Genomic DNA, 57,671 nt, shown 5'->3' with positions numbered 1-57,671 from the left:
CCGGTGTAGCCGTGGTCCGCCTCGCAGTTGGGGTCGCCGCAGGCGGCCGGCTCCAGGTCGATGCGGGAGACGGCGCCCCAGCCGATGGTGAGGACGACCTCACGGGGCAGGGTGCCCGGCTTGTACGACTCCGGGTTGGCGACCACGCGGCTGACCACGATCGACGAGATCCGGCTCATCTTCACGGACTCCGTCGACGTCGTGGCGTACGGCGTCGGGGAGGTGCTGTCGGCGGCCTGTTCGTCGGTGTGGCTGACGATGAAGCGGTGGTCCGTGAGGACGAGCACCGTCACATGCCGCCGTACCTCGTTCTGGTCGAACGTCGTCTCCTGGTGGACCAGGTACGACCGGATGGGCTCGCCGCCCACGGCGGCCTCCACCGCCTCGGCCACGAGGGCCGGGTAGTAGCCGCTGCGCTCGATCGCCGCCCGCAGCCCCTGGGTCGTCGTACTGGTCTTGGCCATGACGCCCATCCTACGGGGGACCACTGACTGCGAGGCACCGCTCGCCCCCGGTCAGTACGCGGGGAGGGTCCGCGGGCCGAGGTCGTCGCGGGCGGGCGGTGGCGCGAGGCGGACGGAAGCGCCCAGGACGCTCAGGCCGTGCGAGGCGACGACGACCGGCTCCAGGGTGACCGCGACGACTTCGGGATGGTCGTCGACCAGCCGGGACACCCGCAGCAGCAGCTCCTCCAGGGCGCGGGTGTCGGCCGGTGCGGAGCCGCGCCAGCCGAACAGCAGGGGTGCGGTGCGGATCGAGCGCACCAGCGAGGTCGCCTCCTTGTCGGTCACCGGGATCAGCCGATGGGCCGTGTCCCCGAGCAGCTGCGAGGCGGCCCCGGCGAGTCCGAAGGAGAGCACGGCTCCGGCCGCGGGGTCGATGACGGCCCGTACGACGACGTCCACGCCGCGCGGCGCCATCCGCTGCACGACGGGGCGCAGCTCCTCCGGTACTCCGAACAGCTCGGTCAACTCGGTGTACGACCTGAGCAGTTGGTCCTCGTCCGCGAGGTCGAGGCGTACGCCGCCCAGGTCGGCGCGGTGCCGCAGGTGCGGAGCGGTGGCCTTGAGGGCGACGGGGTAGCCGAGGGCGCGGGCGGCCTCGGCGGCGGCGCCGGGGGTGGGGGCGGGCAGGGCGCGGTGGACCTGGATGCCGTAGTCGCCGAGCAGGTCGCAGGTCTCGTCCGCGCCGAGCGTGAGTCCCTGCCCGCGCGCGAGGAGCCCGTCGATCAGCGTGGCGGCGCCCTTCTGGTCGATGTCCTCGTACTCGGGCACCTTGCCGGGGTCGGCGGCGTCGCGCCGCCACTGCGCGTAGGTGACGGCCTGCCCGAGGGCGCGGACGGCGCGCTCGGCGGCGGGGTAGGCGGGGATGAGGTGCTCGCCTTCGGGAGCCTCGGCGGTGGGGAGTCGATCTTCCGTGGATGCCGGGCGAGGGGCGATGTGCGGAGGGTGGTCCGCCTCGGCCTGCGGTGCCGTGCTCGCCGCCGCCGACAGGGCCTCCGCCAGGCCTCCCAGCTCCACGTGCACCACCAGGACCGGCTTGGCCGGGGCGGCGGCCACCGCGGAGCGCAGCGCGTCGGCGAGGGCAGCGTCCGCGACCGAGCCCTCCCCCACCGCCGGTATGGCGGTGACGACCACCGCGTCGCACCGGTCGTCGGCCAGTGCCCGCGACAGGGCCGCGTGGAAGTCCGCGGCGGAGGCGGCCGTGGTCAGGTCCTGCGGGGGGTGCGGCCGCAGCCCCTCGGCGAGGCACGCGTCGTAGGTGAGCAGGCCGAGCGACTCGGAGTTGCCGAGGATCGCCACCCGGGGCCCGGCCGGCAGCGGCTGGCGGGCGAGCAGCAGCCCGGCGTCCACCAGCTCGGTGATCGTGTCGACCCGGATGACGCCGGCCTGCCGCAGCAGCGCGGAGACCGTCGCGTGCGGCAGCCGGGTCGCCCGTACGGCGTGCCCCTGGGGCGCGGCCGCGTGCCGGGCGCCCTGGACGACGACCAGTGGCTTCGCCGCGGCCGTGCGGCGGGCGAGACGGGTGAACTTGCGCGGGTTGCCGATGGACTCCAGGTACATGAGGACGACGTCGGTGTCGGGGTCCTCGTACCAGTACTGGAGGACGTCGTTGCCGGAGACGTCGGCCCGGTTGCCGGAGGAGACGAACGTGGAGACGCCGGTCACGCCCGTGACGCCGCCGCCGCGCCGGTGCAGCCGGGACAGCAGGGCGATGCCGATGGCGCCGGACTGGGCGAACAGGCCGATCCGGCCCGGGCGCGGTGTCTCGGGCGCGAGGGAGGCGTTGAGCCGTATCCGCGGGGAGGTGTTGATGATGCCGAAGGCGTTCGGGCCGATGATCCGCATGCCGTACGTGCGCGCCTGCCGCACGAGCGCGCGCTGGCGTTCGCGCCCCTCGGTGCCGCTCTCGGCGTACCCGGCGGAGACCACGACCAGCCCCTGCACGCCGTGTTCGCCGCACTCGGTGACGACCTCGGGCACGTGTTCGGCCGGCACGGCGACGACCGCGAGGTCGACCGGGCCGTCGATGTCCCGCACCGAGCGGTGGGCGGGGACCCCGTCGAGCTCCTTCTGTCCCTCGGGGAGTGCCCTGTTCACGGCGTAGAGACGGCCGGTGTACCCGGCGTCGCGGATGTTGCCGAGGACGCTGCGGCCGACGCCGCCCTGGGTGCGCCCGGCGCCGATGACGGCGACCGAGCCGGGCGCGAGCAGCCGCTGCACGGACCGGGCCTCGGCGCGGTGCTCGCGCGCGTACTGGACGGCGAGGGAGCGGTCGGTGGGTTCGAGGTCGAACTCCAGACGGACGACGCCGTCCTCGAAGCTGCGCTTCTGGGTGTACCCGGCGTCCGTGAACACCTTGATCATCTTGTTGTTGGCGGGCAGCACCTCGGCGGCGAAGCGGCGGATGCCGCGCTCGCGGGCGACGGCGGCGATGTGTTCGAGGAGGGCGGAGGCGACGCCACGACCCTGGTGGGCGTCCTGCACCAGGAAGGCGACCTCGGCCTCGTCGGCGGGTGCGGACGCGGGCGTTCCGTCCGCGCCGATCCGGTCGTAGCGTACGGTGGCGATGAACTCGCCGCCGACTGTGGCCGCGAGTCCCACCCGGTCCACAAAGTCGTGGTGCGTGAAGCGGTGGACGTCCTTGGCGGACAGGCGAGGGTACGGCGCGAAGAAGCGGTAGTACTTCGACTCGTCGGAGACCTGCTCATAGAAGCTGACCAGGCGCTCGGCGTCATCAACGGTGATGGGCCGGATGCGCGCGGTGCCACCGTCGCGCAGCACCACGTCGGCTTCCCAGTGGGCGGGATACTCGTGCCGGTCCGGCGAGGTCTGCATGGGCCCCAGAGTACGTCTGGCGTCTGACAACGGCGCGAGGCAGTCTGTGGAGGGCGTCAGTCGGGTCGAGGCCGCGATCCGACGGCACCCGGGGCGGTGCATCAGGACCGCTCCGGCAGCTTCACGTATGGGAAACTGGTCTAGACAACCCTGAAAACCGAAGGGCAGCAACACATGGCTGAGCGCCGCGTCAACGTCGGCTGGGCCGAGGGCCTCCACGCCCGCCCCGCCTCCATCTTCGTCCGAGCCGCCACGGCCGCAGGCGTCCCGGTGACGATCGCCAAGGCAGACGGCAACCCCGTCAACGCGGCCTCCATGCTGGCCGTCCTCGGCCTCGGTGCCCAGGGCGGCGAGGAGATCGTCCTCGCCTCCGACGCCGAGGGTGCGGACGCCGCCCTGGACCGGCTGGCGAAGCTGGTCTCCGAGGGTCTCGAGGAACTGCCCGAGACCGTCTGAGCGTTCTTCCGCGCCTGATCCGGTACACCTGGTCAGGCACACCCTGAAGGGCTCGTCCGAATTCATCGGACGAGCCCTTCGCCATTTCCGGTCGCGGGTCGTGAATTTCCCGTTCCCGGGCAGCAGAAATAATCCCCCGCGAATTACTTCCTCTTTGTATACGGCTCTTGTGTTAATGCCGCAGGCTCGCCGTGTTTACGGGATGTTGCGAGTTCCTCACACGCTCGGCCCGCTCCCCGGCGGAGCCGAAACGCAGCCGGTGCGCGGCCGTCGCGCGCTCGGTGTGCAGCGCCGTGACCGCCCGCGCGCGCTCACTGTCCCCGCGCGCCACCGCGTCCACGATCGCGCCGTGCTCGGTCCAGGCCTCCACGGGCCCGGCCGGCGCCTCGACGGTGTACATCCAGGCGATCTTGTGGCGGAGCTGGGTGAGCATCGAGGTCAGTGCGGGGCTGCCGGAGGCCTGTGCGAGCGTCTCGTGGAACCAGCCGCCCAGGGAGCGCAGGTCGTCGCTGTTGCCCCGGCGGGCGCGCTCCTGGCCGAGCCTGACCAGGCCGCGCAGGACCTTCAGATGGGCCTCGGTACGGCGCTGGGCCGCGCGGGCCGCGCCCAGCGGCTCCAGCAGCAGCCGCATCTCCAGCAGATCGGCGGCCTCCTGCTCGGTGGGTTCGGCGACGCACGCGCCCGCGTGCCGCCGGGTCACCACGAAACCCTCGGCCTCCAGGGTGCGCAGGGCCTCCCGGACGGGGACGCGCGAGACGCCGTAGCGGCGGGCGAGGAGTTCCTCGGTCAGCCGGCCGCCGCGTTCGTAGACACCCGCGACGATGTCGTCCCGGATGGCCGTGCACACCGAGTGCGCCGGAATGCGCATGACCGACCTCCGTTTAATCCCCGTGAAACGTCGACGAGTGACACGTGTTCCGTGACTCTATTGCAATGAGCCGGAATTTCCGACGGCGGACCGGAATCCAGGGATATTTTTTGGACAGCCGGGCGTCACAAACGCCGAAAGCCCCGGCTCGGGGAGCCGGGGCCTCGGGGAAGCGGAGTGGTGCGCCGTCAGACGCTCACGCCGTGCGAGCGGAGGTAGGCGACGGGGTCGATGTCGGAGCCGTACTCGGGGCTCGTCCGGGCCTCGAAGTGCAGGTGCGGGCCGGTGACGTTGCCGGTCGCGCCGGACAGGCCGATCTGCTGGCCGGGGGTGACCTTCTGGCCCACCGAGACGCCGATGGACGACAGGTGGCCGTACTGGGTGTACGTGCCGTCGTTCATCTTGATCACGATCTGGTTGCCGTAGGAGCCGCCCCAGCCGGCCTCGACAACCTCGCCCATGCCGACCGCGTGGACGGAGGTGCCGCTGGCGGCGTGGAAGTCGACACCGGTGTGGCTGCCGGAGGACCACAGGCCGCTGCTGGCCTGGTAGCCGGTGGAGACGTACGAGCCGGAGATCGGGGGCACGAAGGTGTTGAGGCGCTTGCGCTCGGCCTCGCGGGCGGCGCGCTCCTTGGCCTCGCGGGCCTTCTCGGCCGCCTCCTTGGCCTCCTTGGCCGCCTCGGCGGCTCGCTCGCGGGCGGCCTCCTCGGCCTTCTTCTTGGCGGCGGCCTCCTCGGCGGCCTGCTTCTGGGCGGCGGCCTGGGCGTCGATCTGCTGGGCCACGGTGTCGCCCATGGTGACGACGGGGGTGAGGCCGGTCTGCTCGACGGAGGGCTCGGCGGCGAAGGCCGGGGCGGCCACGGTGCCGATGACACCGGTGGTGGCGAGGGCCGCGACGCCCGCCGCGCGGGCCGTGCCGCGCTGCATGCGGCTGGGACGACGATGCTTCCCGGTGGCGCGGGTGAACGCCATGGAGTGCCTGGTCCTTTCCTTCCTTCTCGCCTACCGGGTTAGCTGACGGGTTCGGAGCAGGAAGGTCTCCTACGGACCCCCTCGCGGCTCGCGCGGGCGTCCGATTCACCCCAGGGACTGCGGTGGGTCCCCGGCTCCCCTGGCTCGCGCCGTACGGGGACTCGGCGATGACTGTCCGGTGCCGCGGGTGCGGCGCACTGCCTGACGAACAGCCCGGACGAACCTAAGCGGGTCCACTTTCAATTCCCAAACGGATCCGGGTTTTTGTAGCGCATCCCACAGGGCAGACACGCAACCTCCGCACTAATTCGGGCATAAAGGAGCCCTGGTGCCTTAGAAGACAACCAGGGCCCCTACGCGCGCGTGCCCCTACTCGGCGGCGACGACCGCGACTTCGCCGATGCCCAGGGCCTCGACCGGGCCCTTGATCTGCGCCGCGTCACCGACGAGCACCGTCACCAGACGGTCCACCGGGAAGGCGCTGACGGCCGCCGCGGTGGCCTCCACGGTGCCGGTCTCGGCGAGCTGCCGGTACAGCGTGGCCTGGAAGTCGTCGGGCAGGTGCTGCTCGACCTGGTCGGCCAGCGTGCTCGCGACGGCCGCCGCCATCTCATACTTCAGCGGCGCCACGCCGACCAGGTTCTGCACGGCGACGTCCCGCTCGGCGTCGGTCAGCCCCTGGGCGGCGAGCGTGCGCAGCACCGTCCAGAGGTCCTGGAGGGCGGGGCCGGTGTTGGGCGTGTCCACCGAGCCGCTGATGGCGAGCATCGCGGCACCGGTCCCGTCCGGGGCGGACCGGAGGACCTGGCCGAAGGCCCGCACCCCGTAGGTGTAGCCCTTCTCCTCGCGCAGCACGCGGTCCAGGCGGGAGGTGAGGGTGCCGCCGAGGCAGTACGTGCCGAGCACCTGCGCGGGCCACACGCGGTCGTGCCGGTCCGGGCCGATCCGGCCGATCAGCAGCTGCGTCTGGACGGCGCCGGGACGGTCCACGATGACGACCCGGCCCGTGTCGTCGGCGGTCACCGGCGGCACCGGGCGCGGCTCGGCCGCGGTGCCGGTCCAGGCGCCCAGTGTGTCGCCGAGCAGGGCGTCGAGGTCGATGCCGGTGAGGTCGCCGACGACCACGGCGGTGGCCGTGGCGGGCCTGACGTGCCTCTCGTAGAAGGCGCGTACGGCCGCGGAGTCGATCGCGGCGACCGTCTCCTCGGTGCCCTGGCGGGGCCGGGACATGCGCGAGTCCGCGGGGAACAGCTCCTTGGAGAGCTCCTTGGCGGCACGGCGGGCGGGGTTGGCCAGCTCGTGCGGGATCTCGTCGAGGCGGTTGCGGACCAGCCGCTCGACCTCGCTGTCCGCGAACGCGGGGGCCCTCAGGGCGTCGGCGATCAGGCCGAGCCCCTTGGCGAGCCGGGAGGCCGGAACCTCCAGGCTGAGCCGCACGCCGGGGTGGTCGGCGTGCGCGTCGAGGGTGGCGCCGGCGCGCTCCAGCTCGGCGGCGAAGTCCTCGGCGGAGTGCTTGTCGGTGCCCTCGGAGAAGGCCCGGGCCATGATCGTGGCCACGCCGTCGAGGCCGGCCGGCTCGGCGTCCAGGGGGGCGTCCAGCAGCACCTCCACGGCGACGACCTGCTGGCCGGGGCGGTGGCAGCGCAGGACCGTCAGGCCGTTGCCGAGCGTGCCGCGCTCGGGGGCCGGGAAGGCCCACGGCTTGGCCTCGCCGGCCTGCGGCTGGGGGTGGAAGTCCATCGTGGCGAGCTCGGTCACTTGGCCGCCTCCTCGTTCTCGTTCAGGGCCGCGGCTGCGGTGTCCTCGGTGGTGTCGGCGTCCTCGGCGGTCTCCGCGTCGCCGGTCTCGTCGGCGACGGGCTCGTAGACGAGCACCGCGCGGTTGTCGGGCCGCAGACGGGCCTTGGCGACCTCCTGGACCTCCTCGGCCGTCACCTCCAGTACGCGCTGTACGGCGGTCAGGGCGAGCTGCGGGTCGCCGAACAGCACGGCGTACCGGCACAGTTCGTCGGCGCGGCCGGCGACCGTGCCGAGCCGGTCCAGCCACTCGCGCTCCAGCTGGGCCTGGGCGCGCTCCATCTCCTCGGCCGTGGGGCCCTCCTCGGCGAACCGGGCGAGCTCCTCGTCGATGGCGGACTCGATGACCGGGACCTCCACGTCACCGGACGTCTTCACGTCCAGCCACCCCAGGGAGGGCGCCCCGGCGAGCCGCAGCAGGCCGAAGCCGGCCGCCACGGCCGTACGGTCCCGCCGCACGAGACGGTTGTACAGGCGGGAGGACTCGCCGCCGCCGAGGACGGTGAGGGCCAGGTCGGCCGCGTCGCACGCGCGCGTGCCGTCGTGCGGCAGCCGGTAGGCGGCCATCAGGGCGCGCGCCGGGACCTCCTCCTCGACGACCTCGCGCAGCTGCTCGCCGATGACCTCCGGCAGCGTGCCGTCCCTGGGGGCGGGCTTGCCGTCGTGCCCGGGGATGGAGCCGAAGTACTTCTCGATCCAGGCCAGGGTCTGCTCCGGGTCGATGTCACCGACGACGGAGAGCACGGCGTTGTTCGGCGCGTAGTAGGTGCGGAAGAACGCGCGCGCGTCCTCCAGGGTGGCCGCGTCCAGGTCGGCCATCGAGCCGATCGGGGTGTGGTGGTAGGGGTGGCCCTCCGGGTAGGCGAGGGCGGTCAGCTTCTCGAAGGCGGTGCCGTAGGGAACGTTGTCGTAGCGCTGCCGGCGCTCGTTCTTGACGACGTCGCGCTGGTTCTCCATCGACTCGTCGTCGAGCGCCGCCAGCAGGGAGCCCATGCGGTCGGCCTCCAGCCAGAGGGCGAGCTCCAGCTGGTGGGCGGGCATGGTCTCGAAGTAGTTGGTGCGCTCGAAGCTGGTGGTGCCGTTCAGCGAGCCGCCGGCGCCCTGGACGAGCTCGAAGTGGCCGTTGCCCTTGACCTGGGCGGAACCCTGGAACATCAAGTGCTCGAAAAGGTGAGCCAGGCCGGTACGCCCCTTGACTTCGTGGCGCGAGCCGACGTCGTACCAGAGGCACACCGCCGCGACCGGGGTCAGGTGGTCCTCGGAGAGCACCACGCGCAGGCCGTTGGCCAGGCGGTGCTCGGTCGCTGTCAGGCCCCCGGAGCCTGCCTGGGCTGTGGCCGTGTGACCCATGGGCATGTACGTCCCTTCGATCGCGGCGCGGTCGATCAAACCGCGGTTTTCCTGGCGAGTCCTGCCACTGTATGCAAGCGTGCGGGGCCCTGGTGAAGTTCCCGGGGGGCGTACGCGCAGAGCGAGAGGGGGAAGCGTCCGGGGGCCGTGTGCGGTGGTGACGGCGGGCCCGGCCCGGGGCCGGCGGAAGACCGGCGGGAAACCTCGGACCGGCCGGTGCGCGGCAGTCCTCCGGCAGCGTCCGGTTCCCCCGCCCGGACCCGGCGAGCGGCGCCCTCGGCCCGCCTGCGAACCTCCGCCGGGCGGCCCGTAGACCGGGCCCTGGTCCCGGTTGTCAGTGCGGCGGTCCACAATGGTCGGCGTCAGATCTCGTTCACGCTTCAGCAAGGAGCCGGCAGCGATGGCCCGCCGCAGCACGAAGACCCCGCCGCCCGACGACTCGTACGAGGAGAGAATCCTCGACATCGACGTCGTCGACGAGATGCAGGGCTCCTTCCTCGAGTACGCGTACTCGGTCATCTACTCCCGCGCCCTGCCCGACGCGCGCGACGGCCTCAAGCCGGTGCACCGCCGCATCGTCTACCAGATGAACGAGATGGGCCTGCGCCCCGAGCGCGGGTACGTCAAGTGCGCCCGTGTCGTCGGCGAGGTGATGGGCAAGCTGCACCCGCACGGCGACGCGTCGATCTACGACGCCCTCGTGCGCATGGCCCAGCCCTTCTCGATGCGTGTCCCCCTGGTCGACGGCCACGGCAACTTCGGCTCGCTGGGCAACGACGACCCGCCGGCCGCCATGCGGTACACCGAGTGCCGGATGGCCGAGGCGACGAGCCTGATGACGGAGTCCATCGAAGAGGACACCGTCGACTTCAACCCGAACTACGACGGCCAGGAGCGGGAACCGGTGGCGTTGCCCGCCGCATTCCCGAACCTCCTGGTCAACGGGGCCTCGGGCATCGCGGTCGGTATGGCCACGAACATGCCGCCGCACAACCTGCGCGAGGTGATCGCCGCCGCCCGCCACCTGATCAGGTACCCGAACGCCGATCTCGACGCCCTGATGAAGCACGTCCCGGGCCCCGACCTGCCCACCGGCGGCCGCATCGTCGGCCTGTCCGGCATCCGGGACGCGTACGAGACGGGCCGCGGCTCGTTCAAGATGCGCGCCACGGTGGCTGTGGAGCCCGTGACGGCCCGCCGCAAGGGCCTCGTGGTCACCGAGCTGCCCTTCACGGTCGGCCCGGAGAAGGTGATCGCCAAGATCAAGGACCTGGTGGGCTCGAAGAAGCTCCAGGGCATCGCCGACGTCAAGGACCTCACCGACCGCGAGCACGGTCTGCGCCTGGTCATCGAGATCAAGAACGGCTTCGTGCCGGAGGCGGTCCTGGAGCAGCTGTACAAGCTGACGCCGATGGAGGAGTCCTTCGGCATCAACAACGTCGCCCTGGTCGACGGCCAGCCGCTCACGCTGGGGCTGAAGGAGCTGCTGGAGGTCTATCTCGACCACCGGTTCACCGTCGTGCGGCGGCGTTCGGAGTTCCGCCGCGGCAAGAAGCGCGACCGGCTGCACCTGGTCGAGGGTCTGCTGACGGCCCTGCTGGACATCGACGAGGTCATCCGTGTCATCCGCTCCAGCGAGAACTCCGCCCAGGCGAAGCAGCGCCTGATGGAGCAGTTCTCGCTGAGCGAGGTGCAGACGCAGTACATCCTCGACACGCCGCTGCGCCGTCTGACCAAGTACGACCGCATCGAGCTGGAGGCGGAGAAGGACCGGCTCAACGCGGAGATCGAGGAACTGACCCGGATCCTCGACTCGGACACGGAGCTGCGCAAGCTGGTCTCCACCGAACTGGCCACGGTCGCCAAGAAGTTCGGCACCGACCGGCGGACGGTCCTGCTGGAGTCCGGTGGTGCCACGGTCGCCACGGTGCCGCTCCAGGTGGCCGACGACCCGTGCCGGGTGCTGCTGTCCTCGACGGGTCTGCTGGCCCGTACGGCGAACGGGGAGCCGTTCCCGGAGGACGCCGGCGCCAAGCGCGTGAAGCACGACGTGATCGTCTCGGCGGTGCCCGCCACCGCCCGCGGCGAGGTGGGGGCGGTCACCTCGGCGGGCCGGCTGCTGCGGCTGAACGTGATCGACCTGCCCCAGCTGCCGGAGTCGATGGCGACACCGAACCTCGCGGGAGGCGCCCCGCTGGCGGAGTTCGTCTCCCTGGAGGACGACGAGACGGTGGTCTGCCTGACGACGCTCGACGAGTCGTCGCCGGGCCTGGCGCTCGGCACGGCACAGGGCGTGGTCAAGCGCGTGGTGCCGGACTATCCGTCCCACAAGGAGGAGCTGGAGGTGATCACCCTCAAGGAGGGTGACCGGATCGTCGGCGCGGTCGAGCTGCGCACCGGCGAGGAGGACCTGGTCTTCATCACCGACGACGCCCAGTTGCTGCGCTTCCAGGCGTCCCAGGTCCGCCCGCAGGGCCGCCCGGCCGGCGGCGTGGCCGGCATCAAGCTCTCCGAGGGCGCGAAGGTCATCTCCTTCACGGCGGTGGACCCGGCCGTGGACGCCGTGGTCTTCACCGTCGCCGGCTCGCGGGGCACGCTGGACGACTCCGTGCAGACGACGGCCAAGCTGACCCCGTTCGACCAGTACCCGCGCAAGGGACGCGCCACCGGCGGCGTCCGCTGCCAGCGGTTCCTGAAGGGCGAGGACTGCCTGTCCCTGGGCTGGGCGGGCCCGGCCCCGGCGCTCGCGGCGCAGAAGAACGGCACCCCGGCCGATCTCCCGGAGATGGACCCGCGGCGTGACGGCTCGGGTGTGTCCCTGGCGAAGACGGTGGCGGTGGTGGCGGGGCCGGCCTAAGGCCCTCTGGCGGAGGGCTCAGGCAGGCCCTGCCTCTGCCGGGTCCTCCTCCGGGTTCTGTACGTACCTCAGGACGCCCCACATGCCGCGCTCGTCGGCGTGGGGGGCGTCGCTCCTGCACGCTGCGAGTTCCTTGTCGAGGGCGGGGGCGTCGATGCCGGAGCCGATGAGCACCAGCTGGGTGAGGCGTTCGCCGCCGGCCGGCCAGGGCTCCGGGTAGAAGCGCAGGAACCGTCCGACGGCATGGACGGCGTACCGGTTGTGGACGTCGTACGGCCCGAAGTCGACATAGCCCTTGATCCGGTACAGCCCCTCGGGCCGGCTGTCGAGGAACTCCATGAGCCGGCGCGGGTCGAGGGGCTCCCGCGAGACGAACGACAGGCTGTCGTAGGCGCTGTGCAGGTGCTCGGCGTGGTCGTCGGCGCCGTGCTCGTGCAGGTCGTCGAAGGACAGCTGCCCGATGCGTTCCTCGCTCGGCCGGCAGTCGAAGAGGAACTCGGGGTCGATCCGGCCGTAGGAGGCCGGGACGACGGCGGCGCGGTCGACGAGGGAGCGGACCAGTCCGAGGACGCGTTCGCCGTCCGCCGCCCGGTCGAGCTTGTTGACCACGACGAGATCGGCCAGCGCGAGATGCCGGTCGATCTCGGGATGCCTGGAGCGGGTGTCGTCGAACTCGGCGGCGTCGACGACCTCGACGAGCCCGCCGTACACGATCCCCGGGTGCTCGCTGGCGAGCACCATCCGCACGAGTTCCTGCGGCTCGGCCAGCCCGCTCGCCTCGATGACGATGACGTCGATGCCGAGGGAGGGTTCCGCGAGCCGTTCCAGGTACTGGTCCAGCTCGCTCGCGTCGACGGCACAGCACAGACAGCCGTTGCCGAGCGAGACCGTCGAGTCGCCGAGCGCTCCCGCCACGGCCATCGCGTCGATCTCGATGGCCCCGAAGTCGTTGACGATGGCGCCGATACGGCTGCCGCCGCTGCGATGGAGGAGGTGGTTGAGCAGAGTGGTCTTCCCCGAGCCGAGGAATCCGGCCAGGACGACGACCGGGATCTGCTGCGGTTCCGGGCTCGGCAGGCTCACCGTGCGACCTCTCTCACGCCGACGCGTGCACCGGCTCGCGTTCCCGGCGCACGTACGAGGATGGGATGCCGCCCCAGGATACGAGCCGTGGGAATCGCGGCGAAGTGAACGATTGTCAGCAGCGCTCGCGGGGCGGACGTTGGGCATGGCGCCGGTTTGTGCGACCCTCGCTTCCCTCCGTGCGCCTCCTCTCCGCCTCCCCGCCGATCAGAGCCGCTCGGCACTCTGGGAGACGGCAAGCGCCGCTCACCGCTCGCCGGTCCCCTCCAGTCGACCTGCATCCCGACGACCGGCGGACGTCCGCCTGAATCGAGGGTTGACATGGGCACACGGAATTTGAGCTTTCGGGGGCTGGGTGCCATGGCCTCGGCGGAGATCGGCCGGATGCGGGGCGCCGTGGTCGCCTTGGCCGCTCAGAGCCGCACCCGCTCCCAAGAGCAGTGCCTGCACGGGGAGTTGGCGAGCATGGCGATGGACGATCCGGAGCCGGCCGAGGTGCTGGACGCGTACGACGGGACCGTCTCACCCAGGAAGCAGCGCCAGTTCCTCTTCGCCCACGCCCTCTACACCAACGCTGTGCGCTATTACCGCATGGGCAACATGAGCCGGGAGGAGTTCTACGGCTTCGCCCGGGCCATGCACGCTTCTCCAGAGTCCCTTGTTCCACCGCTACTGGGAGGCTTCTCGTGGCGCGAAGGAGGGCCTTTCGCCAGACAGCCACGAGGGGCGGCTCTTCCGTATCTTCGAGCAGGCCATCCGCGAAGCTCAGGCGCGCGGGACACGCAATCCACCGTGACTTGCGGCAGGCACTCAGACGCCCCCACTCACTTGCGGGGCCGGTCCCACGTAGCGCGCCACCGGCCTGATGATCTTCGTGTCCTCCGCCTGTTCCAGGATGTTGGCGCTCCAGCCCACCACGCGCGCTGCCGCGAACGTCGGTGTGAACATCTCGCGGGGCAGGCCGCAGAGTTCCATGACCACGCCCGCGTAGTACTCGACGTTGGCGTGGAGTTCGCGGCCGGGCTTCAGCTCCGTCAGGATCGCCTCGACGTGCCGTTCGACCTCCACGGCGAAGTCCACCCGCGGACCGCCGAACCCCTGGGCGACCTCGCGCAGCATGCGTGACCTGGGGTCCTCCGTGCGGTAGATCGCGTGCCCGAAGCCCATGATGCGCTCACCGGCGAGCACCCGCTGCCGTACCCAGGAGTCGATACGGTCCGGCGTGCCGATCGCGTCCAGGGTGTCCAGCGCGCGACTGGGCGCACCGCCGTGCAACGGCCCCGACAGCGCCGCCACCGCACCGGCGAGACACGCCGCCACGTCCGCACCCGTCGACGCGATGACCCGAGCCGTGAAGGTTGATGCATTGAATCCGTGATCAATGGTTGAGATCAGGTATTGCTCGATCGCCCGTGCGTGCTGCTCGGTCGGCACCGAACCGGTCAACATGTACAGGTAGTTGGCCGCGTACGACAGGTCCTCGCGCGGCTCCACCGGATCGAGCCCCTTCCCCAGCCGGTGCAGCGCGGTGAGCAGCGTGGGTACGGCCGCGGTCGCCTCGATGGTGTCCTGCCGGCGCCGGTCGGCATCGATGTCGTACACGGGCCGGAAGCCCTTGGCCGCGCCCAGCAGAGACAGCGCCGTGCGCATCCCGGCGAGCGGGCCGGAGCGCCCTCCGGCCGCCGCGATGGCCGGCAGGGCCGCGCGGACCTCGTCGGGCAGCCGCCGCAGTGCCGCGGTCCGCGCCGCGAAGGCCGCGCTCTGGCCGGCGTCCGGCAGGTCACCGTGGACGAGCAGATGCCAGACGTCCTCGAAGGAGCGGGTCCGCGCGAGGTCGACGGCGGAGTACTGCCGGTAGTGGTAGAAGCCCTCGACGCCACGGACGTCACCGATCCGGGTGTCGGTGACGACGACACCGGCGAGTCCCCGCGGTGCGTCGATGAGAGCGGTTGCGGACCTGTTGACGGACATGTCTTCCTCCCTGGACTTGATTCGACTGTCCATGATTGACTCAAGTTGTGTCAATATTGATTGAATCAATACATCAGTCAATGGGCCGCTAGACGGATACGGTGACCTCCATGCGCGATCAAGAACCCGCCCCCCTCGACGCGGAACGGCGGCTGAGCACCAAGGAGGCCGCCGAGCTGCTCGGCGTGAAGCCGGAGACCGTGTACGCCTACGTGAGCCGCGGTCAGCTCAGCAGCCGGCGGGTGACCGGCGGCCGGGGCAGCACCTTCGACGCCAGGGAGGTCGAGGCGCTCGCCCGGCGCAACCGGCGGGAGAGCGCGGGGGGTTCCCCCTCAGGCGGCGAGTTGTCCGTACGGACCCGCATCACGCTCATCGAGAGCGACCGCTACTACTACCGCGGGGTCGACGCGGTCGACCTGGCCACGCGGCACACCTACGAGGAGGTCGCCGAGTGGCTGTGGACCGGCCGGATGCGGCCGGGCAGCACGTTCACCGCGCCGGCCGCCTCGGTCGCCGTCGCCCGCCGCGCCGTCGACGCGCTGCCCGGACACACCGCGCCCACCGACCTGCTGCGCGTCGCGACGATCGCCGCCGCGACCGCCGACCCGCTGCGCTTCGACCTGTCCGAGGACGCCGTGCTCGGCACCGCGCGCACACTGATTCCCACGCTGGTCTCCGCCCTGCCTCCGGCGTGGCACGACCGCCGTGACGAGGGCCCCCTGGCCCACCGCCTGTGGACGCGGCTGTCGGCGCACAAGGACCCCGACGAGGCGTCCCTGCGCGCCCTGGACACCGCGCTCGCCCTCCTCGTCGACCACGACCTGGCCGCCTCGACTCTCGCGGTGCGCGTCGCCGCGTCGGCCCGTGCCCACGCCTACGCGGCGGTCTCGGCCGGGCTCGGCGTGATCGAGGGCCCGCTGCACGGCGCGGCCAGCGGTCTCGCGCACCGGCTGCTCCAGGACGTGCTCGACCAGGGCGACGCGGCGCCGGTGATCGCGGACGAACTGCGCGCCGGCCGCCGTATCCCGGGACTCGGCCACCGGCTCTACCCGGGCGAGGACCCACGCGCGCGTGCCCTGTTCGCCCTCCTGGAGCAGATCCCGCGCGCGGAACCCTCCCTCCTCGCGGCCCGCGACATCGTCGAGACCACCGCCCGCCACGCCCCGCTGCACGCCAACGTCGACCTCGCGCTCGCCGTGCTCACCACGTCCTGCGGCATGCCCCCGACCGCGGGCGAGACGATCTTCGCGGTGGCCCGTACGGCGGGCTGGATCGCCCACGCCCTGGAGGAGTACGGCGAGCGCCCGCTGCGCATGCGCCCGAGCGGTCTCTACGTGGGTCCGAAGCCGCCGCAGCCACTGCCGGAGTAGCAAGGGCGGGGCCGAAATGAACCGCGGCCCAACTCAGGTTAGGCTCACCTCTGTGCGTACGTGTTCAAGCGTCTCCCGGAACTCCGACGAGCCCGTTCCGGGAACCGCGGCCACCGCGAGGACCTGGCTGTTGCTGGAACAGCCCGGCCCATGGGGTGCCAAGGCGCTCACTTCGAGCCACCTGGACCCCGCGCTGGGCCGCGCCCTGGAGGCGGCCGCGAAGGACACGGGCGTACGGATCGTGCTCATCCGCCGCCCCGGACGCCACGCGGACCGCCGGATGCCCGCCACCCGCCGGGTGTACGCGGCCCACACCGTTCCGGGAAACGTGTGGCTGCACGGCGCCACGACCTCGGATCCCGGGCAGCTCCTCGATCTCGACTTCGCCGCACTCGGCCGGGGCGACCACGGCACCTTCGACGCGGTGCTCGGCGGACGGCCCCACGACGGTGACCCGCTCGCCCTCGTCTGCACCAACGGCAAGCGCGACCGCTGCTGCGCCCTCCTCGGCCGCCCTCTCGCGGCCGAACTCGCCGCGTCCGGGGTCGAGGGCGTCTGGGAGGTCACCCATCTGGGTGGTCACCGCTTCTCCCCGACGGCGCTCGTGCTGCCGTACGGATACGCGTACGGCCGGGCCGAGGCCCACACCCTCAAGGAGGTCCTGCACGGCGCACGGGAGGGGCGGATCGTCGTCGAGGGGTGCCGGGGCAGCTCGGCCTGGGAACGGCCCGGCCAGGCGGCCGAGCTCGCCGTGCGCACCAGGACGGGCGAATACGCCGCGGAGGCGCTGAGCGTCGTACGGACGGCCGGCTCGGCCCCGCGCTGGGAGGTGACCGTCGCCCACGCCGACGGGCGCCGCTGGCGGGTCGAGGTGGCCCAGGGCACGGCCCTGCCGCCCCGGCCGGAGAGCTGCGGAGCGGCGGTCCTCGGTTCGCCCGCGCGGATGGACGTGGTGGCGGTGCGCGAGGTGAGGATGACGACGGCACTCGCGAGCTGACCAGTCCGCCGGCTGCGGTCCCGACCGTCTCCTCAAGCATTGATCAAGAGATCCACGCCACACCCGTTACGGCAGGTAGCCGGCCCCACGTACCTTCTTGGGTATGAGCTCCACTCCCCCCGCACGCCGCCTGCGCCTCGGTCTGCCGCGGCGGGTGTTCTCGCAGGTACTGCTGATGCAGGTGGCGATCGCCGCGGGAGTCGCGGTCCTCGCGACCGGGCTGTTCCTCGCGCCCCTGAGCAACCAGCTGGACGACCAGGCGATGCGCCGCGCGCTCGCCATCGCGCAGACCACCGCGCAGCAGCCGGGCCTCGCGAGGGAAGTGAGGGACACACCTCCCTCGCCCAACGGGCCGGTGCAGCAGGAGGCGGAGCGGATCCGGAAGGCCACCAAGGCCGAGTACATCGTGGTGATGGACTGGCGGGGCGTGCGCTGGTCGCACACCGACCCGAAGCAGATCGGCGGCATCGTCTCGACCGACCCTGGCCAGGCCCTGGCCGGCAAGGAGGTCATGGAGATCGACAGCGGCACCCTCGGCCGCTCCGCCCGCGGCAAGGTGCCGCTGCGCGACAGCGACGGCACGATCGTCGGCGCCGTCTCGGTCGGCATCGCCTACGACAGTGTCCGGGCCCGGCTGATCCACGCGATCCCGGGACTGCTCGCGTACGCCGGAGGTGCCCTGGCCGTCGGCGCGCTGGCCGCGTGGCTCATCTCGCGGCGGGTCCACCGGCAGACCAGGGACCTGGCCTTCTCGGACATCGCGGCACTGCTGTCGGAGCGGGAGGCGATGCTGCACGGCATCCGGGAGGGCGTCGTCGCCCTGGACCGCACCGGTCGCATCCGCCTCGTCAACGACGAGGCGCAGCGCCTGCTGGGCATCGGGGACGGGGTGGTGGGCCGCTCCCCCGACGAGGCGCTCGGCGTCGGCCGTACGGCCGATGTGCTGGCCGGGCGGGTGACCGGCACCGATCTGCTCACCGTGCGGGGCCAGCGGGTGCTGGTCGCCAACCGTATGCCCACCGATGACGGCGGCGCCGTGGCCACCCTGCGCGACCGCACCGAGCTGGAGCAGCTGGGCCGCGAGCTGGACTCCACCCGCGGCCTGATCGACGCCCTGCGCGCCCAGGACCACGAGCACGCCAACCGTATGCACACGCTCCTGGGGCTGCTCGAACTGGAGATGTACGACGACGCCGTGGAGTTCGTCGGCGAAGTGGTCGGTGACCACCGGGCCACCGCGGAACAGGTCACCGAACGCATCGCGGACCCGTTGCTCGCCGCCCTGCTGGTCGGCAAGGCGACCGTCGCGGCCGAGCGGGGCGTCGCGCTGTGGGTGTCGGACCGGACCAGGCTGCCCGACCGGCTGATCGATCCCCAGGGGCTCGTCACCGTCGTCGGCAACCTGGTGGACAACGCCCTCGACGCCGTCGCGGGCAAGCCGCACGCGCGCGTGGAGGTCGAACTGCGCGCCGAGGGCCGTACGGTGATCCTCCGGGTGCGCGACACGGGCCCGGGAATCCCGCCGGAGCACCAGGAGTTGATCTTCACCGAGGGGTGGTCCACGAAGAAGCCGCCCGCGCACCGCGAGCGGGGCATCGGGCTCTCCCTGGTGCGCAGGCTCGCCGAGCGGCAGGGGGGCAGCGCGACTGTCGGCGAGGCTCACGGCGGGGGTGCGGAGTTCACCGTCGTCCTGCCGGAGGCGCTGACCGCGCCGGGTCCGGAACCGGCCCTGACCGTGCCGTCAGCTCCGCAGACCGCCAAGGAGGAGTCGTGATGATCGAGGTCCTGGTCGTGGACGACGACACAAGGGTCGCGCGGGTCAACGCCGCCTACGTCGAGAAGGTGCCGGGCTTCCATGTCGCGGGCGAGGCCCACAGCGCCGCGGAAGCGCTGAGCCGGCTGGAGACGCTGCCCCGGCTCGACCTGGTGCTCATGGACCACTATCTGCCGGACGAGACGGGGCTCGCGGTCGTCCAGGAGATGCGCCGTCGCGGCCACCAGACCGACGTGATCATGGTGACGGCGGCCCGGGACGTGTCCACCGTGTCGGCGGCGATGCGGCACGGCGCGTTGCAGTACCTGGTCAAGCCGTTCGCCTTCGCCGGTCTGCGCGCCAAGCTGGAGGCGTACGCGGAGTTGCGCCGCACCCTCGACGGCGGCGGGGAGGCGGAACAGGCCGAGGTGGACCGCATCTTCGGGGCGCTGTCGGCCCCCTCCGAGCCGGATCTGCCCAAGGGGCACTCCCCCACCACCGCGGAGCTGGTCCGTCAGGCTCTGATGAACGCCGACGGGCCCCTGTCCGCCCAGGAGATCGCCGAACGGACCGGGGTGAGCCGCCAGACCGCCCAGCGCTATCTGAAGCTCCTTGAGCGCACGGGACGGGCCAGGCTGACCCTGAAATACGGCGACGCGGGCCGCCCGGAACACCGTTACGTGTGGGCGACCCGCGCCTAGGCAGTCAGTCCGGGGCCGTTTCGGCTGTCAGCCCGTGGCCTTCTTCGCGAACTCTGTCGTGTAGGTCTGACTCAGGTCGATCTTGGCGTTCTTGATGTTGGGGTTGAACGCCTTGAGCACCTTCTCGACCGTCTCGGGACCGTCCACGGGCATCACGCCGTCCTTCGTGAACATCGGCAACGTGCTCTTGATCGCCTGTGCGTAGAGGGCCTTGTCGCCCTGCGAGTAGTCGGCCGGCATCTTGTCAGCGATCTGGGACGCGCTGTGGGTGGACATCCACGTGAGAGTCTTGACGAATGCGTTGACCAGCTTCTGGACGGTGGCCTTGTGGCTGTTCACCCAGTCCGTCTGCATGTACAGACTTGACGACGGATAGGGACCGCCGAGCGCCTCCTGGGACCCCTGCGGCGTCCGCATGTCGAGAAGAATCCTGCCCGCCTTCTTGTCCAGGACCTGCGCCACCGTCGGATCGGTCGTCATACCGCCGTCGATCGAACCCTTCTGGAGCGCCGAGATGAACGTCGGGCCGGCACCGACGGCGACAGGCGTGAAATCGCTGACGCTCACGCCGTTCTTGACGGCGAGGTACTTGGTGAGGAAGTCGGTCGAGGAACCGAGACCGGTGATGCCGAGCTTCTTGCCCTTGAAGTCCTTGGGCGAGGTGATGTCGCCCGCCGCCTTGGCGGAGACGATCTCGACCTCGCCCGGGGCGCGCGAGAACTGCACGACCGACTCGACCTGCTTGCCCTTGGTCTGGAGGTCGAGGGTGTGGTCGTAGAAGCCGACGGCCCCCTGAACCTGGCCGGAGACCAGCGCCGTCTCGGCCTGGACGCCGGCGGGCTCGCTCAGCAACTGCACGTCGAGTCCCTCCGCGTCGAAGTAGCCGAGCCGCTGGGTGAGCATGGCGGGAAGGTAGATGACCTTGTCCAGGCCACCCACCATGATCTTGACGTGCTCGCCCTTGCCGCCGCCTCCGCTGCCGGAGCCGGTCGACGCCGTACTGGCGGCGTCGTTGGCACAGGCGGTGAGCGAGGACAGGGCGAGCAGGCCGGCGGCGGCCAGGGCGGCGTATCGGGCGTTGGTGCGCATGGCGGTTCACGTCCTTGTGAAGGGAGGAAAGGGAGGCGTCCGGAGTCGGTGTCAGTGCTCGGAATCCGCGGGCTTCCAGCGGAAGATGCGGCGCTCGGCGAAAGTGAGCAGCCCTTCGGCGAGGAGCGCGACGACGGCGAGGATGACCATCGCCGCGTACACCCCGGCCGCGTTGAAGGTGCCCTGGGACTGCGCGACGAGCAGGCCGATGCCCTTGGTGGCACCGATGTACTCGCCGACGATGGCGCCGATGAGGGCGAAGCCGAAGCTGACGTGGAGGCTGGTGAAGATCCAGGACGTGGCGGACGGGATGACCACCTGAAAGGTCACCCGGCGGTCGCTCGCGCCCAGGATCCGGGCGTTGGAGACGAGGTTCCGGTCCACCTCGCGGGCGCCCTGGAAGGCGTTGAAGAACACCGGGAAGAAGACCAGGACGACGGCCGAGGCGACCTTGGAGGCCGGACCGAGCCCGAACCAGATCACGAAGATCGGCGCGAGCACGATCCTGGGAATCGAGTTGAGCACCTTGATGTAGGGACCAAGAACATCGGCGAGCAATGCGATCCGCCCCAGCGCGATGCCGAGCACGACCCCCGTGACCACACCGAGGACCCAGCCGAGCAGTGCCTCGTAGAGCGTGTACCAGATCTGCTCGCCCAGGGAGCCGAGCGCGGTTCCGTGCATGACCCAGGTGGAGATCTGGTCCCAGATCTGCGAGGGCATGGAGAAGTTGAACGGGTCGATGACCTTGGCTCGGGACAGCGCCTCCCACAGTCCGAGGACCCCTACCAGCAGCAGCGCCCGGACGAGGTTGATCAGGACCTTCCGCCTGCGTGCGGCCCGGGCCCGCGAATGGGCACGGTCCGGTGCCTTGGCCGTTTCCACGACCGGTGTGCTGAGGAGCTCAGGCGACATGGGCGGCACCCCTCTCGCGGGTGATGCGCACCTCTTCGCCGAGGGACTCCCAGATCTCGCGGTAGATCTCTACGAACCGCGGCTCCAGGCGCACCGCCTCGACCTTGCGGGGACGTGGCAGGTCGATGGTGAAGACCTGCTTGACCGTCGCGGGCCCGGCGGTCATCACGACGACCTTGTCGGCCAGCGCGATGGACTCCTCCAGGTCGTGTGTGACGAAGACGACCGAGGCGCGTGTGCCTTCCCACAGTTCGAGCAGCTCGTCCGACATCAGCGCCCGGGTCTGCACGTCGAGTGCCGAGAACGGCTCGTCCATGAGCAGGATCTCGGGGTCGTTGACGAAGGTCGCGGCGAGCGCGACGCGTTTGCGCTGGCCGCCGGAGAGCTGGTGCGGGTAGCGGTCCTCGAAGGCCTCCAGGCCGACCCGGGCCAGCCAGTCGCGCGCCTTCCGCTTCGCCTCCGCCTTGGGCACGCCACGGAAGCGCGGTCCCGCCATCACATTGGACAGCACCGTACGCCAGGGGAAGGTGGCGTCCTGCTGGAAAACGAAGCCGACCTTGTCGCCGACGCCGCGCACCGGCTCCCCGGCGACCGTCACCTCGCCCTCGGTGGGCTCCTCCAGGCCGCTGACCAGGGTCAACGTGGTCGACTTGCCGCAGCCTGTGGGCCCGACGACCGCGACGAACTCCCCACGGCCGACCGTGAGATCCAGGTCCCGGACGGCCGTGTGCAGGCCTCCCGACGGGGTCCTGAACGTCTTGCTCGCGCCCCGCAGCTCAATGGCGGGGCTGGTGTCTGCGCTCATGGCCGGGGACGGTAGGTCCGGCCCGGCAGGCGGCATCAGTCTTGTGAGCGCATACCGTTCTTTTGCTCGCAAGAGCCTGTTGTGCTCGTTTTGCGCGGGATACAAAAACGTAGCCGAAACAAGGGCTTGACGCCCGCATGGCCTTGAGGGAAAGAGGCCCGATGATTGACGTCCTGGTCGTGGACGACGACTTCCGTGTCGCCGAGATCAACGCGAGGTACGTGGGAAGGGTTCCCGGCTTCCGGGTGGCGGCTCGCGCGCACAGCGCTGCCCAGGCTCTGGCGGCGGTGCAGCGCGGAGGGATCGATCTTGTTCTGCTGGACCATTACCTCCCCGACGGGACGGGCCTCGAACTCGTCCACCGCATGCGGGAACAGGGGCACGGCGCCGATGTCATCATGATCACTGCGGACGGCGACGTGGCGACGATCCAGGCCGCCATGCGCCTGGGCGCCCTGCACTACCTGGTCAAACCGTTCACTTTCGCAGCGCTGCACACCCGCCTGGAGTCCTACGCCGCCCTGTGTCGCACCGTCGAGCGGGTCGGCGGCGGCCGCGGCATCGCCGTCCAGGAACAGGTCGACCGGATCTTCAGCGCCCTGCGCACCACCCCGGCCCTCGCGTCGCCGGGGCTGCCTAGCGGCCACTCGGAGCCGACGACGGAACTGATCTGCCGCGTCCTGCACCACGCCGACCACCCGCTCTCCGCCCACGAGGTCGCCGCCGAGACCGGCCTGAGCCGCTCCACCGCCCAGCGCTACCTGCGCCGCCTGGAGCAGTCCGGCCGCCTGCGACTCTCCCTCAAGTACGGCGATACGGGCCGACCCGAACACCGCTACGCATGGGTGGCGCCGTAGCCCTGCGGCCGTGCAGGACCGTCCCTACGCGGCTCCCGCCCCGGTCAGCGACCGCACCTCGGTCTCCGCGTGCTTGGCCTCGTCCGGCACCTCCGCCGCGGTGACCGTGCCCAGCCAGCCCGCGAAGAAGCCCAGCGGGATCGAGACCAGTCCGGGATTCTGCAACGGGAAGTACTGGAGATCGGCGTTCGGGAACAGCGAGTCGGGACTTCCGGAGACCACCGGGGACAGCACGACAAGCACCATCGCCGGGATCAGACCGCCATAGACGGCCCAGACGGCACCGCGTGTGGTGAAGCCGCGCCAGAACAGGGAGTAGAGCAGCACGGGAAGGTTCGCCGACGCCGCGACAGCGAAGGCGAGGCCCACCAGGAACGCGACATTGAGATCCCGCGCCAGCAGACCGAGGGCGATCGCCACCACGCCGACACCGACGGCCGCGACCCGGGCCACGGCCACCTCGCTGCGGGGCTTGCCTCCCCTGCGCCGCAGGGACGCGTACAGGTCGTGGGCGACGGACGCCGAGGACGCGAGCGTGATCCCGGCGACCACGGCCAGGATCGTGGCGAAGGCGACCGCGGCGACCACCGCGAAGAGAACCGTTCCACCCGTGGATCCGGCACCACCACCCAGGTCGAGCGCCAGCAGCGGAACGGCCGTGTTCCCGGATGCGTTCGACCCACGCACCGCGTCCGGCCCCACGATGGCGGCCGCGCCGAACCCGAGCACAATCGTCATCAGGTAGAAACCGCCGATGAGCCCGACGGCCCAGACGACCGAGCGGCGTGCGGCGCGCGCGGTGGGCACGGTGTAGAACCGGGACAGTATGTGCGGCAGCCCGGCCGTACCCAGCACCAGGGCCAGCCCCAGACTGATGAAGTCGAAACGGGAGGTCCAGTCCCCGCCGTATTTCAGCCCGGGCGCCAGAAACGCCTTGCCGTGACCGCTGCGCTCGGCCGCCGTGAGAAGCAGCTGGTCCAGGTCGCCGTGGAAGCGCATCAGGACGAGTACCGTCAGCGCGATCGTGCCGCCGAGCAGCAGGACTGCCTTGACGATCTGGATCCACGTCGTCGCCCGCATCCCTCCCAACGACACATAGATGACCATGAGCGCGCCGACGCCGATGACGGTCCAGGCCCGCGCCGCCCCGCTCGTGCCCCCGAGCAGCAGCGCCACCAGGCTGCCCGCGCCGACCATCTGCGCCACCAGATACAGAACGGACACGGTGACTGAGGAGGTTCCCGCCGCGATCCGTACCGGCCGCTCCCTCATCCGCGCCGCCACGACGTCGGCGAGCGTGAACCGGCCGCAGTTGCGGACCAGTTCGGCTACTAGGAACAGCACCACCAGCCAGGCCACGAGGAAGCCGACGACATAGAGCAACCCGTCGTAGCCGAACAGCGCGATGAGCCCGGTGACCCCGAGGAAAGAGGCGGCCGACATGTAGTCACCCGCGATGGCAAAACCATTCTCCATGGGTGAAAAAAGCCGCCCACCCGCGTAGAACTCCTCCGCCGAACCGCGCCGGTTACGGCTCACCCATGTCGTGATCGCCAGCGTGACCGCGACGAACCCGCTGAACAGGAGCAGCGCCAGCGTCTGGTGTTCATCCGTCATGAGGCCCCGCCGTTCACGCCGCGCGTCAGCTCCTGGGTGTCCCAGCGCAGGTCGAGCGCCGCCCGGTCCCTGCGCAGCCGCGCGTGCCGCGAGTAGCCCCAGGTGAACAGGAACGTGGTCAGGAACTGCCCGAGCCCCGCCAGCAGCGCCACGTTCACCGCTCCTACGACGGGCCGGGCCATCAGCTCCGGTGCGGTCGTGGCAGCCACGACGTAGCCCACGTACCAGGCGAAGAACGCCACGAAGGCCGGCACCACGAACCTCCGGTACTGCCGCCGAACTTGCTGGAAGGCCGCGCTGCGCTGCACCTCCAGATACACATCGGCCGCCGCGACCCCGGTCTCGTCCTCACCGCGTGCCGACGGAACGACGGCCGGAGCCGGCACCCCGGCACCGTCCGACTCGCCCCACCCGGAGGCGAGGGCGTCGTACCACGGATCGTCGTACCTCGGGTCTCCGGCCTCCTCGGCCGGGCCGGGGCCGACATCGTCGAGTCGCTCGACCGGACTTTCCTGACCAGCCCCGTCTCTACGGGGACGGCCCTTGCTTGGCTGCATGCCCAAGGATGGACAGAACGGGAAGATCCCCGACTCTTCTTCCCCTCGCTCTTCACCCCATCAGGTGACTCAACCCGCCGGTGGCCGCACGAGCCCCTTTCCGTAGGCATAACGCACCGCCTGCGCACGGTCCTTGAGCCCTGTCTTGGCGAACAGGTTGTTGATGTGGGTCTTCACGGTCGCGGTGGAGACATGCAGCCTACGGCCGATCTCCTGGTTGTTGAACCCTTCGGCGATGAGCAGCAGCACTTCCGTCTCCCGCACGGTGAGCCCGTCCGGCGCCTCGGGCGGCGTGGCCGGTCTCGTCTCGGTCTCCGTCAGACGCTCCAGCAGCCGCCTCTGAATGCCGGGAGAGAGCCCCGCGTCCCCCGACAGCACGCTGTGCACGGCCCGCACGATCTCCTCACCGCCGGCGTCCTTCGTGAGGTAGCCGCGCGCTCCCGCAGCCAGCGCCGGGAAGAGCGACTCGTCGTCGGCGTACGTCGTGAGTACCACGACCTGCGTTCCTGGGTGCTCCGCGCGAATCCTGCGGGTCGCCTCCACTCCGTCGCAGCGAGGCATCCGCAGGTCCATCAGCACCACGTCCGGGGCGACTTCGGCGACGAGCCGCACCGCCTCCTCCCCGTCCCCCGCAGCTCCGACGACCTCGATCCCGGGCAGCAGACCGAGCAACATCACGATGCCCTCCCGCACCACGGTCTGGTCGTCCGCGACCACCACCCGAGCGGTCTTCCGCTCGGCCTCCTCCGTCATACCGGCACCTTCAACGTCACCACGAACCCCTCCTCACCCGGCCCGGCCTCGAGCGAACCGCCCAGCAGCTCTGCTCGCTCCCGCATGCCCAGCAGACCGTACCCGGCTCCCGTACCGGTCAGCTCGCCCGGCGAGCCGCCCCAGTCCCGCACATCCAGGGTCACTTCACGCGGTTTGTAGGCGAGCCGGAGGCGCACCTTGGCGCCCGGGGCGTGTTTGCGGGCATTCGTCAGAGCCTCCTGAGCCGCTCTGCGCACAGCCTGCGAGGCTTCGACCGGCAGCGCCCTGCGTTCACCCGTGATGGTGATCTCGGCGCCGTCGGTGGTTCCCACCAATTGGTTCAGGAACTCCTCCAGCGGGGTCAGCTCCCCGCGCAGGGCGGAGAGCGCCTGCCGTGTCTCGGCGAGCCCGCCACGCGCCATCTCCCTTGCCGCCACCACTCGTTCGAGAACCCGCTCCCGCTCCCCTCCGCGCTCGATCAGCAGCCGTGCCGCCTCCAGGTGTACGAGCTGGGCAGACAGACTGTGCGCCAGCACGTCGTGGATCTCCCGCGCTATGCGGGCCCGCTCCGCGAGCGCCGCCGTCTCCGCTTCGGCCGCACGGGCGGCCCGCTCCTGCGCGAGCAGCCGCTGGGCGCTGCCGCGGGCCTCGGCGTCCAGGCGCAGCGTGTATCCGGCCAGCGCGAGGCCGACGCCGGTGACCACGGACGTCAGCGGGTCGTCGTTGTTGACGACCCCGAATGAACCGAGCGCCACGCCCGCTGTGCTGAGGGCGACTGCGGGTGGGAGCCGCTCCAACGCCGAGACGGCGCATCCACACCACATGACCAGGGCCGCGGCTTTGAAGCCCGACGTCTGGGCCGCGACGGCGACGCCCTGAAGCAGGGCGAGCGACGCCAGCGACGGCCACAGCCGGTGCTGGAGCGTGGTCCGGAAGAACACCCAGGCGAGCAGTGCCGCCAGAAGCACCCCGCCGGCTCCGGCCACCGCCTTCCAGCCACGCGCCTCGCTCTCGGCGAAGGCCCCCCACATCAGCACGCCGAGGACCAGAGCCCGCACGGTCCAGGCCAGCAGGCACCGGGAGCGTGAGAGTCCCTCGCGGCTGAGCGCCTCGCGGGAAGGCCAGCGTGTCCAGGCGTTCTCCTTCACACACGCTCCTTCCCCGCAGGCGCCATCGTGCTGTCACCGTACGCCCGGCCCGAGCTCAGGGCGGGGTGCAGCAACCGGCCGCGCCAGGCCAGGATTCCGGCCCGGACGAGCAGGGTGCCGGCGAGCCCCAGCAGGAGGGCGGAGCTGTCCTGCTGAACGCCCACCGCGGCGCCGAGCGCGATGAGCCCGGCGCGCAGCCCGATTCCGACGACCCAGACGGTGACGCTCGCCGTGCTGCTCTTGCTCCACACGGTGCCGTCCGGCTCCGCCCATATGCGGGTGGTCCAGGCCCAGCCCGCCCCGGTGGCCAGGCCGACGAGCAGTTCGGCGCCGAGCAGCAGTGCCGAGGCCGTCTGGTGACGGTCGTCGAGTATGCCGGGCTCACGCAGCGCGACGACGGCCAGGATGGCGGGGAGGAGCCACCAGCGGCGCTCGCCGTCGATGGGGGTTGCGCGGAACTGCCGGGCGATCACCAGCATGGCCACGACCACGATCACCAGCACGTCGACGAGCCCGGACATCACGACCTCCGTGAGCGAGAAGGGGATGCCGGCAGCGGTGCCGCCGACGCCTTCGACGTTACGGAAATCGCCAGGTCACGGGATCGGAGCGCGGGTGGATCACGGGTGGATCCCCGACCGGGCGCCTCTCCACCCAGAGGTGGAGGGAGGGTTCGGACACGGCGGCCCGGGCTCGTATGGGAGCCCGTCGCTCTCTGGCCGTCCGCTGAGGCGCAACGGTCAGGCAGGACACAGACCAGGCGCCGACGTCCCGGCTGAGCCGGTCCGAACCGGAACTGCCGGGGCCGGTCCGGGCCGGACCCAACAAGGAACGTTGCCGCCGGACAGGGCCCAACCCACCACGACCGCTGGAGCCGGTCCGGGCCCGACCCACCACGACCGCAGGAGCCGGTCCGGGCCCGACCCACCACGACCGCAGGAGCCGGTCCGGGCCCGACCCACCACGACCGCAGGAGCCGGTCCGGGCCCGACCCACCACGACCGCAGGAGCCGAACCAGGCCCGACCCACCACGACCGCAGGAGCCGAACCAGGCCGGATCAGCACCGCGCTTGCACCACGCAGGCCCAGCACGGCCAACACCCGACCCCGCTCAGCTCACCAGCACCTCGAACCAGCCCTGCCCTGTCACAGCCCGGCGCAGCGGCTACGCGTCGATCCGCGACCGATCCAGCGTGGCCGCGGAGTTGGAGATGAACTCCTTGCGCGGCGCGACGTCGTTGCCCATCAGCAGATCGAAGACCTGCTCCGCGGCCTCCAGGTCGGAGAGGTTGATCCGGCGCAGAGTGCGGTGGCGCGGGTCCATGGTCGTCTCGGCCAGCTGGTCGGCGTCCATCTCGCCGAGACCCTTGTAGCGCTGGATCGAGTCCTTGTACCGGATGCCCTTGCTCTGGAGCTCCATGAGCTTGTCGCGCAGTTCCCGGTCCGAGTACGTGTAGATGTACTTGTCCTGGCCCTTCTTCGGCTGGACGATCTCGATGCGGTGCAGCGGTGGCACCGCCGCGAAGACCCGGCCGGCCTCGACCATGGGCCGCATGTAGCGGTGGAACAGGGTCAGGAGCAGTGTGCGGATGTGCGAGCCGTCGACGTCGGCGTCGGTCATCATGATGATCTTGCCGTAGCGGGCCGTGTCGATGTCGAAGGTCCGGCCCGATCCGGCTCCTATGACCTGGATGATCGCACCGCACTCGGCGTTCTTGAGCATGTCCGTCACGGACGACTTCTGGACGTTGAGGATCTTGCCCCGGATCGGCAGCAGCGCCTGGAACTCGGAGTTCCGGGCGAGCTTGGCCGTACCGAGCGCGGAGTCGCCCTCGACGATGAACAGCTCGCTGCGGTCGACGTCGTCGCTGCGGCAGTCGGCGAGCTTGGCCGGCAGCGAGGAGGACTCCAGGGCCGTCTTACGGCGCTGTGCGTCCTTGTGCTGCCGGGCGGCGATGCGCGTACGGGCCGCGGCGACGGCCTTCTCCATCACGACACGGGCCTGCTGGGCGGCGTCCCGCTTCGTGGACGTCAGGAACGCCTTGAGCTCCTTGCTGACCACGTTGTTCACGATGCGGCGGGCCGCCGAGGTCCCGAGGACCTCTTTGGTCTGGCCTTCGAACTGCGGCTCGGCGAGACGCACGGTGACGACCGCGGTCAGGCCCTCGAGGGCGTCGTCCTTGACGATGTCGTCCTCGGCGACGCGCAGCAGTTTCTTGGTGCGCAGCACCTCGTTCATCGTCTTGGCGACGGCCTGCTCGAAGCCGGCGACGTGGGTGCCGCCCTTGGGGGTGGCGATGATGTTGACGAACGACCTGAGCGTCGTGTCGTAGCCGGTCCCCCAGCGCAGCGCGACGTCGACGCCGAGTTCACGGGTGACCTCGGTGGGGGTCATCTGGCCGTGGTCGTCCAGGACCGGGACCGTCTCCTTGAAGCTGCCCTGCCCGGAGAAGCGGAGGACGTCGCAGACCGGCTTGTCGTTCGCCAGGTACTCGCAGAACTCGCTGATCCCGCCGTCGAAGCGGAAGGACTCCTCGCCCTTGCTGCCGCCCTCGCCGAGCCCGTACTCGTCGCGCACGACGATGGTCAGGCCGGGCACCAGGAACGCGGTCTGGCGGGCCCGCTGGTGCAGGTTCTCCAGGGAGAGCTTGGCGTCCTTGAGGAAGATCTGGCGGTCGGCCCAGTACCGCACGCGCGTGCCGGAGCGGGTCTTGGGGATCTTCTTGGCCTTGCGCAGGCCGCTCTTGGCCTCGAACTTGGCGTCCGGGCCGTTTCCGGCGAAGGCGCCGGGGACACCGCGCCGGAAGCTGATCGCGTGGGTGTGTCCACCGCGGTCCACCTCGACGTCCAGCCGGGCGGACAGGGCGTTCACCACGGAGGCGCCGACGCCGTGCAGACCGCCCGAGGCGGCGTACGAGCCGCCGCCGAACTTGCCGCCGGCGTGCAGCTTGGTCATCACGACCTCGACACCGGAGAGGCCGGTCTTGGGCTCGACGTCGACCGGGATGCCCCGGCCGTTGTCCCGGACCTCGACGGAGCCGTCGTCCTGGAGGATGACCTCGATGTGGTCGCAATAGCCACCCAGGGCCTCGTCGACGGAGTTGTCGATGATCTCCCAGAGGCAGTGCATCAGGCCACGGCTGTCGGTCGACCCGATGTACATACCGGGGCGCTTCCGCACGGCCTCGAGCCCCTCGAGGACGAGCAGGTGCCGCGCGGTGTAGTTGGAACCGTCCCGGTCTGCTCCTGCCAGCAGAGCTGTGGACGGCACGGACGTCTCGGCGGTCACGCGGTTCGCTCCTCGCTGAATTTCAGATGGGGCCCTCATGGGTAAGGGCGCGGCTTCAGTCACCGGTGAGAGGGTACCGAGGCCTGGTAGAGCCGTTGTAACGCCACCCTCGTCGGAAACTCACCCTAGTCCAGACTCGCATGCCTGTTCGATCCCTCGTTGGAGTGAAGCACACATCACGTTCCCTTCCAGGCATGAACCATTTAGGCTCCGGGCACGTCCTCATGAACAACCGGCAACCCAGCCGGGAGGACCGACCACCGATACAACGCGAAGCTCCGTAAGACACATAGACACGCAATACGGCACATTCGCCGCCAACCGGCAGCAGACAGCCGCCTCGCAAAGATTTTTTCGAGGAAAAGCCACGAGCGGGAACGTTTTGGGGCTGGTTGGATGTTGACCCTGGTACGACAGCTCGTCGAGCTAGAGAAGAGGCGACGTGACTACTGTTCTGACCCCTGCGAGCCAGTTGACGGCCGCTGATCGCTGCGACCGCTGCGGCGCCCAGGCGTACCTGCGCGTCGTCCTGCTCAGCGGCGGAGAACTGCTCTTTTGTGCCCACCACGGGCGCAAGTTCGAGCCGGAACTCAAGAAGATCGCCGCTGAGATACAGGACGAGACGGAGCGGCTGACGGCCGCTCCCGCGACTGCCTCCGAAGAAGAGCGCTGACACCTCGCGTCCGACGACGAGCCAGCCCGGCACAGGCCGGTGAACGGGCGGCTGCCTCACCACCGAGGCAGCCGCCCGTCCTCGTCCCCGCGAGTCCTCTCAGTGCCCCCGCGCGCACGCTGCGCGTTTTCTTCACATCCGCGTTCAGTCGAACGTGCACATGACCTTCACACCAGTGTCCGGCTTCAGGCCCGTGTCCAGTGGAGCGTGCGCATGATGTCGGACACCCGCATGTACACCCCGGGGCTGCCGGCGCGACCGCAGCCGATCCCCCAGGACACGAGCCCGATCAACCGCCCCTGGGCCACCAGCGGCCCCCCGCTGTCGCCCTGACAGGCATCCCGGCCCCCCTTCGCCTCTCCGGCGCACAGCATGCTCCTGGCGTCGTAGACGCCGTCCACGTCTTCCGGATACGCCTCCTCGCAGAGAGCGTCGGGAAGCACACGCACGCGTGCCGCCCGCAGACTGTTCGGATACTCCCCAGCGCCCGAGACGTCGCCCCATCCGTACACCGTCGCAACCCCGCCCACGGCGTACGCGGGGTCGTCACCGGCCGCCATCGTGATGACCGAGCCGGCAGAGAGAGGTTCGGCCAGGGTGAGTACGGCGAAGTCCCCGGCGTTGCTGACACTGTCGTAGGCCGGGTTCACCCAGGTGTCTCGCACGGCGACCTCCTGGCCACCGCGGTCCGAGAGCAGGTCCGTGCGCCCCGCTATGACCCTGAGATCGCGTACGCGCTCCGGTGGCCCGCCCAGGACCTCCTCGTCCAAGCAGTGGGCCGCGGTGAGCACGGTGCTGCGGCCGACCGCCACGCCGCCGCAGAACTGTCCCGCGCGCGTACCCCCGAACCGGTCACGACTGGACAGGGCCACCGTCCAGGGGCTCTCCGAGGCGTCGACGGGAAATCCTCCTATGACCACCCTGTCGGCGGCCACAGGCGCGCTGGAACCCACTGAAAGGGCGGCTACGGCGGCTGTCACGACCAGCGGTCGGGCCAGAGTCCGGACAAAGCGGCGACGCATACACGCTCCTCACTCCGTGGTATCAGCGAGACACCCAGAGTGATTCACCCTGTGGCAGCCCGCATCCGCGGAGAGGCATGAAGAAGGCCCGGTCCCCCATGAGGGAAACCGGGCCTTCCGCGTCGTACGACCGCGACGACTAGTCGAGGTAGTCGCGCAGCACCTGCGAACGGGACGGGTGGCGCAGCTTCGACATGGTCTTGGACTCGATCTGGCGGATCCGCTCACGCGTGACGCCGTACACCTTGCCGATCTCGTCGAGGGTCTTCGGCTGACCGTCGGTGAGACCGAAGCGCATCGAGACGACGCCCGCCTCGCGCTCCGACAGGGTGTCGAGCACGGAGTGCAGCTGCTCCTGGAGGAGCGTGAAGCTGACCGCGTCGGCCGGGACGACGGCCTCGGAGTCCTCGATGAGGTCACCGAACTCGCTGTCACCGTCCTCGCCGAGCGGGGTGTGCAGCGAGATGGGCTCACGGCCGTACTTCTGGACCTCGATGACCTTCTCGGGGGTCATGTCGAGCTCCTTGGCCAGCTCCTCCGGGGTGGGCTCGCGGCCCAGGTCCTGGAGCATCTGGCGCTGCACGCGCGCGAGCTTGTTGATGACCTCGACCATGTGCACCGGGATACGGATGGTGCGGGCCTGGTCGGCCATGGCGCGGGTGATCGCCTGACGGATCCACCAGGTGGCGTACGTGGAGAACTTGTAGCCCTTGGTGTAGTCGAACTTCTCGACCGCGCGGATCAGGCCGAGGTTGCCCTCCTGGATGAGGTCCAGGAAGAGCATGCCGCGGCCGGTGTAGCGCTTGGCCAGGGAGACCACCAGTCGGAGGTTGGCCTCCAGGAGGTGGTTCTTGGCCCGGCGGCCGTCCTCGGCGATGATCTCCAGCTCGCGCTTGAGCTTCGGGGCGAGCTTGTCGGCGTTGGCCAGCTTGTCCTCGGCGAACAGACCGGCCTCGATGCGCTTGGCGAGTTCGACCTCCTGCTCGGCGTTGAGCAGGGGGACCTTGCCGATCTGCTTGAGGTAGTCCTTGACCGGGTCGGCGGTGGCACCGGCGGCGGCGACCTGCTGGGCGGGCGCGTCGTCCTCGTCCTCGTCGGAAAGGACGAAGCCGGCGTTCTCGGTGCCCTCGGGCTCCTCGACGGCCTTGCCGGGAGCGGCCTCCTCGAGCACCTCCTCTTCGAGAAGCTCGACGTCGTCCTTCTTGGCGCTGGTCTTCTTCGCCGCAGTCTTCTTGGCGGGCGCCTTCTTCGCGGCCGCCTTCTTGGCGGTCGTCTTCTTGGCAGCTGCCTTCTTGGCAGGCGCCTCCTCCTCGGCTGCGGGCTCGGCGGCGGGCGCCGCCGGCGCGGCAGTGGCGGTGGGCTTCCGGGTGGTCACCGCCCTGTCCGCGACCGACTTGGTGGCGGTGCGCTTGGCGGGACTCTTCGCTGCGACGCTCTTTCGGGTGCGCTTGGGCTCTGCGGCACTGACCATCAGCGTCACACCCTCTTCCTCGAGGATCTGGTTGAGGCTGCGCAGTACGTTCTTCCACTGAGTGGCCGGAATCTGGTCAGCTTCGAAGGCCCGACGCACGTCATCGCCGGCGATCTGCCCCTCAGCCTTTCCCCGCTCAATGAGAGCCATGACAGAGACGGACTCGGCGATCTCCGGCGGGAGCGTACGGGATGTGCTGGCCGACACGAACAACCTCTCGGAACGTTGGAAAACGGCTTCCGGCCCCGTCCACAGTGGACAGGAGCCGACCGCCGGCTTGGGGGTGGGCCGACGGCGCGGGCGGGGGCCGGGAAGATTCACAGCGCCATGAACGGCGTCCGTATTCCCTCCGCGGCTGTCACCTCTTAGGTCATCGCGTTCTTCCCGCGAGCGTTACGCCCAATTCGCGTGGCCCGAGTCACACCCCGTAAGCGAACAAAAGGGATCGGAGGCGGGCAAAGTAGGTCACACCTGGTTGTTACCCGGCCGCTCCGGCGATCATGCGGCCCCTTCGCGCCGTCGGACCCCGCAGGATCACGGGGATCCTGCGGGGTCCGACGTGAGGCGGATCACCGAACGGGCAATGCCACAGGAGGGGGGTGGCACACCCGGCCGCGCCGCCCGCGGAACGCGGTCAGTGCTCGCGGGGAGCGGGCACCACGCGTTCCACCTCGGGATGGACCGTGAGCAGTTGCCGCATCGCCGCCTCGGCCGCGGCTCCGTCGCCGGCGGCGAGGGCGTCACAGATGCGGCCGTGGTGCGCCAGCGACGCCTCGTTCGGCCGGTCACAGCCCGCGACCGGACCGCCCGAGACCTGGAGGGCCGAGGACACGATCCCGGACAGGTGCTCCAGCATGCGGTTGCCGGCGACCTGGATGAGCAGCGAGTGGAACTCGGAGTCGGCGCGGGAGAACGTGAGCGCATCACCCTGGGCCATCGCGTGCCCCATGATCTCGACCATGTCCGTCAGCCGCTGCTGGACGTCCTCGCGCCCGTGCCCGGCGGCGAGGCGGGCGGCGAGCGGCTCGATCGTCCAGCGCAGCTCGCTCAGCTCGCGGCGCTGGTCGTCGCGCTGCGGCCCGAAGGCCCGCCACTCGATGATGTCCGGATCGAGAAGGTTCCAGTCGCTGACGGGGCGCACGCGCGTGCCGACGTTCGGGCGAGCGCTCACCAGGCCCTTGGCCTCCAGGACGCGGAGCGACTCACGGACGACGGTGCGGGAGACCTCGAACCGCTGGCCGATCTCCTCGGGCACCAGCGGGCGGTCGGCGCCCAGGTCGCCGGAGACGATCATCTGACCCAGCTGCTGGACGAGTTGGCCGTGCAGCCCGCGTCCGCGGCTGCCCGCGGCGCGCCTGCCCACCCGGCCCAGCTCGGGGTCCCCGCCGTCCCAGGCAGGGGCCCCGACGCGGTCGACGGCGGGGGCCTCCGCGAAGGGGTAGCGGTCGAGTTCGCCCGGGCTCGCGAGGCCGGAGTCAGCGGAGCGGGCGGCGGTCATCATGGTGTGCGCAAGGGTACTCACGCATCCTTTGTCGGCGCCGTCTCCAACTCCCTTGAGGTCTTTGGTGAAAAGCACACGAAAGGGTGATCGCTCACCCCGTCGCAATTGACGCCTTATCGGAAAGAAATGGGCGTTGTGCGGGGAGTTGTGCGCATGGCCGGACTAAGGGTTACGGACAGTCGTCACCGGAACCGGCTCCGCAGTGCGGTGAGCAGGTACGCGCAGAGCAGTGCGGTCAGCGACAACGTCAGTGCGCCGCCGACAGGTTGGGAGATCACGCTGAGAGCGGCTTCCAGGTAGCGCTCTCCTCCGAAGGGCCATCGCGGCAGGAGAGCCTCGCGCAGCCGCATGGGCAGTCCTGCCGCGGTCCGCACGGACGGTCCTTCCAGAACCTTGTGGACCGCGGGTACGACGAGGACCGGCACGGCCGCCACGGCGGCGAGCCCGGCCGTGGTGGACCGGAAGACGCCGGCGGCCAGTACGCCCGCCCAGGCGCAGCCGACCACGAGCCCGATCCAACCCGCACTCATCGAAAGCCAGTCGGCGGGAACCTGGGCGAGCTCCCGTCCGTAGACGAGATAGAGCACTTCGGCGTCGCAGCCGACGGTGAGGGCGGCCAGCACCAGCGCGGTGGCCGTGGCGACGAGCAGTTTGGCGGCCAGCAGCCCCAGCCTGCGGGGCACGGTGCCGCGGTCCGCGGCCAGGGCGGGGTGGCGGAACTCGTCGCCGAAGGCCAGCGCGCCGAGCAGTCCCGCGCCGAGCGCCGCGGGCGGCAGGGGCAGCTCCTGTGGCCACGCGGCCAGCAGGCGCGGCTGCGGGGTGTGCCCGATTCGGGCGAGCACGACGGCGGTCACGGCGGAAACGGCGAGCACGGCGGCCCCGGTGAGGAACCCGGTGCCGATCCCGGCGGCACGGCGGATCTCGTAGCGGAGAGGGCGGAGGGGACTGGGGGCAGGGCGGACGGAGATGGGAGGCGGCAGAGGGGGCAGGGCGTCGAGCGTGCGCACCGTCCGTGCGCCGGCGCGGTGGGACGCAAGAGGTGCCGTCGTCTCCTCAGGACGGGACTCGGCGCTGGACAGGTGGCCGGCCGACGGGACGACCGGGCGTTCGTGCGGCGTGGCGGCGGGCTGCGCGGGCCCGTCGGGGGACAACGGCTCGTCGGCGACCGGCTCCGGTGCGTCGACGGCAGGTCGTGGCTCAGCCGGGGGTCGCGGCTCGGCGCCGGCGGCCAGGGCCTCGGCGGTGGCCGGGGCCGGCTGGGGCGCGCCGAGGGAGGGACGCGGCTCGCCGTTGGCGGTCTGGGGCGCAACGGTCGTCCGGTGCGCGTCTGTGACGTGCCCTGGCCCGGAACCCGCGCACTCCGGCTCGAAGCCGACGTGCCCGAGCATGTCGTCCGACGTACGCACTGTGTCGGCGGCCCTGTGTGAGTCGCCCGCCGTCTGCCCTGCCGTGCCCGGTGCCGGGTCACGGCTGATCTGCGGTTCACCTGCCTGTGTTGCTCCCGCCCCAGGCCCCATGTCGCCGATCTCATCGGCCAGTTGGTGGACGACGATGCCGTGGCGGAACGCCGTCTCGCCGATCTCGGCGCAGGTACCGCCGTACACGGAGAGGCGGTTGCCGCCTTCTCGTACGACTTCGACGGAGCGCCGCGCGGTGCGGGCCTGCTTGGCCACCAGAACCGCCAGACGTGCCGCATGCGGGCTGCGTACGGCGACCCGGGGACGCAGGCGGGTGCGCGAGAACTCCGCGACGTCCTGGTCGGCCACGAGCCTGCCCTGCTCCAGAGTGACGACACAGTCGGCGGTGCGGGCTGCCTCCTTGGGGTCGTCCGTGGTGAACAGGACCGTGCCGCCCTGGGCGGCGTGGGCGCGCAGCATGCCGTGCAGCCAGTGGCTCTCGCGGACGGACAGACCGTCGGCCGGGTCGTCGAGGACGAGCGTGTGCGGGTCGGCCAGGAGGACACAGGCCAGGCCCAGGCGGCGGTCCATGCCGCGCGAGAGGGTTCCGAGGCGTTCGTCGCGCAGGCTCACGAGCCCGACCGCCTCGAGGACTTCGTCGGCACGCCGGGCCGGGACTCCCGCCGCGGCGCACAGCATGCGCAGATGGCCGCGGACCGTGCGGGCCGGGTGACCCGGCACGTCGCCCAGCAGCACACCGACCTCGCGCGAGGGATGGGCGATGCGGTGCAGGGGACGGCCCCGGAAGTAGGTGATGCCACGACCCTGTTGGAGTTCCAGCATGAGTCTGAGGACTGTCGTCTTGCCGGCGCCCGGCGCTCCGAGCAAGGCGGTGACACGGCCCGCTCGCGCCTCGAAGGAGACGTCGTCGGCTGCGAGCGGAAGCCCTTTGCGGGGGTTGCTGGTCAATCCGAAGGCCTGGATCACCCGCAGCAAGATAGCGCGCTATGTCCGGTTTTTCGGGCAGCACGAGGCCTGCCTCGGGCACGACAATCACTCTTGTCCGGGCGGCGGGCGCGTCGCGTTCCGGAACGCGTCAGACCTCGGGGCGCAGCATCGGGGGGTTGAGCAGGGTCGCGCCCCCGGCACGGAAGAGCTGAGCCGGGCGGCCGCCCTGGCGGGTGGTCGTCCCACCCGTGGGGACGAGGAAGCCCGGTGTACCGGTGACCTTGCGGTGGAAGTTGCGCGGGTCGAGCGCCACGCCCCACACCGCCTCATAGACACGGCGCAGCTCGCCGACGGTGAACTCGGGCGGGCAGAAGGCCGTGGCCAGCGACGAGTACTCGATCTTGGAGCGGGCGCGCTCCACTCCGTCCGACAGGATCTGTGCATGATCGAAAGCGAGCGGCGCGACCGGTTCGGCGTCACGCCCGTAACCGCCCTGCCGCAGCAGTTCCTCCACCGGGGCCCAGCGCGCGTTGCTGGCGTCGCCGCCGGCCCTGGGCGCGGGCAGGTCGGGAGCGAGCGCGAGGTGGGCGACACTGACCACCCGCATCCTGGGGTCCCGCTTGGGGTCGCCGTAGGTGGCGAGCTGTTCCAGGTGTGCCCCGTTGTCCTGGGCGGGGACGGACGGGTCGTGGACACGCAGTCCGGTCTCCTCGGCCAGCTCGCGCGCCGCGGCCTGCGCCAGGTCCTCGTCGGCCCTCACGAAGCCGCCGGGGAGCGCCCAACGCCCCTGGAACGGCGGTTCCCCCCTGCGTACCGCCAGCGCACACAGGGCATGGCGGCGAACGGTCAGCACGACCAGGTCCACGGTGACGGCGAAGGGGGGAAACGCTGACGGGTCGTAGGGCATGCGGCGATCATAGTCGTCTGCCTGACGATAAACACTCCCTTCGCCGGTCGCATCGGCAACTGATCCACTTCGGTCGGAAATGGACTTCCCTGTGAGCCCCGGTGGTCGGACGATTGAACGTCGTACCAGGTCACACCCCCAGTTGAAGTCCGTCGGCCGCTTCCTCGACCATGGCGAGGCCGAGCCGGCTGACCCGCACGGAGAACGGGGCGCCCGCGATCCGCAGGCCCGTGAAGCCGATCTCGCCCAGGGGCGCGCTGCGCATCGGGCGCAGGGTGACCGTGCCGGCCGGGGCGTCGGGGCGGATGCCGACGAGCGTGGTCAGCAGCAGCACTCCGGCGGCCGCCGGTGTGGGCCGCGGGGCGGCAGGCCGCCGGGTGCGGAAGGGGGGCGCTCCCGTCCGTGCGCTGTTCCCCCGCGTACATGTCGGGCAGCCGGTGGGCGAAGGTCTCGGCGGCCGCGAGCACGCCGCGCAGCAGCGAGGTCGCCTCCTTCTCGTATCCGACGGCGGCCAGTCCCGCGACGGCGAGTGCGGTCTCCTGGACGCGTACGGCCCCGGCGCGGTGACCGAACGGATTGAATCCCGGTTCCTTGGCGCCCAGTCCGCGCAGGCCCCAGCCCGAGTCCATGACTGGGCTGCCGAGCAGCCGGGCGAGGTTCTCGGTGTGCACCTTGTCGAGCAGACCTGGTGCCAAGGCGCCCTCGCCCAGCAGCCCGGTGTCGAGGAGGTGGACGGCGGCCGCGCCCAGGTGAGGCACCGGCCTGCCGTCCGGAGCACGGGCTGCCGCGGGTCGGCCGCCCCCGCGGTCGTCGACCCAGAAGTCCCCGCGGAAGGCGGTCCGTAGGGCCTGCGCCCACTGCCGGAGTGCCGGTCCGTCCGTGCGGCCGCAGGCGTCGAGCAGGTCGGCGCCGAGGAGCGCGGCACGGTGGGCGTGGGCCTGTGTCTCGCAGCGGACGGGCCCGCCCGGATGCGGGTCGCGCAGGTACGCGTCATCGCCCACGGTGGCTCGCAGCCAGGTCAGACAACGCTCGGCGGCGGGCAGCAGTTCCTCCGTCTCCTGCTCGCCGAGACCCCAGCGGCGGGCCTCGGCGAGCAGCACGGGGAAGAGCAGCGTGGCCTCCGTACCGGTGCACTGCGGCGGAAGGTGCGGGCCCGCGTCCCGTCTCGGGCCGGGGATCATCCCGGACTGTGGTCCCGGGCCGGTGAGTTGAGTACGGGCGAGGATCCGCAGCGTCCCCGCTGCCAGGCCCGTACCGAGCGGCAGGGCCATCCGGGCGGCCACGAGCGCGTCGGCGGGGGCCAGACCGCAGCGCCAGGGTGCCCCGGCCGCGAGGTGCATGTCGGCGGGGTTCGCGGAATCACGCAGCAGGAGGGCCTGGAGGTCCTCGATGCTCGCCCTCAGGAGTGCGGGGACTCTCGGGTCGTCGCCTTCCGCTCGCGCGGCGGCCAGGGGGCTGGTCGCCACGCGGCCCACGGCTCGGAGGGGACCGGCGCCGTCGGGCCGCACCCGCAGCTCCACGCTTGTGCTGCCGCCAGGCGGCAGATCGAGCTCCCACCGCAGCAGTCCGGCTGAGGCCAGGGCGTCCGAGGGAGGCGGTGCGGCCGTGACGGACGCGTTGCCGGTGGCGCAGGACCAGCGCAGGCCGGAGTCGTGGACGCTGGCGGCAAGTTCGGGTCCGGCGCGGCCCGAGGCGATCGCCCCCAGGTCGGCCAGGTCCGTGCCCAGGGACACCTCGACCGGCAGACGCAGGGGACGGGGAGCCGCGCTGTGCAGGGTGATCCGCTCCGTGCCGTCCGCGAGACGGTTGCGTTCCACGATCACGTCCGGATCCGGGCCTGCCTGCGGCGACGTGCGGAGTGTGCCCACGAACCTGGCACGGTCGGCCGCGGCCATGCGGGCCTGCACGGCGAGCGGTTCCCGCCCGGCCACGCGGACCTCGCACCGGGAGAGCACTCGCCGGCCGGCGCGGTAGAACCCCTCCAGACCCCGGCCGGTCATCTGCCCTTCCTCCGTCGAGATGGCCAGACCGGGAAGCGCGACACAGATCATCATGGTGTGGGCCGGCGGCAGGTCGGCGGACCAGCGCAGCCCGGGGATCGTGGCGCCCAGGGGAGGCGCGGCGGACTGCCCCGTGGAGGACGACGGGCCCCGGCTCAGAGCCAAGGGCGGTGAGGGCGAGCCGTACCCCGACGCGGAATCGGGGCGACGGTTCTGGCCCGCTCCGTGGGGCGACGAACGGCCGCGGCCCGGTGTCGAGGGCGGGCATGCGTCGGGACTGGTGGGCAGCGAGGCCGGTGCGGCGCCTCCGGGGAACCTGGGCCCGAATCCGTCGACACGTGCCGCCGGCCACGAAGGGGCGTTCTCAGCCTCCGACCGTGGAGTGCCTGCACCGGGCAGGCCGGGGCCCGACCCACGAGGTGGCGGCTGCCCGCCCGGGGTGTGGCGGTCATCGGCGGCGGAGGGCGGAGTCGGCTGATGCATGGAGAGGCTTCCTCTGCGCTCGGTGCGCCTCGATCGAGTTCGGCGCCGGTGCCGGAGGGTTCCGGCGGGGCAGGGGCGGTACGGCGTCACGGCCCGTCCAGGCGTTCCGCCACTCAGGTGAACGGCGTGAACCTCCTTCGAGTCACGCCCGTGCCCCCGCCCCGCGCGCGTCGCGGCCGCAAGGAGGACACTCACTCCTCCCCCTCCGCGCCCTGGCCGGGCCGCGCGCTTTCCTGGCCGATGTCCGCACGCGGCATGGCCGTCTTGCCTGGCGTGCGCGCACGCGTGCCGCTCGTGCGTCCGCTGCCGGACCGCCCCGTGCCCGCGGTCGCTGGCCCGGTGCGTGTGCCGGCGCCTGCGGCACCGCCAGGACGCGCAGGACCTGCCGGAGTACGCCGACGGGGCGCCCGGGCGCTGGGGACGCGGTCTCCCCTGCGGACATCACCCGAGGCGATGCCGGCAGCACCGGCAGCACCGGTGGAACGGATACGGCGTCGACGACGTGAGGGCATCGCCGTGGACGCGGCTGCGGGCTCCGGCTCGCACTCGGACGTGGCTGCCTCGCCCGTGGCGACCTCGTCGGCGGCGGACCGAGCCGGGGAGGCATCGTCCCGCGGGTCGGAGCCGACCGGCTGTCCGGGCAAGTCGTCCGCCCGCTCGCGACACTCCTCGGCCCGAGCCCGGGAGCCGTCTGCCCCGGAAGCCATGCCGTCGGCCCGAGCACCCATGCCCTTTTCGGAGCGAGCATGCAAGCCATCGGACCGAGCATCCATGCCGTTTTCGGCCCGGGCATCCATGCCGTCGGGCCGGGTCGCAGAGTCGGCGGCTCCCGAGCGCCCACGACCGTCGCGCTCCGCGCGCAGGCAGCTGCGGATCGACTCCGGGTCGAGGCCTTCGTTGCAGGCCTGGTGCAGAAGACGGGCGAAGAGATAGTCGGGGTCCGCGCCCAGGGCCATGGCGAGGGCTTCCCGGGCCTCCAGTTCGTCGCCCGTGGACCATGCGACCCATCCGGCAAGAGTGAGCGGCGCCGCGGCGTGCTCGCCGTAGGGTCCGACGCAGCGGCGGGCCAGCGACCGCCACAGGCGCAGGGCGAGTCCGGCCTCGTCGCCCTCCATCCACTCGGCCGCGCGGTCGCGGGTCGCGCGGTCCTGGAGTCCGAGGATCAGCCGGGCCGCCTCGTCGTGCGCGAGAAGTTCGTCGTCGCGGAGATCCGCCAGGAGCATGCCGGAGACGGGCTGTGCCCCGGCGAAGCGGTCCAGGATGTGCCCGGCCAGTCGTAGTGTCTCGTCGGCCACGTCGGCGCGGCCGGCGTCGTCCAGGATCCTCGGGACCAGTGCCAGGCTCGCGCTGTCCAGGGCGCTCTCCTGCTCGAGAGCGGCGGCGTTCTCCCAGGGGAGCAGCCGGGCCCGCAGCTCCCGCAGCGTGCCGCGCACCTGGATGCCCGCGTAGGTGGCAGCGGCCGCCAGCACCGATGTGCCGGGCAGGCCCATGGGGGCGCCCTCGGGCGGGCAGCACACCGCGTTGTCACAGCAGAACGACCAGTAACGGCCGTCGGAGATGCACAGCGCCTCGACCACCGTCACGTCCAGGGAACCGCACTCCACGCGCAGGCTGTGCGCCAGCGGCCTCAGCCGCTCCATGACCTGTCGGCCGGACTCGCCCTTCTCCGGTTCCTGGCAGAGGAAGGCGACCATCGAATCGGGGCGGGCCCCTCGGCGCTCGCTGCCTGTCACCAGTCCGTGGGCCAGCTGCCGGGCCGCCGACGGCCAGTCGTCCGCGTTGGCGGGGATGCCGAGGCGGGCCCGGCCTCCGAACCGGCCGCGTCCGTCCCTGTCGTGCAGGGCTACCAGGACGATGCTGTCCTCCGGGCGGTACCCGAGCAGATACGGCAGGGCGTCGGCCAGTTCGGCCGGGGTGCGCAGGGTGACCTGGTGCTCGCCGCCATGCCCGTCGTATGCGGGACTGGGGACATGCGGCCCGGCCCCCTCGCTCGCCCCCTGCCGCGGTCCGCCGTCCTTGTGCTTGCCCTGCGCGTCGGGTCCGGTGATGTCACCGTTTTCAGAGGATCCAGTCGCTTCGCTGTGGTTCGTCATGCGGAGACGATCTCGCGGAATCCGAAGCTCCGCTTGGCCCTGTGGATAACTCCGATCAGGGACACGTCACCGGAACGGCGAGGTGCCGGATTACCTCGTCCACCGCTCGCGCTGTCAGTGCCGTCCTGTTGTATGGAACGCATGGAGCACACGAGCAACGCGGATCTCCGGGCGGCGGCCGACGCGGTCCTCGCCCGTCTCGTCGGGGACGTCTCGGGGACGGCCCGGCTGCGGGAGGACCAGTGGCGGGCGATCGAGGCACTGGTCGCCGACAGACGCCGCGCCCTGGTCGTCCAGCGCACGGGCTGGGGCAAGTCCGCGGTCTACTTCGTGGCGACCTCGCTGCTGCGGGCGCAGGGCAGCGGTCCGACCGTGATCGTGTCCCCGCTGCTCGCGCTCATGCGGAACCAGGTCGAGGCGGCGGCCCGGGCCGGTATCCACGCCCGGACCATCAACTCCTCCAACACCGAGGAGTGGGATGCCGTTCAGGACGAGATCGCCGCGGGTGAGGTCGACGTCCTGCTGGTGAGTCCCGAGCGGCTGAACAACCCGGACTTCCGGGACCAGGTGCTGCCCCGGCTCGCGGCCGCCACCGGGCTGCTGGTGGTGGACGAGGCGCACTGCATCTCCGACTGGGGCCACGACTTCCGGCCGGACTACCGCCGGCTGCGCACGATGCTCGCCGACCTCCCGCCCGGTGTGCCGGTGCTCGCGACCACCGCCACCGCCAACGCGCGGGTGACGGCCGATGTCGCGGAACAGCTCGGAACGGGCGGCAGCTCGGACGCCCTCGTGCTGCGGGGCCCGCTGGACCGGGACAGCCTGAGCCTGAGCGTGCTCCGGCTGTCGGACGCCGCGCACCGGATGGCCTGGCTCGCCGAACACCTCGACGAGCTGCCGGGTTCCGGGATCATCTACACACTCACCGTGGCCGCGGCCGAGGAGGTCACCGCCTTCCTCCGGCAGCGCGGGCACACGGTCACCTCGTACACGGGCAAGACGGAGAACGCCGACCGTCAGCAGGCCGAGGAGGATCTGCTCGCCAACAAGGTGAAGGCGCTGGTCGCCACTTCGGCGCTCGGCATGGGCTTCGACAAGCCCGATCTGGGCTTCGTGGTGCACCTCGGTTCGCCCTCCTCCCCCATCGCCTACTACCAGCAGGTGGGCCGTGCGGGACGCGGCGTGGAGCATGCCGAGGTGCTCCTGCTCCCCGGGAAGGAGGACGAGGCGATCTGGGAGTACTTCGCGTCGCTCGCCTTCCCTTCGGAAGAGCTGGTGCGCCGCACGCTCGACATCCTCGCGCACGCGGAGAAGCCCCTCTCACTGCCCGCCCTGGAGCCCCTGGTGGAGCTGCGCCGCTCCCGCCTGGAGTCCATGCTCAAGGTCCTCGACGTGGACGGGGCGGTCAAGCGGGTCAAGGGAGGCTGGATCGCGACCGGGCAGCCCTGGACGTACGACTCCGAGCGGTACGCGTGGGTGGCGCGGCAGCGCAAGGCCGAGCAGCAGGCGATGCGCGAGTACGCGTCGACGACGGACTGCCGGATGGAGTTCTTGCAGCGCCAGCTGGACGACGAGGCCGCCAAGCCCTGCGGTCGCTGCGACAACTGCGCGGGCCCCCGCTTCACCGCGGACATGTCCGCGGAGGCGCTCGACGCCGCGCGCGTGGACCTGGGGCGTGCGGGTGTCGAGGTGGAGCCCCGCCGGATGTGGCCGACCGGGCTGCCGGCGATCGGAGTGGACCTCAAGGGACGGATCCCGGCCGGCGAACAGGCCGCGCCGGGACGTGCGTTGGGGCGTCTGTCGGACATCGGCTGGGGCAACCGGCTGCGGCCCATGCTCGCGGCCCAGGCTCCCGACGGGCCCGTGCCGGACGACGTGGCGAAGGCCGTGGTGGGTGTGCTGGCCGACTGGGCCAAGGGACCCGGCGGCTGGGCCCCGGGCGTGCCGGACCCGCAGCCCCGCCCGGTGGGCGTCGTCACCGTCGCCTCGCGCACACGCCCTCAGTTGATCGACTCCCTGGGGGCGCGCATCGCGGAGGTCGGCCGGCTGCGCCTGCTGGGCGCTGTCGAGTACACGGGCGACGTGTACCCGGGCCCCCGGAGCAACAGCGCACAGCGGCTGAAGGCGCTCGACGGGGCACTGACCGTGCCGCCCGCCCTCGCGTCCGCCCTCGCCGAGGCCCAGGGCCCGATCCTCCTCGTGGACGACTACACGGAGACCGGCTGGACCCTCGCGGTCGCGGCCCGCATGCTCCGACGCTGCGGTGCGCAGGGGGTGTTGCCGCTGGTGCTGGCCGTCCAGGGATGACAGCACGTCGAGAGGCGGGGGACACCCTGGCCGGACACGGCCTGCGACCGGGCACCGCCACCTGCCCGGTCGCGCACACCTCTGGACGCCGAGCACGCCCGTGACGTACGAACGTGTCGTGCTCGAACGCCCCATGGGTGGCCCGGCGACGCACAGGGTGAGGATATTAGCCGCGCATCATCTGATAACGGTCGACTGCGCCAATTGCTCGTTGCCGCATTCAAGTTCGACAGGAAGAATTGAGGTCCGCTCCCGCACGGTACGACCGCCGATCCGGTAGGGCTTCCCTGCGGTGCGCGCTCCCCGATTCCGACCCCGCCCGCAGTGTGGGCGCGTAGCCGAAGGGAGGACCGTGACCTTCGGATTCGCTCCGGCCTCGGCAGCGGCGTCGACGTCCGCCGCTTCCGCCAACCGCTTGCTCGAACCCGCGGAATGGGCCGCCGCCGGGATCCCACTGCTTCGCAACCCCCGTGAAGTCGTCAGCGGGCTGCACGCCCGGCACCACCCGCAGCCTGCGACCGCCGTCATCGCCGTGCTCGATCCGGACGAGCGGCTGCGGGCGAGCGCCTCGTTCGTCCGCCGGACGGCCCCGGCCGACGGCTGGATGTTCCGCAACGTGCTGCTGGCGCAGCTGCGCCGGATCATCCCGCACGATCTGCGACGCCGTACACCGGTGCGCACCGCCGTGCTGCTCTACTGCCGTGAGGGCGACGCGCGTTGGACCGAGGAGGACGGCGCGTGGATGTGGGGGCTGCGCGACGCCTGCACCCTGCACGGGCTGCGCTGCGGGGCGTACATCACGCTGACCCGCGACGGCTGGCAGGTGCTCGGCGAGGGCCGGGGCGGACGCCGCCCGCACTCTGCGTCGGCACCGGAGCCGTTCGACACGTCGGAGGCACCGCCGCCGCTGCCGCGCACCGGTGGCGCCGCCTCCGAGGTGCTGCGCCGCGCTGCGGCGGCACGCTGAGGACTCCCGACAGACCGTCCCGGGGACAGACGTTCCCTGGGACAGGCCGCCCCTGGGCAGACCGTTCCGCACAGAGTGGGGTCCCGGGCTGAGGGGCCGTACCCCGTCGTACGGCACACCACGGTTGCCGTGACCGGCAGTCGGAACGAGCATCCCGAACAGCTGAGACCACCGGGCGTACCTGCGCAGCCACGGCGCCCAGCCTTCCGGGCATGCCGGACCACCCGCCGTGCGGAGCCGCCGGAGCGGCGACTGAGGTCAGCCCCTGGCGCCCGACCGGGCGCCACGGCACCGACTCAGACGCTCGTGCCCAGCACCGAGTTGATCCGCTGCGGATCACCACAGACGATCAGCAGGGCGGTGGCCCGGGAGCGGGCGAGGGACAGGGCGCTCGCGGCTGCGGGCTCGGCACCGCCGTTGACGGCGACCACGACCACCGGGCGGGACGCGGCACGGTCGGCGACGGTGGCGTCCGTGTAGAAGACGTCGTCACCGGCGTCGTGCTGGGCCCAGTAGGAGGTCTCGCCGAACGACAGCTCGTGGGCGGCCCACGGGTGCTGTTCGCCGGTCGTGATCACCAGGACGTCGCCGGGGGCGCGACCGGAGTCCAGGAGCAGGTCCACGGCCTCCTCGGCAGCGTCGAGCGCGCCTTCGGCAGAAGCCGGGATCAGCTGGATCTGCGGGGTGGCCGGAGCGGCGGCACCGGCTGCGGGACCCGACGGACCGGGCTTGGCGGCCGCGTCACGCGGGGTGCGCTGCACCGGCGGCGCGGGTCGCACAGGACCGGGACGGCCGGGACGCGACGGAGCCGCGGGACGGGGGCCGGGTACGGGGCGAGGGGTCGGCGCGGTACGGCCGCTGGCCGGAGTGGCGCGGGGACCCTGGGCACTCTCGTGAATCTGAGGCTCCTCGGGAATGAGAGGCATGGGTTGATATTTATCAAACGTTGGTACGGCCCGCGTCGGCGGGTGGCGCATGTGTGCGAACGAAAGCGTCAGAAATCGAAGCCCAGCTGACCCTCGATTTCCGGAACACTTCCGTCCGTCCAGGTGCGGACCTTCTTGAGGTGCCGCCACTGGGGCAGCGCATCAAGATACGCCCACGACAACCGGTGGTAGGGGGTGGGGCCCCGCTCCGCCAGTGCGGCCTTGTGCACGGGTGAGGGATACCCGGCGTTGTCCGCAAAACCGAAGTCTGCATGGTCGATACCCAGTTCGGCCATCATTTTGTCGCGCTGGACCTTGGCGATCACCGAGGCCGCCGCGACAGCCACGCACGACTGGTCGCCCTTGATCACCGTACGGACCCGCCAGGGCGCACCGAGATAGTCGTGTTTCCCGTCGAGGATGACCGCGTCGGGGCGGACCGGCAGAGCGTCCAGGGCACGTCCCGCGGCGAGCCGCAGCGCGGCCGTCATCCCCAGGCTGTCTATCTCCTCCGGAGAGGCGTGCCCCAGGGCGTACGACGTCACCCACTTCCGCAGTTCCTCGGCGAGTTCGGTGCGTCGCTTGATGGTGAGCAGCTTCGAGTCGGTGAGACCCTCGGGCGGCCGGCGCAGTCCGGTGATCGCCGCGCAGACGGTGACGGGACCGGCCCACGCGCCGCGCCCCACCTCGTCGACACCTGCAACGATCTTCGCTCCGGTCGTGGCTCGAAGGGAGCGCTCGACGGTGTGAGTAGGCGGTTCGTACGGCATGGCGACCCTAGGTTACGCCGCCCGGAACCGCCCGCGACACCCCGGTCGGCCTCAGCGCTGTCACGGCCGTCGCCGACCCCGGTCAGGCGCCGCTCGACCGCAGCAGCGGAACCATCAACTGGTCGATCATCTCCTCGATTTCCTGGTCCCGCCATTCACAGCCGCACATCTTGGAGCGGTACATCATCATCGCCGGGATGGCGTCGAAGACGTATCCGTTCGCGGCGTCGGAACGCACCTCGCCTCGCCTGATCCCACGCTCGATGACTTCCCGCAGCATCTTGATGGTGGGCTCCACGACCCCGTCGAAGATCACGGCATGGAAGCGCTCCGCCTGCGTCGTGTCGCATTCGTGAATCACCGAGCGAAGCGCGAAACCCGGGCGGGAGAACATCGCATCGCGGGCTCTGCGGCAGAGCGTCAAGAGGTCCTCACGCACGCTCCCCTCGTCCGGTACCGCGTCGAAGCGCGGCAGTCCGGCACGCAGGGCGTCGGCGACGAGGTCCTCCTTGGACGGCCAGCGCCGATAGACGGCGGCCTTGCCGGTCTGGGCACCGGCTGCGACGCCTTCCATCGTCAGGCCGTTCCAGCCGACGGTGCTGAGTTGGTCCAGCGCGGCGTCGAGGATCGCGCGTTCGAGCACGGCGCCGCGGCGGCGGGCTGCCGTCTGAGCGGGGGCGTCCGCCCAGCTCGGGGTAACCATCGAACTCTCTCCAACGAGCAGATGAAGCGGGGATTTCGGGGTGGGGGGACGTGCCGGACGGCAGTAAAGGGGGACGTGCCGCACGACGACGCCACAAGTGAACGCTTGCGTTCACTGTCGGGGACTCACTACCTTTGACGCGGCAGTGAACGCGAGCGTTCACTAACGCACTCGTGGGGGACCCATAGTGACAACCTCTCCATTGCTCAAGGACCAGAAGCCAGGTGCGGCACGCCGGGAGGGACACCCCGGCATCGCGCTCACCGTCATCGCGGCCTGCCAACTCATGGTCGTACTCGACGCGACGATTGTGAACATCGCGCTCCCGCACATTCAAGACGCACTCAAGTTCAGTACCACCGACCTCACCTGGGTCGTCAGCTCCTACACACTCACCTTCGGCGGTCTGCTGCTCCTCGGCGGCCGCGCCGGTGACATCCTCGGGCGCCGCAGGGTGTTCATGACCGGCATCCTGCTGTTCACCTTCGCCTCGCTGCTCGGCGGGCTCGCCCAGGAGCCGTGGCAGCTGCTGGCCGCGCGGGTCCTCCAGGGCGTGGGAGGCGCGATCGCGTCGCCCACCTCGCTGGCGCTCATCACCACCACGTTCCCCGAGGGCCCGGAACGCAACCGGGCCTTCGGTGTCTTCGCCGCGGTCTCCGCGGGCGGCGGTGCCATCGGCCTGCTCGCGGGCGGCATGCTCACCGAGTGGCTCGACTGGCGCTGGGTGCTCTTCGTGAATGTGCCGATCGGTGTGCTGATCGCCGTGCTCACCCCGCTCTACATCAGCGAGTCCGAGCGGCACACCGGACGCTTCGACATAGCCGGCGCGGTGACCTCGACCGCGGGCATGGCATCCCTTGTCTACGGCTTCATACGGGCGGCGGACGAGGGCTGGCGGGACAGCCTCACCATCGGGTCCTTCGTCGCCGCGGTGGTCCTGCTGCTGGCCTTCGGGATCATCGAGTCCCGGGCCAAGGAGCCGATCACCCCGCTGCGGATGTTCACCGACCGGAACCGCTCGGGCACGTACGTGATCATGCTGAGCCTCGCGGCGGCGATGTTCGGCATGTTCTTCTACATCGTGCTGTTCGTGCAGAACGTGCTCGGCTACAGCCCGATCGAAGCGGGGCTCGCCTTCCTGCCCGTGACCGTCGTGATCGCGCTCGGCGCGGGGCTGTCGCAGCGGTTCCTGCCGGTGCTGGGTCCGAAGCCGTTCATGCTCCTGGGCTCGGCGCTCGCGGCGATCGGACTGGCCTGGCAGGCGCTCATCAGCTCCGACAGCTCGTACGTCGGCGGGGTTCTCGGCCCGATGCTGGTGTTCGGCTTCGGCATGGGCCTGAACTTCGTGACGCTGACGCTCACCGCCGTCTCCGGTGTCGCCCAGCACGAGGCGGGCGCCGCGTCCGGGCTGCTCAACACCACGCAGCAGGTGGGCGGATCGCTGGGTCTGTCCATCCTGACGACGGTGTTCGGCACGGCGACCAGGGACGAGGCGGAGAAGCAGCTTCCGCAGTTCATGGCCGAAGGCTCCCCCGAGCAGAAGGCGGAGTTCGCCACGACGCATCAGCTGCCCGCGCCGTGGGGGCACGAGGTGCTGGCCCAGGGCATCTCCGCCGCCTTCGTCCCGGCCGCGGCCATGGCCGTCCTCGCCCTGGCCACCGCCTGGTTGGTGATCCGGGTCCGCAAGAGCGACCTGGAGGCACTCTCCGGCTCGGCCGGGCCGGGGCTGGGCTGACGCGAAGGCATCGCGGGACGGCTCCGGTGGCTCGCCGGCGGGCTCGACACAGGCCTGCCGGCGGCTGCCGGGCCGGTCCGTGACCGGCCGCGCATGCCCCACGCGGCGTGCGCATGCGTCCCACCAGTGGATCAGAACAGCCAGCAAGACCTCCATGATCACCTCCCGTCGCCCTCCCTGGACGTACCTCCAGCGTGTGCCGCCTCATGGCTCACACCACGGATGTCACGACAACGAGCGGGTGGTCACGGAGAGTTCCCGATGCGCACGGAGAGTTCTGACGGCAAGCCGATTGAAGGCCGGCCCCATGCAGAAGAGTCTCTGACCGCTAGACCGACGCGGGCACCCAGTCCGGCAGCGGCTCCGTCCGCGCCACCCACTCGGCGGGCGGCGCCCCCGCCTTCCCCGAGGCGATCACGCCGCCCACGATGGCACAGGTGGTGTCGACGTCCCCGCCGACCTGCGCGGTCGTCCAGAACGCCTGCTGGTAGTCACCGAGACTTCGCGCGGCCGACCAGAGGGCGAAGGGCACGGTGTCGTGGGCGGTCGTCCGCCGTCCGCAGCCCAGTACCGCCGCGACCGTGGCCGGGTCGGCGTAGTCGAGCATGTCCCTGGCCCGGCGCAGTCCCGCACCCACCGCGCTCTTCTTCGGCACCAGGTCGATGACCCCGTCGAGGAGGGCCTCGGCACCGGGCGGCCCGCCGGGGGCGGCGGCGAACGCGGCGGCCGCGGAGACCGCCATGGCGCCGACGACGGCCTCGCGATGCTGGTGGGTGGTGTAGGCCGAGATCTCCGCCTGGTGCGTCGCCTGCTCCGGGTCGTCCGCGTACCAGGCGCCCAGCGGGGCGATCCGCATCGCGGCGCCGTTGCCCCAGGACCCCTGTCCGTTGAAGAGCGCGGCGGCGAGTTCGCGCCAGTCGCCGCCCTCCCGGACGAGCCGCAGCAGGCGGTTGACCGCAGGCCCGTAGCCCCGGTCGAAATCATGGTGCTCGGCGAAGGAGCGGGCCAGGGCGTCCTGGTCGATGCGGTGGTGAGCGACCAGGACGGCGACGACGGAACCGGCCATCTCCGTGTCGTCGGTCCACTGCCACGGCCCGGACGGGAGCTCGCGGCGCTTGAGCAGCGGGTAGTTCACGGGCACGAAGTACTGGGAACCCAGGGCGTCCCCGACGGACAGTCCGCGCAGGCTTGCCAGGGCGCGGTCCAGGCGCCCGTCGGTGGAGGAATCAGCGGTCATCGCCCTGCCACTCTATCCAGTGATCCCGTAGGGCTCGGGATCACGCCAGCGGTCGAACGGCCGGTCGAGCGTGTACTTGCCGTCGTCTCCCAGAACGAGCATCCGCATCTCGCCGTTCCCCGGGTTCGACAGTGACTCGAACTCGGCGACCGTCCAGTGGAACCACCGCATGCAGAACAACCGCATGGCCAGACCGTGGGTGACGATCAGGACGTTCGGCGGATGGTCGGGGTCCTCGAAGCTGCGGAACAGGCTCTCCAGGAAGCCGCCGACCCGGTCGTAGACGTCGGCACCGGACTCGCCCTGGGCGAAACGGTAGAAGAAGTGGCCGTACGCGTCACGGTAGGTCTTCTGGAGGCGGACCTCGTCCCGGTCCTGCCAGTTGCCCCAGTCCTGCTCGCGCAGCCGGGGTTCCTCGCGCACCCGTATGAGCCCGGGGTCGAGGTGGAAGGCGCGCAGTGTCTCGTGCGTGCGGCGGTACGGGGAGACGTACACGCTGACGCGCTCACCGCCGAACAGCTCGCGCAACCGCTCGCCCGTCGCCTCCGCCTGCCGCCGGCCCCGCTCGGTCAGCGCCAGGGCGTGGTCGGGTTCACGCTCGTACACGGAGTCATCAACATTGCCCGTTGACTCGCCGTGCCGGACAAGGACGATGCGCCGTGGTCGTGCCATGCCAAAACCCTAGATCGGGTGGGGCCCCATCGAGCACTCGCACCGCGCCCATACAGCGTAGGTCACACACATCCTGCACCACAGATCACACAGGTCGCACGTCCGTCCGACCGGAATCAATCAGTCCGGGCCCGCCCGGCTTACCCGGACATCAGACCGTCCAGCTCGGCTCCATGTCCACGACGTCCCCGGTGAGCGCCGCGACGTCCGCCTCCGTCTGGGCCCGCAGGGCGAGCCGCTCCACGCGTTCCGTGCGGTACTTGCCGTGCTCGGCGGCCGACCGCCACATCGACAGCACCATGAACTCGTTCCCGGGTGCCTCGCCGAACAGCCCGCGCACCATGCCGGGCGAGCCGGCCATCGCCGGGTTCCATACCTTCTCCTGCATCAGCACGAAGTGCTCGACCCGCTCCTCGTGGACACGGCAGAGCGCCACGCGCAGCAGGTCGGCGTCCGTGAAGCGCGGTTCGAACCCGGTCTTCACATCGAAGCGGTAGTCGAAGAGCCTGACCTGGGCGTCCTTGAACGTGCCCGACTGGGCCGACGCGAGCCGGTCGTGGGACCGCGCCATGAAGGAGTCGTAGAAGGCGCGGCTCTCCCAGAACGCGAAGATGTGCGCCACGTCCGGCCGCCCGCGGCTCCAGCCACCCCCCTGCCCCCGAAACCCCGGCTCCCCCAGAAGCCCCGCCCACTTCCGCTGCCCCCGCTCGAAACCGCGGCGGTCCACCACGGTGCAGCGAATCCACTTGACCAGCACCGCGCCATGGTAAGGCCACGGAGCGTGGCGCCGGTCACTCTCGGCTGGACCGCTCTCCGGCGCGCGCACCCGCCCGCGTGGCAGGATGGACAAACAGTCATGACCGCCCGGCAGTTGAGGCGAGCGGGCGGGTCGGTACGGGGAAGGGGAGCTGGTGGACGGGCTGAACAAGGGGCTGCGCAAGGTCGAGATCGCGGTGCGGTGGGATCCCAGTCCCGCGGGGCAGCCGTCCACCGACCTGGACCTCGTCGCGGCGACCTATCTGGCGGACGCTCCTCACGGCGATCCTGCCTATCTCGTGCACTTCGACAGCCGCTCCCCCGACGGCACCATCTATCTCAACCGGGACAGCAAGGACGGCCAGGGCTTCGGCTACGACGAGGTCATGACGCTGGAACTCGACCGGCTCGACGGCCGGTACGCGCGCGTGGTGGTCGGTGTCGTCATCCAGCAGCGCCCGGAGGAGCGCACGTTCGTCAGTGTGGTGAACCCCGGGTTGCGCATCCGCGAGGGGTACACGGTCCTGGCCGAGGACGACTTCGGGGGTGTCCTGGGGGCCACGGCGGCGACGGTCGCGGAGTTCGTCCGGGACGGTTCCGGTCCCTGGGACTTCCGCCCCGGCCTCCGTGGTTTCGAGGGGGACCCCGTGGACTTCGCCAGGACGATGGGTGCCGCACACCGTCCGTGAGTTCTCCCCGGAGAACCCTCGGGAATCAGGGGTGAACCCAATCTTCCCGGGCGGCTGGGACTGCGAGGCCCGGCTGGTCGACGGCCGCTGGGTCGAACGTCGTCCCCGCCGCCCGGATGTGGAGCGGCAACTCCGGACGGAGACCCGCCTGCTGCCCTGGCTCGCACCGCACCTGCCGCTCGCGGTGCCGGTGCCCCACGTCGTGTCCGACGATCCGCTCACCGTTCGGCACGCCTTGGTCCCGGGTGAACCTCTGGAGGAGCTGGATGCCGCCCAGGGACGCGCCTTGGGGCTGTTCCTGCGGGCCTTGCACGGGGCAGACACCGATGAGGCCGTGCGACGCGGCGTGCCGCCCCCGCGGGAGGTGCTCCGGGAACGCGCCACACTGGCGGACGACTTCCGGGCTCGCGTGCTGCCCCTCCTGCCGCCGGACCGGCACAACCCCGCCTCCGGCCTGCTGAAGGCCGTCGGCGCACTGCCCGCCGAGGCCCTCGTCCACGGGGATCTCGGGCCCGAGCATCTGCTGGCCCAGGACGGTGCCCTCACCGGTGTCATCGACTTCGGCGACGTGCACATCGGAGACCATGCCATCGACCTGGCATGGGCGCTCAACGGCTCCCCACCGGCGTTCGCCGACGCCTGCGCGACCGCCTACGGGGCACGGCCGGCGCTGCGCCGACGCTCCCGGATCTGGCACCGTCTGGGCCCCTGGTACGAGGTCACGCACGGGTTGGACACCGGCGACCAGGACACCGTCCGGTCGGGACTGGACGGCGTGCTGGACAGGCTTCCCGGCATCGGCGGCCCGTGACGACAAGAGGGGCACCGGCCCGAAGGCGGTGCCCCTCTGTCATCGGCTCAGGCCCGGCGTCAGCTGCAACCGCTGGTCGAGCCGCAGCCCTCGCAGATGTAGCAGGAACCGGCACGCTGCATCTTCGTACCGCAGGAGAAGCACAGCGGGGCGTCGGCCTGGATGCCCAGTTGCATCTCCACCAGTTCGGCACTGGTGTGGGCCGTCTGCGGGGCGGGCTTGGCCGCCTCTTCGTTCTTCGGCGCGGAGACGGCCTTCAGCTCCTGGGCGCGCGGCGCCGACTGGGCCAAGCCCTCGACGTCGACCTCGTCCTCGTTCGGCTCGTACGAACCGGTCTCCAAGTGACGCTGACGCTCCTCGGCGGAGTGGATGCCGAGCGCGGAGCGCGTCTCGAACGGCAGGAAGTCCAGCGCCAGGCGGCGGAAGATGTAGTCGACGATCGACTGCGCCATCCGCACGTCCGGGTCGTCCGTCATGCCGGCCGGCTCGAAGCGCATGTTCGTGAACTTCGAGACGTACGTCTCCAGCGGGACGCCGTACTGGAGGCCGACGGAGACCGCGATGGAGAAGGCGTCCATCATGCCCGCGAGGGTCGAGCCCTGCTTGGACATCTTCAGGAAGACCTCGCCCAGACCGTCGTCCGGGTATGAGTTGGCGGTCATGTAGCCCTCGGCGCCGCCGACGGTGAAGGACGTTGTGATGCCGGGGACGTCCCTTCGGAAGGCGCTTGCGGACCGGGCGGTACTCGACGACCTTCTCGACCTTGGCCTCGACGGCGGCGGGCTCCTCGGCCTTCTCCTCCCACTTCTTGGTGGAGAGCGGCTGGCCGACCTTGCAGTTGTCGCGGTAGATCGCGAGCGCCTTGACGCCCAGCTTCCAGGCCTCGAAGTAGATCTCCTCGACCTCCTCGACGGTCGCCGTCTCCGGCATGTTGACCGTCTTGGAGATGGCGCCGGAGATCCACGGCTGGATCGCGGCCATCATGCGGACGTGGCCCATCGGGGAGATGGCCCGCTCGCCCATGGCGCAGTCGAACACCTCGTAGTGCTCGGGCTTGAGACCCGGGGCGTCGATCACGTTGCCGTGCTCGGCGATGTGGGCGACGATCGCCTCGATCTGCTCTTCGAGGTAGCCGAGACGGCGCAGGGCCTGCGGGACGGTGCCGTTGACGATCTGCATCGAGCCGCCGCCGACCAGCTTCTTGAACTTGACCAGCGCGAGGTCGGGCTCGACACCGGTGGTGTCGCAGGACATCGCGAGGCCGATGGTGCCGGTCGGGGCCAGCACGGACGCCTGGGAGTTACGGAAACCGTTCTTCTCGCCGAGGCGCAGGACGTCCTGCCACGACTCGCTGGCGGCGGCCCACACCGGGGTGTCCAGGTCGTCCATGCGGACGGCCTTGTCGTTGGCGTCGGAGTGCTGCTTCATGACGCGCTTGTGGGCGTCGGCGTTGCGGGCGTAGCCGTCGTACGGGCCGACGACCGCGGCGAGTTCGGCGGAGCGGCGGTACGCCGTACCCGTCATCAGGGAGGTGATGGCGCCGGCGAGGGAGCGGCCGCCGTCGGAGTCGTAGGCGTGGCCGGTGGCCATCAGCAGGGCGCCGAGGTTGGCGTAGCCGATGCCGAGCTGGCGGAACGCGCGCGTGTTCTCGCCGATCTTCTGGGTCGGGAAGTCGGCGAAGCAGATCGAGATGTCCATCGCGGTGATGACCAGCTCGACGACCTTCTGGAAGCGCTCGGCCTCGAAGGACTGGTTGCCCTTGCCGTCGTCCTTCAGGAACTTCATCAGGTTCAGCGAGGCCAGGTTGCAGGACGTGTTGTCCAGGTGCATGTACTCGCTGCACGGGTTCGACGCGGTGATCCGGCCGGACTCGGGGCAGGTGTGCCAGTTGTTGATGGTGTCGTCGTACTGGATGCCGGGGTCGGCGCAGGCCCAGGCGGCCTCGGCGATCTTGCGGAAGAGCTGCTTGGCGTCGACCTCCTCGATGACCTCGCCGGTCATCCGGCCGCGCAGCCCGAACTTGCCACCCTGCTCGACGGCCGTCATGAACTCGTCGTTCACACGGACCGAGTTGTTGGCGTTCTGGTACTGGACGGAGGCGATGTCGTCGCCGCCCAGGTCCATGTCGAAGCCCGCGTCGCGCAGGACGCGGATCTTCTCCTCTTCCTTGACCTTGGTCTCGATGAAGTCCTCGATGTCGGGGTGGTCCACGTCCAGGACGACCATCTTGGCGGCGCGGCGGGTGGCGCCACCGGACTTGATCGTTCCTGCGGAGGCGTCGGCGCCGCGCATGAAGGAGACAGGGCCGGAAGCGTTGCCGCCGGAGGACAGCAGCTCCTTGGAGGAACGGATCCGGGAGAGGTTCAGGCCGGCACCGGAGCCGCCCTTGAAGATCATGCCCTCTTCCTTGTACCAGTCGAGGATCGACTCCATGGAGTCGTCGACGGACAGGATGAAGCAGGCGGAGACCTGCTGGGGCTGTTTGGTGCCGACGTTGAACCAGACAGGGCTGTTGAAGCTGAAGATCTGGTGCAGGAGGGCGTACGCCAGCTCGTGCTCGAAGATCTCGGCATCGGCGGGCGAGGCGAAGTACTTGTGGTCCTCTCCGGCCTTCCGGTACGTCTTCACGATGCGGTCGATCAGCTGCTTGAGGCTGGTCTCACGCTGCGGGGTGCCGACGGCACCACGGAAGTACTTGCTGGTGACGATGTTGACCGCGTTCACCGACCAGAAGTCGGGGAACTCGACGCCACGCTGCTCGAAGTTGACCGAGCCGTCGCGCCAGTTGGTCATGACGACGTCACGGCGCTCCCAGGCCACCTCGTCGTACGGGTGGACACCAGGGGTGGTGTGGATGCGCTCGATACGCAGGCCCTTGCTCGCCTTGGTGCTCTTGGCGCGGGAACTCCGTGCCGGACCGCTCGCCGTCTCTGTCATGCCGCCTCCCTGTACGGGCGAAAACGCCCTGAAGTGCCCCGTTGTTCCCGTGGCACGGTGTTCTGTCTGATGCTGCGGGCACCCACTCACATCGCCCGCAACAGGTCTTCACATCGCCGCC

At 70.9% G+C, this 57,671-nt stretch carries 43 protein-coding genes, 3 pseudogenes and 1 riboswitch (1 of these 47 only partly in view); of the genes and pseudogenes, 15 read left to right on the top strand and 31 right to left on the bottom strand.

What is annotated here, in order from left to right; all coding sequences use genetic code 11:
* Window positions 1-473, bottom strand: partial view of a DUF5998 family protein gene (locus tag QF034_RS30275; protein WP_020270574.1) — the 5' portion only. Its footprint begins 124 nt before the window's first position; the window shows 473 of its 597 coding nt (coding positions 1-473); the start codon lies at window positions 471-473; the stop codon falls past the left edge of the window.
* A gap of 42 nt (window positions 474-515) precedes the next feature.
* A complete protein-coding gene (locus QF034_RS30270) occupies window positions 516-3,338 on the bottom strand; it encodes a bifunctional acetate--CoA ligase family protein/GNAT family N-acetyltransferase (protein ID WP_307177869.1) in 2,823 nt (940 codons plus the stop codon).
* Window positions 3,339-3,512: 174 nt separating this feature from the next.
* On the opposite strand from QF034_RS30270, the gene QF034_RS30265 reads away from it, so the two are divergent.
* Window positions 3,513-3,794 (top strand): HPr family phosphocarrier protein, encoded by a 282-nt coding sequence (locus QF034_RS30265; protein ID WP_003993478.1) that lies wholly within the window; start codon window positions 3,513-3,515, stop codon window positions 3,792-3,794.
* Window positions 3,795-3,966: 172 nt separating this feature from the next.
* Here QF034_RS30265 and QF034_RS30260 read toward each other — a convergent pair whose 3' ends face one another.
* The 4 genes from QF034_RS30260 to QF034_RS30245 form a co-directional block, all read right to left on the bottom strand.
* Window positions 3,967-4,662 carry a GntR family transcriptional regulator gene (locus QF034_RS30260; protein WP_307177868.1) on the bottom strand — a complete coding sequence of 232 codons (696 nt, stop codon included), beginning with the start codon at window positions 4,660-4,662 and terminating at the stop codon, window positions 3,967-3,969.
* Between the two features lie 188 nt (window positions 4,663-4,850).
* A complete protein-coding gene (locus tag QF034_RS30255) occupies window positions 4,851-5,636 on the bottom strand; it encodes a M23 family metallopeptidase (RefSeq protein WP_307177867.1) in 786 nt (261 codons plus the stop codon).
* 13 nt (window positions 5,637-5,649) lie between these two features.
* Window positions 5,650-5,813: riboswitch (cyclic di-AMP (ydaO/yuaA leader) on the bottom strand.
* 192 nt (window positions 5,814-6,005) lie between these two features.
* Window positions 6,006-7,394 carry a M16 family metallopeptidase gene (locus tag QF034_RS30250; protein ID WP_307177866.1) on the bottom strand — a complete coding sequence of 463 codons (1,389 nt, stop codon included), beginning with the start codon at window positions 7,392-7,394 and terminating at the stop codon, window positions 6,006-6,008.
* Window positions 7,391-8,788, bottom strand: coding sequence for a M16 family metallopeptidase (locus tag QF034_RS30245; RefSeq protein WP_307177865.1), 1,398 nt, complete (start codon window positions 8,786-8,788; stop codon window positions 7,391-7,393). Before QF034_RS30245 ends, QF034_RS30250 begins: the two co-directional genes overlap by 4 nt.
* Before the next feature lie 394 nt (window positions 8,789-9,182).
* Between QF034_RS30245 and QF034_RS30240 the strand changes: the two genes are divergently transcribed.
* Window positions 9,183-11,639, top strand: a complete 2,457-nt coding sequence (locus tag QF034_RS30240; protein ID WP_307177864.1) for a DNA gyrase/topoisomerase IV subunit A — start codon at window positions 9,183-9,185, stop codon at window positions 11,637-11,639.
* A gap of 18 nt (window positions 11,640-11,657) precedes the next feature.
* On the opposite strand, the gene QF034_RS30235 is transcribed toward QF034_RS30240, so the two are convergent.
* Window positions 11,658-12,722 carry a CobW family GTP-binding protein gene (locus QF034_RS30235; protein WP_307177863.1) on the bottom strand — a complete coding sequence of 355 codons (1,065 nt, stop codon included), beginning with the start codon at window positions 12,720-12,722 and terminating at the stop codon, window positions 11,658-11,660.
* Window positions 12,723-13,043: 321 nt separating this feature from the next.
* Here QF034_RS30235 and QF034_RS41600 point away from each other — a divergent pair.
* A pseudogene (locus QF034_RS41600) lies at window positions 13,044-13,313 on the top strand (DUF6082 family protein); the annotation flags it as partial.
* 67 nt (window positions 13,314-13,380) lie between these two features.
* Window positions 13,381-13,518 carry a hypothetical protein gene (locus QF034_RS41595; RefSeq protein ID WP_370880866.1) on the top strand — a complete coding sequence of 46 codons (138 nt, stop codon included), beginning with the start codon at window positions 13,381-13,383 and terminating at the stop codon, window positions 13,516-13,518.
* Between the two features lie 14 nt (window positions 13,519-13,532).
* On the opposite strand, the gene QF034_RS30230 is transcribed toward QF034_RS41595, so the two are convergent.
* Complete coding sequence (locus QF034_RS30230; protein WP_307177862.1) at window positions 13,533-14,693, bottom strand: citrate synthase; 1,161 nt, start codon at window positions 14,691-14,693, stop codon at window positions 13,533-13,535.
* A 110-nt stretch (window positions 14,694-14,803) separates the two neighbouring features.
* On the opposite strand from QF034_RS30230, the gene QF034_RS30225 reads away from it, so the two are divergent.
* The 4 genes from QF034_RS30225 (at window position 14,804) to QF034_RS30210 (ending at window position 19,514) form a co-directional block, all read left to right on the top strand.
* Window positions 14,804-16,063 (top strand): citrate synthase family protein, encoded by a 1,260-nt coding sequence (locus QF034_RS30225; protein WP_307177861.1) that lies wholly within the window; start codon window positions 14,804-14,806, stop codon window positions 16,061-16,063.
* Window positions 16,064-16,115: 52 nt separating this feature from the next.
* On the top strand, window positions 16,116-17,060 hold the full coding sequence (locus QF034_RS30220; RefSeq protein ID WP_307177860.1) for a ferredoxin family protein: 945 nt from the start codon (window positions 16,116-16,118) through the stop codon (window positions 17,058-17,060).
* Between the two features lie 103 nt (window positions 17,061-17,163).
* Window positions 17,164-18,834 carry a sensor histidine kinase gene (locus tag QF034_RS30215; RefSeq protein WP_307177859.1) on the top strand — a complete coding sequence of 557 codons (1,671 nt, stop codon included), beginning with the start codon at window positions 17,164-17,166 and terminating at the stop codon, window positions 18,832-18,834.
* Entirely contained in the window at window positions 18,834-19,514 is a 681-nt protein-coding gene (locus QF034_RS30210; RefSeq protein WP_307180009.1) for a response regulator, read from the top strand. Before QF034_RS30215 ends, QF034_RS30210 begins: the two co-directional genes overlap by 1 nt.
* A gap of 27 nt (window positions 19,515-19,541) precedes the next feature.
* On the opposite strand, the gene QF034_RS30205 is transcribed toward QF034_RS30210, so the two are convergent.
* The 3 genes from QF034_RS30205 to QF034_RS30195 are packed head-to-tail and all read right to left on the bottom strand — an operon-like array spanning window position 19,542 to window position 22,323.
* Window positions 19,542-20,603, bottom strand: a complete 1,062-nt coding sequence (locus QF034_RS30205; protein WP_307177858.1) for an ABC transporter substrate-binding protein — start codon at window positions 20,601-20,603, stop codon at window positions 19,542-19,544.
* Between the two features lie 51 nt (window positions 20,604-20,654).
* The gene (locus QF034_RS30200; protein WP_307177857.1) at window positions 20,655-21,518 is read right to left on the bottom strand and encodes an ABC transporter permease; all 864 of its coding nucleotides are present in this window, start codon (window positions 21,516-21,518) and stop codon (window positions 20,655-20,657) included.
* Window positions 21,508-22,323, bottom strand: coding sequence for an ABC transporter ATP-binding protein (locus QF034_RS30195; protein WP_307177856.1), 816 nt, complete (start codon window positions 22,321-22,323; stop codon window positions 21,508-21,510). The genes QF034_RS30200 and QF034_RS30195 overlap by 11 nt, the downstream gene beginning before the upstream one ends.
* 161 nt (window positions 22,324-22,484) lie before the next feature.
* Between QF034_RS30195 and QF034_RS30190 the strand changes: the two genes are divergently transcribed.
* On the top strand, window positions 22,485-23,180 hold the full coding sequence (locus QF034_RS30190) for a response regulator (protein WP_307177855.1): 696 nt from the start codon (window positions 22,485-22,487) through the stop codon (window positions 23,178-23,180).
* Window positions 23,181-23,204: 24 nt separating this feature from the next.
* Here QF034_RS30190 and QF034_RS30185 read toward each other — a convergent pair whose 3' ends face one another.
* The 6 genes from QF034_RS30185 to QF034_RS30160 all read right to left on the bottom strand — a co-directional run bounded on the left by QF034_RS30185 (window position 23,205) and on the right by QF034_RS30160 (window position 30,545).
* Window positions 23,205-24,797, bottom strand: coding sequence for a monocarboxylic acid transporter (locus QF034_RS30185; RefSeq protein WP_307177854.1), 1,593 nt, complete (start codon window positions 24,795-24,797; stop codon window positions 23,205-23,207).
* Complete coding sequence (locus QF034_RS30180; RefSeq protein ID WP_307177853.1) at window positions 24,794-25,354, bottom strand: DUF485 domain-containing protein; 561 nt, start codon at window positions 25,352-25,354, stop codon at window positions 24,794-24,796. The genes QF034_RS30185 and QF034_RS30180 overlap by 4 nt, the downstream gene beginning before the upstream one ends.
* Before the next feature lie 69 nt (window positions 25,355-25,423).
* On the bottom strand, window positions 25,424-26,107 hold the full coding sequence (locus QF034_RS30175; RefSeq protein ID WP_307177852.1) for a response regulator transcription factor: 684 nt from the start codon (window positions 26,105-26,107) through the stop codon (window positions 25,424-25,426).
* A complete protein-coding gene (locus QF034_RS30170) occupies window positions 26,104-27,255 on the bottom strand; it encodes a sensor histidine kinase (RefSeq protein ID WP_307177851.1) in 1,152 nt (383 codons plus the stop codon). The genes QF034_RS30175 and QF034_RS30170 overlap by 4 nt, the downstream gene beginning before the upstream one ends.
* Window positions 27,252-27,776: a DUF1453 domain-containing protein gene (locus tag QF034_RS30165; protein WP_307177850.1), complete on the bottom strand. Its 525-nt coding sequence runs from the start codon at window positions 27,774-27,776 to the stop codon at window positions 27,252-27,254. The genes QF034_RS30170 and QF034_RS30165 overlap by 4 nt, the downstream gene beginning before the upstream one ends.
* Before the next feature lie 645 nt (window positions 27,777-28,421).
* Window positions 28,422-30,545 (bottom strand): DNA gyrase/topoisomerase IV subunit B, encoded by a 2,124-nt coding sequence (locus tag QF034_RS30160; RefSeq protein WP_307177849.1) that lies wholly within the window; start codon window positions 30,543-30,545, stop codon window positions 28,422-28,424.
* 442 nt (window positions 30,546-30,987) lie between these two features.
* On the opposite strand from QF034_RS30160, the gene QF034_RS30155 reads away from it, so the two are divergent.
* Window positions 30,988-31,218 carry a DUF7455 domain-containing protein gene (locus QF034_RS30155; protein WP_094053871.1) on the top strand — a complete coding sequence of 77 codons (231 nt, stop codon included), beginning with the start codon at window positions 30,988-30,990 and terminating at the stop codon, window positions 31,216-31,218.
* Window positions 31,219-31,403: 185 nt separating this feature from the next.
* Here the strand turns inward: QF034_RS30155 and QF034_RS30150 are convergent, their stop codons facing one another.
* The 7 genes and pseudogenes from QF034_RS30150 to QF034_RS30120 all read right to left on the bottom strand — a co-directional run bounded on the left by QF034_RS30150 (window position 31,404) and on the right by QF034_RS30120 (window position 43,040).
* The gene (locus QF034_RS30150) at window positions 31,404-32,240 is read right to left on the bottom strand and encodes a S1 family peptidase (protein ID WP_307177848.1); all 837 of its coding nucleotides are present in this window, start codon (window positions 32,238-32,240) and stop codon (window positions 31,404-31,406) included.
* 139 nt (window positions 32,241-32,379) lie between these two features.
* Complete coding sequence (locus tag QF034_RS30145) at window positions 32,380-33,918, bottom strand: RNA polymerase sigma factor (protein WP_307177847.1); 1,539 nt, start codon at window positions 33,916-33,918, stop codon at window positions 32,380-32,382.
* A gap of 427 nt (window positions 33,919-34,345) precedes the next feature.
* Window positions 34,346-35,233, bottom strand: coding sequence for a FadR/GntR family transcriptional regulator (locus tag QF034_RS30140; protein WP_307177846.1), 888 nt, complete (start codon window positions 35,231-35,233; stop codon window positions 34,346-34,348).
* A gap of 161 nt (window positions 35,234-35,394) precedes the next feature.
* A complete protein-coding gene (locus tag QF034_RS30135; RefSeq protein WP_307177845.1) occupies window positions 35,395-37,596 on the bottom strand; it encodes an ABC transporter ATP-binding protein in 2,202 nt (733 codons plus the stop codon).
* 109 nt (window positions 37,597-37,705) lie between these two features.
* On the bottom strand, window positions 37,706-38,464 hold the full coding sequence (locus QF034_RS30130) for an NUDIX hydrolase (protein ID WP_010034909.1): 759 nt from the start codon (window positions 38,462-38,464) through the stop codon (window positions 37,706-37,708).
* 130 nt (window positions 38,465-38,594) lie between these two features.
* Window positions 38,595-40,518: pseudogene (locus QF034_RS30125) on the bottom strand (glycogen debranching N-terminal domain-containing protein).
* A gap of 620 nt (window positions 40,519-41,138) precedes the next feature.
* On the bottom strand, window positions 41,139-43,040 hold the full coding sequence (locus QF034_RS30120; protein WP_307177844.1) for a DUF4192 domain-containing protein: 1,902 nt from the start codon (window positions 43,038-43,040) through the stop codon (window positions 41,139-41,141).
* A gap of 141 nt (window positions 43,041-43,181) precedes the next feature.
* Between QF034_RS30120 and QF034_RS30115 the strand changes: the two genes are divergently transcribed.
* Together QF034_RS30115 and QF034_RS30110 are read left to right on the top strand one after the other, a co-directional pair.
* Complete coding sequence (locus tag QF034_RS30115) at window positions 43,182-45,347, top strand: RecQ family ATP-dependent DNA helicase (protein WP_307177843.1); 2,166 nt, start codon at window positions 43,182-43,184, stop codon at window positions 45,345-45,347.
* 352 nt (window positions 45,348-45,699) lie between these two features.
* A complete protein-coding gene (locus QF034_RS30110) occupies window positions 45,700-46,314 on the top strand; it encodes a hypothetical protein (RefSeq protein ID WP_086564991.1) in 615 nt (204 codons plus the stop codon).
* Window positions 46,315-46,610: 296 nt separating this feature from the next.
* Here the strand turns inward: QF034_RS30110 and QF034_RS30105 are convergent, their stop codons facing one another.
* The 3 genes from QF034_RS30105 to QF034_RS30095 form a co-directional block, all read right to left on the bottom strand.
* A complete protein-coding gene (locus QF034_RS30105) occupies window positions 46,611-47,240 on the bottom strand; it encodes a hypothetical protein (protein ID WP_307177842.1) in 630 nt (209 codons plus the stop codon).
* A gap of 68 nt (window positions 47,241-47,308) precedes the next feature.
* Window positions 47,309-48,010, bottom strand: coding sequence for a ribonuclease HII (gene rnhB / locus QF034_RS30100; RefSeq protein WP_307177841.1), 702 nt, complete (start codon window positions 48,008-48,010; stop codon window positions 47,309-47,311).
* A gap of 82 nt (window positions 48,011-48,092) precedes the next feature.
* On the bottom strand, window positions 48,093-48,713 hold the full coding sequence (locus QF034_RS30095) for a TetR/AcrR family transcriptional regulator (protein WP_307177840.1): 621 nt from the start codon (window positions 48,711-48,713) through the stop codon (window positions 48,093-48,095).
* Between the two features lie 187 nt (window positions 48,714-48,900).
* On the opposite strand from QF034_RS30095, the gene QF034_RS30090 reads away from it, so the two are divergent.
* A complete protein-coding gene (locus tag QF034_RS30090) occupies window positions 48,901-50,448 on the top strand; it encodes an MFS transporter (protein WP_307177839.1) in 1,548 nt (515 codons plus the stop codon).
* A 328-nt stretch (window positions 50,449-50,776) separates the two neighbouring features.
* On the opposite strand, the gene QF034_RS30085 is transcribed toward QF034_RS30090, so the two are convergent.
* From QF034_RS30085 to QF034_RS30075, 3 genes are all read right to left on the bottom strand, one after another.
* Complete coding sequence (locus tag QF034_RS30085; protein ID WP_307177838.1) at window positions 50,777-51,685, bottom strand: ADP-ribosylglycohydrolase family protein; 909 nt, start codon at window positions 51,683-51,685, stop codon at window positions 50,777-50,779.
* A gap of 12 nt (window positions 51,686-51,697) precedes the next feature.
* The gene (locus QF034_RS30080; protein ID WP_307177837.1) at window positions 51,698-52,357 is read right to left on the bottom strand and encodes a histidine phosphatase family protein; all 660 of its coding nucleotides are present in this window, start codon (window positions 52,355-52,357) and stop codon (window positions 51,698-51,700) included.
* A 151-nt stretch (window positions 52,358-52,508) separates the two neighbouring features.
* A complete protein-coding gene (locus QF034_RS30075) occupies window positions 52,509-53,114 on the bottom strand; it encodes a YdbC family protein (RefSeq protein ID WP_307177836.1) in 606 nt (201 codons plus the stop codon).
* Window positions 53,115-53,268: 154 nt separating this feature from the next.
* Here QF034_RS30075 and QF034_RS30070 point away from each other — a divergent pair, with 154 nt between their 5' ends.
* Window positions 53,269-53,802: a TerD family protein gene (locus tag QF034_RS30070; protein WP_307177835.1), complete on the top strand. Its 534-nt coding sequence runs from the start codon at window positions 53,269-53,271 to the stop codon at window positions 53,800-53,802.
* A gap of 31 nt (window positions 53,803-53,833) precedes the next feature.
* Complete coding sequence (locus tag QF034_RS30065; RefSeq protein ID WP_307177834.1) at window positions 53,834-54,613, top strand: phosphotransferase; 780 nt, start codon at window positions 53,834-53,836, stop codon at window positions 54,611-54,613.
* Between the two features lie 59 nt (window positions 54,614-54,672).
* Here the strand turns inward: QF034_RS30065 and QF034_RS30060 are convergent.
* A pseudogene (locus QF034_RS30060) lies at window positions 54,673-57,550 on the bottom strand (vitamin B12-dependent ribonucleotide reductase).
* Window positions 57,551-57,671: the final 121 nt, after the last annotated feature.

Source organism: Streptomyces africanus, assembly GCF_030816955.1.
Taxonomy (GTDB): Bacteria; Actinomycetota; Actinomycetes; order Streptomycetales; family Streptomycetaceae; genus Streptomyces; species Streptomyces africanus.
This window is presented reverse-complemented; position numbering and strand designations above follow the sequence as displayed.

What these genes read in the sequence shown, in the direction of transcription:
- QF034_RS30230 (WP_307177862.1), bottom strand. Translation starts at nt 14,693, where the DNA reads ATGTCCGTCAACAGGTCCGCAACCGCTCTCATCGACGCACCGCGGGGA.
- QF034_RS30240 (WP_307177864.1), top strand. Translation starts at nt 9,183, where the DNA reads ATGGCCCGCCGCAGCACGAAGACCCCGCCGCCCGACGACTCGTACGAG.
- QF034_RS30095 (WP_307177840.1), bottom strand. Translation starts at nt 48,713, where the DNA reads ATGGTTACCCCGAGCTGGGCGGACGCCCCCGCTCAGACGGCAGCCCGC.
- QF034_RS30165 (WP_307177850.1), bottom strand. Translation starts at nt 27,776, where the DNA reads ATGTCCGGGCTCGTCGACGTGCTGGTGATCGTGGTCGTGGCCATGCTG.
- QF034_RS30120 (WP_307177844.1), bottom strand. Translation starts at nt 43,040, where the DNA reads ATGACGAACCACAGCGAAGCGACTGGATCCTCTGAAAACGGTGACATC.
- QF034_RS30195 (WP_307177856.1), bottom strand. Translation starts at nt 22,323, where the DNA reads ATGAGCGCAGACACCAGCCCCGCCATTGAGCTGCGGGGCGCGAGCAAG.
- QF034_RS30245 (WP_307177865.1), bottom strand. Translation starts at nt 8,788, where the DNA reads ATGCCCATGGGTCACACGGCCACAGCCCAGGCAGGCTCCGGGGGCCTG.
- QF034_RS30255 (WP_307177867.1), bottom strand. Translation starts at nt 5,636, where the DNA reads ATGGCGTTCACCCGCGCCACCGGGAAGCATCGTCGTCCCAGCCGCATG.
- QF034_RS30225 (WP_307177861.1), top strand. Translation starts at nt 14,804, where the DNA reads ATGCGCGATCAAGAACCCGCCCCCCTCGACGCGGAACGGCGGCTGAGC.
- QF034_RS30200 (WP_307177857.1), bottom strand. Translation starts at nt 21,518, where the DNA reads ATGTCGCCTGAGCTCCTCAGCACACCGGTCGTGGAAACGGCCAAGGCA.
- QF034_RS30210 (WP_307180009.1), top strand. Translation starts at nt 18,834, where the DNA reads ATGATCGAGGTCCTGGTCGTGGACGACGACACAAGGGTCGCGCGGGTC.
- QF034_RS30175 (WP_307177852.1), bottom strand. Translation starts at nt 26,107, where the DNA reads ATGACGGAGGAGGCCGAGCGGAAGACCGCTCGGGTGGTGGTCGCGGAC.
- QF034_RS30215 (WP_307177859.1), top strand. Translation starts at nt 17,164, where the DNA reads ATGAGCTCCACTCCCCCCGCACGCCGCCTGCGCCTCGGTCTGCCGCGG.
- QF034_RS30115 (WP_307177843.1), top strand. Translation starts at nt 43,182, where the DNA reads ATGGAGCACACGAGCAACGCGGATCTCCGGGCGGCGGCCGACGCGGTC.
- rnhB (WP_307177841.1), bottom strand. Translation starts at nt 48,010, where the DNA reads ATGCCGTACGAACCGCCTACTCACACCGTCGAGCGCTCCCTTCGAGCC.
- QF034_RS30265 (WP_003993478.1), top strand. Translation starts at nt 3,513, where the DNA reads ATGGCTGAGCGCCGCGTCAACGTCGGCTGGGCCGAGGGCCTCCACGCC.
- QF034_RS30130 (WP_010034909.1), bottom strand. Translation starts at nt 38,464, where the DNA reads ATGCCCTACGACCCGTCAGCGTTTCCCCCCTTCGCCGTCACCGTGGAC.
- QF034_RS30150 (WP_307177848.1), bottom strand. Translation starts at nt 32,240, where the DNA reads ATGCGTCGCCGCTTTGTCCGGACTCTGGCCCGACCGCTGGTCGTGACA.
- QF034_RS30105 (WP_307177842.1), bottom strand. Translation starts at nt 47,240, where the DNA reads ATGCCTCTCATTCCCGAGGAGCCTCAGATTCACGAGAGTGCCCAGGGT.
- QF034_RS30270 (WP_307177869.1), bottom strand. Translation starts at nt 3,338, where the DNA reads ATGCAGACCTCGCCGGACCGGCACGAGTATCCCGCCCACTGGGAAGCC.
- QF034_RS30205 (WP_307177858.1), bottom strand. Translation starts at nt 20,603, where the DNA reads ATGCGCACCAACGCCCGATACGCCGCCCTGGCCGCCGCCGGCCTGCTC.
- QF034_RS30180 (WP_307177853.1), bottom strand. Translation starts at nt 25,354, where the DNA reads ATGCAGCCAAGCAAGGGCCGTCCCCGTAGAGACGGGGCTGGTCAGGAA.
- QF034_RS30185 (WP_307177854.1), bottom strand. Translation starts at nt 24,797, where the DNA reads ATGACGGATGAACACCAGACGCTGGCGCTGCTCCTGTTCAGCGGGTTC.
- QF034_RS30260 (WP_307177868.1), bottom strand. Translation starts at nt 4,662, where the DNA reads ATGCGCATTCCGGCGCACTCGGTGTGCACGGCCATCCGGGACGACATC.
- QF034_RS30190 (WP_307177855.1), top strand. Translation starts at nt 22,485, where the DNA reads ATGATTGACGTCCTGGTCGTGGACGACGACTTCCGTGTCGCCGAGATC.
- QF034_RS30085 (WP_307177838.1), bottom strand. Translation starts at nt 51,685, where the DNA reads ATGACCGCTGATTCCTCCACCGACGGGCGCCTGGACCGCGCCCTGGCA.
- QF034_RS30080 (WP_307177837.1), bottom strand. Translation starts at nt 52,357, where the DNA reads ATGGCACGACCACGGCGCATCGTCCTTGTCCGGCACGGCGAGTCAACG.